The sequence below is a fragment of the Burkholderiales bacterium genome, assembly GCA_035560005.1.
Taxonomy (GTDB): domain Bacteria; phylum Pseudomonadota; class Gammaproteobacteria; order Burkholderiales; family Eutrophovitaceae; genus DASRFY01.
In genome coordinates this window covers 1-51,796 of the sequence record DATMAN010000089.1, presented here as the reverse complement: position 1 = coordinate 51,796, position 51,796 = coordinate 1, and the positions used below count along the sequence as shown (strand labels likewise).

47 protein-coding genes are annotated in these 51,796 nt (G+C 66.1%); 25 read left to right on the top strand and 22 right to left on the bottom strand.

The features are described from left to right. Both VNM24_13230 and VNM24_13225 read left to right on the top strand, forming a co-directional pair. Nucleotides 1-371, top strand: a 371-nt coding sequence (locus VNM24_13230) for a glycine betaine ABC transporter substrate-binding protein (GenBank protein HWQ39543.1), incomplete at its 5' end; no start/stop codon positions are given. Between the two features lie 148 nt (nt 372-519). Then, nucleotides 520-807: a hypothetical protein gene (locus tag VNM24_13225; protein HWQ39542.1), complete on the top strand. Its 288-nt coding sequence runs from the start codon at nt 520-522 to the stop codon at nt 805-807. 115 nt (nt 808-922) lie between these two features. Here the strand turns inward: VNM24_13225 and VNM24_13220 are convergent, their stop codons facing one another. The 17 genes from VNM24_13220 to VNM24_13140 all read right to left on the bottom strand — a co-directional run bounded on the left by VNM24_13220 (nt 923) and on the right by VNM24_13140 (nt 17,131). After that, nucleotides 923-2,104, bottom strand: coding sequence for a CaiB/BaiF CoA-transferase family protein (locus tag VNM24_13220; protein HWQ39541.1), 1,182 nt, complete (start codon nt 2,102-2,104; stop codon nt 923-925). 4 nt (nt 2,105-2,108) lie between these two features. Further along, a complete protein-coding gene (locus VNM24_13215) occupies nt 2,109-2,672 on the bottom strand; it encodes a DUF2889 domain-containing protein (protein ID HWQ39540.1) in 564 nt (187 codons plus the stop codon). Then, nucleotides 2,669-2,854, bottom strand: coding sequence for a DUF1289 domain-containing protein (locus tag VNM24_13210; protein ID HWQ39539.1), 186 nt, complete (start codon nt 2,852-2,854; stop codon nt 2,669-2,671). Before VNM24_13210 ends, VNM24_13215 begins: the two co-directional genes overlap by 4 nt. After that, the gene (locus tag VNM24_13205) at nt 2,851-3,765 is read right to left on the bottom strand and encodes a hydroxymethylglutaryl-CoA lyase (GenBank protein ID HWQ39538.1); all 915 of its coding nucleotides are present in this window, start codon (nt 3,763-3,765) and stop codon (nt 2,851-2,853) included. The genes VNM24_13210 and VNM24_13205 overlap by 4 nt, the downstream gene beginning before the upstream one ends. After that, nucleotides 3,762-5,768 (bottom strand): acetyl/propionyl/methylcrotonyl-CoA carboxylase subunit alpha, encoded by a 2,007-nt coding sequence (locus VNM24_13200; protein HWQ39537.1) that lies wholly within the window; start codon nt 5,766-5,768, stop codon nt 3,762-3,764. Before VNM24_13200 ends, VNM24_13205 begins: the two co-directional genes overlap by 4 nt. A gap of 141 nt (nt 5,769-5,909) precedes the next feature. Next, a complete protein-coding gene (locus VNM24_13195; GenBank protein HWQ39536.1) occupies nt 5,910-6,335 on the bottom strand; it encodes a hypothetical protein in 426 nt (141 codons plus the stop codon). Further along, nucleotides 6,336-7,130, bottom strand: a complete 795-nt coding sequence (locus VNM24_13190; protein HWQ39535.1) for an enoyl-CoA hydratase/isomerase family protein — start codon at nt 7,128-7,130, stop codon at nt 6,336-6,338. Between the two features lie 194 nt (nt 7,131-7,324). Beyond that, entirely contained in the window at nt 7,325-8,932 is a 1,608-nt protein-coding gene (locus VNM24_13185; protein HWQ39534.1) for a carboxyl transferase domain-containing protein, read from the bottom strand. Then, a complete protein-coding gene (locus VNM24_13180) occupies nt 8,933-9,571 on the bottom strand; it encodes a glutathione S-transferase (protein ID HWQ39533.1) in 639 nt (212 codons plus the stop codon). A 30-nt stretch (nt 9,572-9,601) separates the two neighbouring features. Continuing rightward, nucleotides 9,602-10,204 (bottom strand): 2-hydroxychromene-2-carboxylate isomerase, encoded by a 603-nt coding sequence (locus VNM24_13175; protein HWQ39532.1) that lies wholly within the window; start codon nt 10,202-10,204, stop codon nt 9,602-9,604. Between the two features lie 17 nt (nt 10,205-10,221). Further along, nucleotides 10,222-10,659, bottom strand: a complete 438-nt coding sequence (locus VNM24_13170; GenBank protein HWQ39531.1) for a RidA family protein — start codon at nt 10,657-10,659, stop codon at nt 10,222-10,224. A gap of 124 nt (nt 10,660-10,783) precedes the next feature. Continuing rightward, nucleotides 10,784-11,695 carry an NAD(P)-dependent oxidoreductase gene (locus tag VNM24_13165; protein ID HWQ39530.1) on the bottom strand — a complete coding sequence of 304 codons (912 nt, stop codon included), beginning with the start codon at nt 11,693-11,695 and terminating at the stop codon, nt 10,784-10,786. Nucleotides 11,696-11,771: 76 nt separating this feature from the next. After that, on the bottom strand, nt 11,772-12,956 hold the full coding sequence (locus VNM24_13160) for an acetyl-CoA C-acetyltransferase (GenBank protein ID HWQ39529.1): 1,185 nt from the start codon (nt 12,954-12,956) through the stop codon (nt 11,772-11,774). Between the two features lie 44 nt (nt 12,957-13,000). Continuing rightward, a complete protein-coding gene (gene aceK, locus VNM24_13155; protein HWQ39528.1) occupies nt 13,001-14,827 on the bottom strand; it encodes a bifunctional isocitrate dehydrogenase kinase/phosphatase in 1,827 nt (608 codons plus the stop codon). Between the two features lie 168 nt (nt 14,828-14,995). Next, complete coding sequence (locus VNM24_13150) at nt 14,996-16,183, bottom strand: isovaleryl-CoA dehydrogenase (protein ID HWQ39527.1); 1,188 nt, start codon at nt 16,181-16,183, stop codon at nt 14,996-14,998. Beyond that, on the bottom strand, nt 16,180-16,629 hold the full coding sequence (locus VNM24_13145; protein ID HWQ39526.1) for a PaaI family thioesterase: 450 nt from the start codon (nt 16,627-16,629) through the stop codon (nt 16,180-16,182). The genes VNM24_13150 and VNM24_13145 overlap by 4 nt, the downstream gene beginning before the upstream one ends. A 73-nt stretch (nt 16,630-16,702) precedes the next feature. Further along, a complete protein-coding gene (locus tag VNM24_13140; GenBank protein ID HWQ39525.1) occupies nt 16,703-17,131 on the bottom strand; it encodes a MerR family DNA-binding transcriptional regulator in 429 nt (142 codons plus the stop codon). A gap of 72 nt (nt 17,132-17,203) precedes the next feature. On the opposite strand from VNM24_13140, the gene VNM24_13135 reads away from it, so the two are divergent. The 7 genes from VNM24_13135 (at nt 17,204) to VNM24_13105 (ending at nt 25,170) form a co-directional block, all read left to right on the top strand. Next, complete coding sequence (locus VNM24_13135; GenBank protein HWQ39524.1) at nt 17,204-18,271, top strand: MBL fold metallo-hydrolase; 1,068 nt, start codon at nt 17,204-17,206, stop codon at nt 18,269-18,271. Further along, nucleotides 18,268-19,350, top strand: a complete 1,083-nt coding sequence (gene mtnA / locus VNM24_13130) for an S-methyl-5-thioribose-1-phosphate isomerase (protein ID HWQ39523.1) — start codon at nt 18,268-18,270, stop codon at nt 19,348-19,350. The genes VNM24_13135 and mtnA overlap by 4 nt, the downstream gene beginning before the upstream one ends. After that, nucleotides 19,347-20,066 (top strand): class II aldolase/adducin family protein, encoded by a 720-nt coding sequence (locus VNM24_13125; GenBank protein ID HWQ39522.1) that lies wholly within the window; start codon nt 19,347-19,349, stop codon nt 20,064-20,066. Before mtnA ends, VNM24_13125 begins: the two co-directional genes overlap by 4 nt. A gap of 92 nt (nt 20,067-20,158) precedes the next feature. Next, entirely contained in the window at nt 20,159-22,018 is a 1,860-nt protein-coding gene (gene phaC, locus VNM24_13120) for a class I poly(R)-hydroxyalkanoic acid synthase (GenBank protein ID HWQ39521.1), read from the top strand. An 83-nt stretch (nt 22,019-22,101) separates the two neighbouring features. Next, nucleotides 22,102-22,674, top strand: coding sequence for an ATP-dependent Clp protease proteolytic subunit (locus VNM24_13115; GenBank protein ID HWQ39520.1), 573 nt, complete (start codon nt 22,102-22,104; stop codon nt 22,672-22,674). A 139-nt stretch (nt 22,675-22,813) separates the two neighbouring features. Then, nucleotides 22,814-23,656 carry a phytanoyl-CoA dioxygenase family protein gene (locus tag VNM24_13110; GenBank protein ID HWQ39519.1) on the top strand — a complete coding sequence of 281 codons (843 nt, stop codon included), beginning with the start codon at nt 22,814-22,816 and terminating at the stop codon, nt 23,654-23,656. Between the two features lie 149 nt (nt 23,657-23,805). Next, nucleotides 23,806-25,170 (top strand): Gfo/Idh/MocA family oxidoreductase, encoded by a 1,365-nt coding sequence (locus VNM24_13105; GenBank protein ID HWQ39518.1) that lies wholly within the window; start codon nt 23,806-23,808, stop codon nt 25,168-25,170. A gap of 101 nt (nt 25,171-25,271) precedes the next feature. Here the strand turns inward: VNM24_13105 and VNM24_13100 are convergent, their stop codons facing one another. The 4 genes from VNM24_13100 to VNM24_13085 form a co-directional block, all read right to left on the bottom strand. Next, a complete protein-coding gene (locus VNM24_13100) occupies nt 25,272-25,499 on the bottom strand; it encodes a hypothetical protein (GenBank protein HWQ39517.1) in 228 nt (75 codons plus the stop codon). Between the two features lie 41 nt (nt 25,500-25,540). Further along, nucleotides 25,541-26,077, bottom strand: coding sequence for a TIGR00645 family protein (locus tag VNM24_13095; protein ID HWQ39516.1), 537 nt, complete (start codon nt 26,075-26,077; stop codon nt 25,541-25,543). 68 nt (nt 26,078-26,145) lie between these two features. After that, the gene (locus VNM24_13090) at nt 26,146-26,973 is read right to left on the bottom strand and encodes a helical backbone metal receptor (GenBank protein HWQ39515.1); all 828 of its coding nucleotides are present in this window, start codon (nt 26,971-26,973) and stop codon (nt 26,146-26,148) included. A 3-nt stretch (nt 26,974-26,976) separates the two neighbouring features. Continuing rightward, on the bottom strand, nt 26,977-27,507 hold the full coding sequence (locus VNM24_13085) for an Lrp/AsnC family transcriptional regulator (protein ID HWQ39514.1): 531 nt from the start codon (nt 27,505-27,507) through the stop codon (nt 26,977-26,979). Between the two features lie 99 nt (nt 27,508-27,606). On the opposite strand from VNM24_13085, the gene ilvB reads away from it, so the two are divergent. From ilvB to VNM24_13055, 6 genes are all read left to right on the top strand, one after another. After that, entirely contained in the window at nt 27,607-29,379 is a 1,773-nt protein-coding gene (ilvB, locus tag VNM24_13080; protein HWQ39513.1) for a biosynthetic-type acetolactate synthase large subunit, read from the top strand. A 94-nt stretch (nt 29,380-29,473) separates the two neighbouring features. Continuing rightward, a complete protein-coding gene (locus VNM24_13075) occupies nt 29,474-32,962 on the top strand; it encodes an indolepyruvate ferredoxin oxidoreductase family protein (protein HWQ39512.1) in 3,489 nt (1,162 codons plus the stop codon). 120 nt (nt 32,963-33,082) lie between these two features. Continuing rightward, on the top strand, nt 33,083-36,367 hold the full coding sequence (icmF, locus tag VNM24_13070; GenBank protein ID HWQ39511.1) for a fused isobutyryl-CoA mutase/GTPase IcmF: 3,285 nt from the start codon (nt 33,083-33,085) through the stop codon (nt 36,365-36,367). 52 nt (nt 36,368-36,419) lie between these two features. Then, nucleotides 36,420-36,749, top strand: coding sequence for a hypothetical protein (locus VNM24_13065; protein HWQ39510.1), 330 nt, complete (start codon nt 36,420-36,422; stop codon nt 36,747-36,749). Between the two features lie 86 nt (nt 36,750-36,835). Then, nucleotides 36,836-37,906, top strand: a complete 1,071-nt coding sequence (locus VNM24_13060; protein ID HWQ39509.1) for a cytochrome c peroxidase — start codon at nt 36,836-36,838, stop codon at nt 37,904-37,906. A gap of 50 nt (nt 37,907-37,956) precedes the next feature. Then, the gene (locus VNM24_13055) at nt 37,957-38,637 is read left to right on the top strand and encodes a gamma-glutamylcyclotransferase (protein ID HWQ39508.1); all 681 of its coding nucleotides are present in this window, start codon (nt 37,957-37,959) and stop codon (nt 38,635-38,637) included. Here VNM24_13055 and VNM24_13050 read toward each other — a convergent pair. Continuing rightward, a complete protein-coding gene (locus VNM24_13050) occupies nt 38,625-39,236 on the bottom strand; it encodes a Crp/Fnr family transcriptional regulator (GenBank protein HWQ39507.1) in 612 nt (203 codons plus the stop codon). The two genes, VNM24_13055 and VNM24_13050, sit on opposite strands and share 13 nt — an antisense overlap. Before the next feature lie 239 nt (nt 39,237-39,475). Here VNM24_13050 and VNM24_13045 point away from each other — a divergent pair, with 239 nt between their 5' ends. The 10 genes from VNM24_13045 to VNM24_13000 form a co-directional block, all read left to right on the top strand. Continuing rightward, a complete protein-coding gene (locus tag VNM24_13045) occupies nt 39,476-41,446 on the top strand; it encodes an AMP-binding protein (protein ID HWQ39506.1) in 1,971 nt (656 codons plus the stop codon). Continuing rightward, nucleotides 41,443-42,255, top strand: coding sequence for an ABC transporter ATP-binding protein (locus VNM24_13040; GenBank protein ID HWQ39505.1), 813 nt, complete (start codon nt 41,443-41,445; stop codon nt 42,253-42,255). The genes VNM24_13045 and VNM24_13040 overlap by 4 nt, the downstream gene beginning before the upstream one ends. Nucleotides 42,256-42,342: 87 nt before the next feature. After that, complete coding sequence (locus VNM24_13035; protein HWQ39504.1) at nt 42,343-43,239, top strand: branched-chain amino acid ABC transporter permease; 897 nt, start codon at nt 42,343-42,345, stop codon at nt 43,237-43,239. Between the two features lie 187 nt (nt 43,240-43,426). Next, a complete protein-coding gene (locus VNM24_13030) occupies nt 43,427-44,503 on the top strand; it encodes a branched-chain amino acid ABC transporter permease (protein HWQ39503.1) in 1,077 nt (358 codons plus the stop codon). Nucleotides 44,504-44,530: 27 nt separating this feature from the next. Continuing rightward, the gene (locus VNM24_13025) at nt 44,531-45,850 is read left to right on the top strand and encodes an ABC transporter substrate-binding protein (GenBank protein ID HWQ39502.1); all 1,320 of its coding nucleotides are present in this window, start codon (nt 44,531-44,533) and stop codon (nt 45,848-45,850) included. Between the two features lie 22 nt (nt 45,851-45,872). Further along, nucleotides 45,873-46,679 (top strand): ABC transporter ATP-binding protein, encoded by an 807-nt coding sequence (locus VNM24_13020; GenBank protein HWQ39501.1) that lies wholly within the window; start codon nt 45,873-45,875, stop codon nt 46,677-46,679. Nucleotides 46,680-46,799: 120 nt separating this feature from the next. Further along, nucleotides 46,800-48,035 carry an AMP-binding protein gene (locus VNM24_13015; GenBank protein ID HWQ39500.1) on the top strand — a complete coding sequence of 412 codons (1,236 nt, stop codon included), beginning with the start codon at nt 46,800-46,802 and terminating at the stop codon, nt 48,033-48,035. Nucleotides 48,036-48,083: 48 nt separating this feature from the next. Next, the gene (locus VNM24_13010; protein HWQ39499.1) at nt 48,084-48,671 is read left to right on the top strand and encodes a peroxidase-related enzyme; all 588 of its coding nucleotides are present in this window, start codon (nt 48,084-48,086) and stop codon (nt 48,669-48,671) included. 169 nt (nt 48,672-48,840) lie between these two features. Beyond that, nucleotides 48,841-51,504, top strand: coding sequence for a pyruvate dehydrogenase (acetyl-transferring), homodimeric type (gene aceE, locus VNM24_13005; protein HWQ39498.1), 2,664 nt, complete (start codon nt 48,841-48,843; stop codon nt 51,502-51,504). A gap of 39 nt (nt 51,505-51,543) precedes the next feature. Continuing rightward, the coding region (locus tag VNM24_13000; protein HWQ39497.1) for a biotin/lipoyl-containing protein at nt 51,544-51,796 on the top strand (253 nt) is incomplete at its 3' end.

Sequence of the window (51,796 nt, the reverse complement as noted above, 5' to 3'; positions counted from 1 at the left end):
TCGTGCCGGGCAAACCCGCCGACTGGATCGCGTGGTTCAACGCCAATCTTTCGGCCGGCGAGTGGTTCGTCACGCCGCTGTGGCAGCCACAGTTCCTCAACCAGGTGGCGAGGCTGCGCATCCTCGAAGAACCGAAGGAGCTGCTGGGCCGCACCGACGCTGCGTATCTCCTCGCGCACAAGGACATCTCGCAGAAGCTCGACAAGCCGACGATGGACGTGCTGCGCCGCATGGAGTTGTCGGTAAAGTGGGTGACCGAACTGGACTACATGGTCAACGTGAAGAACATGGCGCCGCGCGACGCGGCACGGCTCTGGCTCGCCGCGCATCCGGTCACCGTCTCCTACTGGCTCGAGCCTGACGAAGACTAAGGTCTCAACGCAAAGGACGCGGCCGACGCAGGGGAAGACGGGAAAGATCCTCTTTCATGCCCGCCGTGATCCGATCATCTGGCAGAGCCGCGCGTGACGGCACGGCCGATGGTTTGCTGCATTCATCGCCTTTTCCTGCGTCTTTCTCGTGACGGCGACAAAGACCATTGAACGAGAAGCGGTAGCGCGCGACTGGGCAGCACGCGGGTTTTCGTGCGACGTCTGGATCGACCCGCCCGGGCAGGTGTGGGCCGATTTCGTTCACGATATTGACGAGCTGGTGATGCCGATCGAAGGCGACGTCGAATTCGAAATCGAAGGCAGGGTCTTCAGGCCCGCGCCCGGCGAGGAGCTCCTGATTCCGGCGGGCGCTTCGCATACCGTGCGCACCGGCGCCACCGGCAGCCGGTGGTTCTACGGCTATCGCCGGGACTGAACTTCCGGTTGTCGGAATCCGGCGTCATGGAACCTGTTCAGCGCGCGGGCGCCCGCTCGCACACCCGATCGGTGCGCAGCTCAGGGTCAGACGCGAATTTCACCAGCCATCGCAGTCAGATCATCCCGGCACTGCGCAAGCGCGCGATCTCCGCGTCGCCATAGCCGACTTCCCGCAGTATCTCCTCGCCATGTTCTCCCGCTTCAGGCGCAGGGCGCGAAACCTCGAAGGTGTATTCGCTCATCTTGAATGGCGGGGCGAATTGCAGTACTTCGCCGGCGTGCGGGTGCGGCGTGCGGACGACAATCTGCCGAGCGAGGATCTGCGGATCGTTCAGGCTCTGTTCCAGCCGCAGCACCGGTGAGACGCAGCAGTCGGCATCCTTGAACTTCTCGATCCAGTACGACTGCGGCCGGCTGGCGAAGATCTCGCGCAGCGCGCGCTTCGTGTTTTCGCGGTCGCCGCCGCCCAGGCTCCAGTGATGCGGCTTCAGGTCCGGGCGCTCGAGCACGTCGCACACGCCGTCCCAGAATTTCTTCTCCAGCGCTCCAACGGCCATGTAGCGCCCGTCGGCGCAGCGGTAGAGCGCGTAGCAGGGTTCCCGGCCCGAGAGAAAGTCCTGGCCCATCGGCCGGGCGCGCCCTTCCAGGGCGACTGCCGCGAGCGCGTGGAGATTGTGTGCAAGCACGCCCTCGGTCATTGCCACGTCCACGTATCTTCCCTGACCGGTGCGAGCGGCATCGAACAGCGCGGCGAGAATCGCCATTGCAGGGACGAGCGCGCCGCCGAGGATGTCCGCGATCTGCAGGTTGGGAAGCGCCGGCTCGCCGCTGGCCGTGCCGATCTGGTCGCTCAGTCCCGCGTAGCCGCAGTAGTTGACGTCGTGGCCGGCGAGATCCCTGTAAGGCCCGCTCTGCCCGTAACCCGAGATCGAGCAGTACACGATCTTCGGGTTCACGCGGCTGCACGCCTCGTAACCGACACCGAGCCGGTCCACCACACCCGGGCGGAAACTTTCGACCACGATCTGCGCCTGGCGCGCGAGCCGCAGGAACACCTCCACCCCGGCGCGCTGCTTCAGATCGAGCCGCAGGCTGCGCTTGTTGCGATTGATGGCCAGAAATACCGGGGCGATACCCTTCGATACGCCGAGCGAACGCGCGTAGTCGCCCGCACCGGTGTCCTCGACCTTGATCACGTCGGCGCCGAGATCGGCGAGATGCAGAGTGCACACCGGACCGGGCAGCAGCCGCGTCAGATCGAGCACGCGCACTCCGGACAGCGGTTTCGCGCGCATGCGGCTAGCCGGCTTTCTTCTTGCCGGTGAAAAACTCCGGAAAGCGTCTTTCGACCACCGGGCCGTCCGAAGCCCAGGCGTGACAGGAATCGATGAGCGCCGGCCGCTTCTTCCCGCCCACCGTGCGATCGCGCTTGACCTTCTCCGAATAGACGGTCTGGAACGCGGTCGTCGCAATCGGGCCGAGCAGCTCGACCAGATGCGTGCAGCCCTCGACTCCGCCCAGCAGCTCGCGGCTCTTCTGGCTGAAGCCGGGCCTGATCGCGAGGCCCTTGAGGCGCTGGAAGTTCGGCGTGATCTCGCCGCAGATGGCGTAAGGCCCCCAGACGGTCTTCGCCTCAACCGCGACGATGTTCAGATCGATGTCCACTGTGAGCCGCAGCCACATCTCGTGCAGCGGCTGCCCCGCGGGCGTGGGGCCGCGGTCCAGGTCGTGGAGATCGTAGGTCTTGGTGTCCACGAGGTGTCCCTCGATGTCCCACAGACCGTCGTCGCGCGCATAGCCGAAGCATGCGACGCGGCGGCTGTGCAGCAGCCTGCGCGCAACCGGCGAAGACAGCGCGCTCATGCCGCCGACTTCCTTCGTTCTTCCAGCCGTTGCAGCACGGCGATCTTCTCCTCGTTGGTGAAATCGAGCCAGCCGGCGATCTCCTGGATGGTCCGCAGACAGCCGCGGCAGTAGCCGGTCTCGGAGTCCATCTGGCAGACGTTGACGCAGGGGGACGGCACTTGTTCCAGCGGCGAGTTCACGCAGCCTTCCTGCGTCTGGCGGCGAGCGCGCGTCCGGCGCGCGAAACGGTGGGACGGTTCAGCGCCGCGCAGATGAATTCCGCGGCCTCGAGCAGCTTGCCCATGTCCACGCCGGTCTCGATGCCCATGCCCTGAAGCATGTAGAGCACGTCCTCGCTCGCGACGTTGCCGGTCGCGCCCTGGGCGTACGGACAGCCGCCCAGGCCCGCCACCGAGCTGTCGAACGTCGCGATACCCAGCTCGAGCGCCGCCAGGATGTTGGCCAGCGCCTGACCGTAGGTGTCGTGAAAATGCCCGGCGAGCTTCTTGATCGGAATCTGCTTGCCGACGGCTTCGAACAGCCGTTGCGTCTTGGCCGGCGTGCCGGTGCCGATGGTGTCGCCGAGCGAGATCTCGTAGCAGCCCATGTCCCACAGGCGTTTGGCCACCTCGACGACCTGCTCGGGTCTGACCTCGCCTTCGTACGGACAGCCGAGAACGACCGAGAGATAGCCTCGCACGCGCATGCCGCGGTCGCGCGCGGTCTTCGCTACCGGCGCGAAGCGCGCGAGCGACTCGGCGATCGAGCAGTTGATGTTTTTCTTCGAGAAGGTCTCGGTCGCCGCGGCGAAGATCGCGATCTCCTCGCAGCCGGCCGCCATCGCCGCCTCCAGGCCCTTCATATTCGGCACCAGCACCGGGTAGGACACGCCGGGCCTGCGGTGGATACGGGCCAGCACTTCAGCGGTGTTCGCCATCTGCGGCACCCATCCGGGCGAGACGAAACTGCCGGCCTCGATCACCGGCAGCCCGGCCTCCGAGAGGCGATCGATCAGCCCGACCTTCACTTCGAGCGCGACGCTCGCGGCCTCGTTCTGCAGTCCGTCGCGCGGGCCGACCTCGACCATCTTCACGCGTTTCGGGTAGTTCATTCGCTTTCCAGTGCCAGCAGTTGCGCGCCCTCTTCGACGCGGTCGCCGGAAGCGAAGTATATCTGCGCCACCCGCCCCGCGTGCGGCGCGAGGATGGTGTGTTCCATCTTCATCGCCTCGATGATCATCAGCGCCTGACCCTTGGCCACGCGCGCCCCTTGCTCGACCAGCACCTTGACGACGCTGCCCGGCAGCGGCGACACGAGACGGCCGGCAGGATCTTCCTCTTCCAGCGCCGGTGGTTTTTCGCGCTCGATGCGGCGCATGGAACCGCCTGCAAACACTACCAGCGCGTGGCCGTCGCGCACCACGGTGGCGTGGATTTGCCGGCCGCCGAGGTTGGCGGCGATGCGCTTTTCACCGCGCTCTTCGCCGCTCGCGAAGCTCGCCCCGCCGGGCAGCTCGAGCAGGTAGCCCCCCGGACGGTAATGCGCGAGGACTTCGACCCGCCGCCCGCGGTCGATGAACGCGAAACGGTGGTGATTGTCCTCGTTCAGGCGCCAGCCGTCCCGGCGATGCCAGGGCGAATGGGGATCGGAGGAACGCGCGGCCTGCAGGCGCGCCTCGCGATCGAATCGCAGCAGCTCGGCGAGCACCGCGAGCGCCAGCGTTTCATCGGTGGCTGGCCCGGGTTCGGTGAAAAGCTCGGCGCGGTGGCGTTCGATCAGCCCGGTTTCGAGCAGGCCGGGCTCGCGGTGGGCCTGCGCATACGCGCGATGCGCCGTCAGGGTCTGAAGAAACGGCGCATTGGTCGCAAGGCCGACGATCTCCAGCTCGGCCAGCGCGGCGCGCAGCCGATTCAGCGCAGCCGGACGGTCGGCGTCCCATACGATCAGCTTGGCGATCATCGGATCGTAGTGCACGCCGATCTCGTCGCCCTCGCGCACGCCGGTATCGATGCGCACGTGGCGCGAGGGCTCGGGAAAGCGCAGGTGCGCGATGCGTCCCGCCGCGGGCAGGAAACCGCGCGCCGGGTCTTCGGCGTAGATGCGCGCCTCGATCGAGTGCCCGCAGATCGAGAGCTGCTCCTGCGCGAGCGGCAGCGGCTCGCCTGCGGCGACGCGCAACTGCCACTCCACCAGGTCCACGCCGCTGATCATTTCGGTCACGGGGTGTTCGACCTGCAGCCGCGTGTTCATTTCCATGAAGTAGAAGCGGCCGTCCGGCTCGGCGATGAACTCGACCGTGCCGGCGCCGAGGTAGCCGATCGCTTTCGCAGCGGCGATCGCCGCCTCGCCCATGCCGCGCCTGCGGGCCGGCGTCATCCCGGGCGCGGGTGCTTCTTCCAGGATCTTCTGGTGGCGCCGCTGCACCGAGCAGTCACGCTCGAAGAGATGAACGAAATGGCCGTGGCTGTCGGCGAACACCTGGATCTCGATGTGCCGCGGGCGGGCGAGGTACTTCTCGATCAGCACCCGGTCGTCGCCGAAGCTCGACGCGGCCTCCCTCCTCGCGCCGGCCAGCGCCTCGGCGAATTCCCCGGGTGCGTTCACCACCCGCATGCCCTTGCCACCGCCGCCGGCGCAGGCCTTGATCAGCACCGGGTAGCCGATGCGCTCTGCATGCCTGGCGAGCGTGCGCGCATCCTGGTCCTCGCCATGATAGCCGGGCACCAGCGGCACACCCGCCTTTTCCATGAGCGCCTTCGCCGCGCTCTTCGATCCCATCGCCTCGATCGCCGCGGGCGCAGGCCCGATGAAGACCACACCGGCCTGGGCGCAGGCGCGGGCGAATGCCGCGTTCTCCGAGAGAAACCCGTAGCCGGGATGAATGGCCTGCGCGCCGGACCTGCGCGCCGCCTCGACGATGCGCTCGGCGCGCAGATAGGACTCGCGCGCCGCCGCCGGGCCGATCAGATACGCCTCGTCGCAGGCTTGTACGTGCAATGCCCGCGCGTCCGCCTCCGAGTACACCGCCACGGTGCGGATCCCGAGCCGCCTGGCGGTGCGGGCGACGCGCACTGCGATCTCGCCGCGGTTCGCTATGAGGATCTTCTCGAACATCGTAAAGTCAACACCGCAAACTCAGCGCCTCGGACGCATCGTCCGGTCAACTCTTCCAGCGCAAACCAGGTGTGCTGCCGAACAGTTCGCCATTCGGTTCTCTCTGCGTGGCCGTGCACCCCTCTGCGTCGAGGTCTGCGCTCAGGATCTCCAGGTATCGTCGACCCGCTCGGGAGGCTGCGGCGGCTCGGCGGCGCTGGCCAACGCGCTCAGCCGGCGATAGAGCTGCACGTTGAGCACCAGGCACAAGGTGAACAGGGCGATGGCCACGAGCGACGAACTGATCAGCGCGTGGATCGCGACGCTGGCCATGCCCCTGCGGGTCGTCTCGCAGGCCGACCACTTCTCGAAGATCGCCCGCGTCAGTTGCGGGATGTGGCCGGGCGCGGTCGCCTGAAGCTCGCCGACGAACCGGTCATAGGTCGGTACCGGAACATCCCTCGACCGCGCGTGCCCCCAGAGCCCGAAGCCGGCGAACAGGACCAGCAGAAAACCCACCACGCCGAGCGTGCCGAACAACATGGCAAGTTTCGCCTTCTGGCGGTCGGCGGCGTTGATCGCTTCCATTTACTTGTCTCCCGACAACCAGGCCGGCTTGCGCTTCTCGAGAAACGCGGCGATGCCCTCGCGCCCTTCGGGGCTGACGCGGATGGCCGCGATGCGCCGCGCCGTCTCCTCGACGATCGCGTGGTCCAGGCGCGCCTCTGCGACGTCGGCGATCAGCCGCTTGGCGGCCGCCACCGCGTGAGGACCGCTCTTCAGCAGCTCGCCGGAAATCCTCCCCACCGCCTCGTCGAGCCCCTGGAGCGCGACGACCTCGTGCACCAGGCCGACGCGCAGCGCTTCCGGCGCGGAGAACTTCTCGGCGCTGAGAAAGTAGCGCTGAGCGGCGCGCCGGCCGATCGCGCGGATGACGTACGGACTGATGACCGCCGGAATCAGACCGAGGCGGGCCTCCGAGAGCGAAAAGCTCGCATCCTCGGCGGCGACCGCGATGTCGCAGCAGGCGACCAGCCCCACGCCGCCGCCGAAGGCAGCGCCTTGTACGCGCGCGATCGTCGGCCTGGGCAAGCCCGCGAGCGTGCGCATGAGATTCGCCATCGCGATCGCATCGCGCAAGTTGTCCGCTTCCGAATAGTCAGCCATGCGCCTCATCCAGTTCAAGTCGGCGCCGGCCGAAAAGTTCCGACCCGATCCGGCCAGAACGACCACGCGCACGGCGGCGTCGCGTCCGAGATCGCCCAGCGCGTGCGTCAGCTCGTGGATCAGGTGGTCGTCGAAAGCGTTGTGCACTTCCGGGCGGTTCAGCGTGACCGTGGCCACGCGCCCGGCAACCGATACCTGGATTGTCTTTTCAGTCATGGCCGGTTCTCATCCAGATCAACCTCTCACCGCGGGGAACGCCGAGGGCGCAAGGCAAGTCAATGCGCAATCCTGAACCACGGAGAACACCGTGATCACGGAGGAAACCAAGTCCGCTATCCCCTTTCTTTCTTCGCGACTTCGTGTATCGCTCTTCCGTCTTTCTTCCGCCCTGCGGTGAGCCTTTCATGCCGTTACATCCGGAAGACACCGAATGTGGTTCTGGCGATCGGCGCGTTGAGCGCCGCGGAGATGCCCAGCCCCAGCACCATGCGGGTGTCCGCCGGATCGATCACGCCGTCGTCCCACAGCCGCGCGGTCGCGTAGTACGGGTGGCCCTGCACCTCGTACTGCGCCCGGATCGGCGCCTTGAACGCTTCCTCTTCCTCCGGACTCCACGCCTTCCCGGACTTTTCCAGCCCGTCGCGCTTGACCTGCGCCAGCACCGCCGCGGCCTGTTCGCCGCCCATCACGGAGATGCGGGCGTTGGGCCACATCCAGAGGAAGCGTGGGGAGTAGGCGCGCCCGCACATGCCGTAGTTGCCAGCGCCGAAGCTGCCGCCGATGATCACGGTGAATTTCGGCACCTGCGCGCACGCCACGGCGGTCACCATCTTGGCGCCGTCCTTGGCGATTCCGCCCGCCTCGTACTTCTTCCCGACCATGAAGCCGGTGATGTTCTGGAGAAAAACGAGCGGAATGCCGCGCTGCGCGCAAAGCTCGATGAAGTGCGCGCCCTTGAGCGCAGATTCCGAGAACAGAATGCCGTTGTTCGCCACCACTCCGATCGGATAACCATAGAGGTGCGCGAAACCGGTGACCAGCGTCGTGCCGTAGAGCGGCTTGAACTCGTCCAGCTCGCTACCATCCACAATGCGGGCGATGACTTCGCGCACGTCGAACGGCTGGCGGGTATCGGTCGGCACCACGCCGTATAGCTCCTGGGGATCGTGCAGCGGCTCGCGCGGCTCGCGCAGATCGAGCGCGACCTCCTTCTTCGTGTTCAGGTGCAGGACGATCCGCCGCACGATCTGCAGAGCGTGCTCGTCGTCGAGCGCGTAGTGATCCGCCACGCCGGAGATCCGCGCGTGCACCTCGGCGCCACCCAGCTCCTCGGCGCTCACGACCTCTCCGGTAGCCGCTTTCACCAGCGGCGGGCCGCCAAGAAAAATCGTGCCCTGGTTCCGGACGATGACCGTCTCGTCCGCCATCGCCGGCACGTAGGCGCCGCCCGCGGTGCACGAGCCCATCACGCAGGCGATCTGGGGAATCCCCAGCGCCGACAGGTTGGCCTGGTTGTAGAAAATGCGGCCGAAATGGTCGCGGTCGGGAAACACTTCGTCCTGGTTGGGTAGATTGGCGCCGCCCGAATCGACCAGGTAGATGCACGGCAGGCGGTTCTGCAGGGCGATTTCCTGCGCGCGCAAGTGCTTCTTCACCGTCATCGGGAAATAGGTGCCGCCCTTCACGGTGGCATCGTTGGCCACCACCACGCATTCGCGCCCGCAGACGCGGCCAACGCCGGTGATGATCCCGGCCGATGGCACCTGTCCGTCGTACATGTTCCACGCGGCGAGCTGCGAAAGCTCGAGGAACGGGGAACCCACGTCGAGCAGGCGCCGCACGCGCTCGCGCGGCAGCAGTTTCCCGCGCCCCGTGTGCTTCTCGCGCGCCGCGTCGCCGCCGCCCTGCGCGACGATCGCCACCTTCGCGCGCAGATCGGCGACCAGTTGTGCCATCGCCTCCGCGTTGGCCTTGAATTGCGCGCAGCGCGGGTCGAGCTTGCTCTGGAGGACAGACATCTAGCCGGCTTTCGCGGGGATCGGGTGACCGGGCAGCAGTTCGTAGGGATGCTTCCAGCGCGGCTCCGTGCGCAGGCGCGCGAGCCACTGCCGGATGCTCGGGTACCGACTCCAGTCGACACCCAGCTCGTCGTCCCAGAACAGGTAGCCGCAGATCGACAAGTCCGCGATAGTCAGCCGGTCTGCGACCACGTGCGTGCGTCCGGAAAGATGAGTGTCGAGGATCTTCCAGGCGGCTTCCGCGCGTTTGCGGAATTCGGCGGCTACGGCCGGATCGGTCTGCGGCGCAAACATGCGCATGAAGCGGCAAGTGGCGGTATAGCTGCTGAGCTTGTGGTTGTCCCACAGCAACCAGCGCAGGATCTCGCGCCGTTCGTCCGCATCGCGCGGTCCGAAGCAGCCGAGCTGCTCCGACAGGTAGTCCAGGATGACGCCCGACTGGGTCAGGCGCTTGCCGCGGTGCTCGAGCACGGGCACTTCGCCCATGACGTTGATCGCGCGGTAGGCGGGCGTGCGGGTCTCGCCGTTGAAATAGTCCACGAAGCGCGGCGCCCAGTCGGCCCCCGCCAGTTGGAGAAAGAGGGCCGGCTTGTACGAGTTACCGGACTGCGCGAAACCGTACAACAGATACTCTGGCACCGGATCGGTCCTCCGCGAGGATACGGGAACTCACCAGCCGCCGGTTGCGAGCCAGCGTTCCACGTGCTCCAGCCGGTCCGAACCCCAGAACGGCTCGCCGTCCACGATGATGTAAGGCGAGCCGAACACGCCCTTGGCGATCGCGGCGTCCACTTCCTGTCTCAACCTTTCTTTCATCGCCGGGTCCTGCGTCGCTGCGAGCAGTGCGGCACGGTCCACGCCGATGGACGAGACCACCTCGGCGGCCACTTCGGGGCTGGAGATATCGCGGTCTTCGACGAAGTACGCGTGGTACAGGGCGAGGATCGCCGCCTCCTGCCTGGCCGGATGGTGGGCTTGCATCCAGTAAGTGATGCGAGAAGGCGCCTGCCCGGGAATCGGGAACTTGCTCGGCATGTTGAACGGGATCTGCCACAGGCGCGAGACTCGGCGTATGTCCCGAAGGCTGTAGTCCCCCTTGAGCGGCAGCGAGGGAAGCGGCCCCATGCCGGTCACCTTGAACACGGCGCCGAGCAGGATCGGTTTCCAGGCCACCTGGCGCCCGTGTCTGGCGGCGATGCCCGAAATGCGGGTCGCGCCGAAGTAGCCGTAGGGCGAAGAAAAATCGAAGTAGAACTCGATGGGATCTGGCATGCTCTCCTCGATGCGACTCAGGCCCGTCCGGGCTGGCTCATGCGATCGGCCCCGCTCGCCACAACCGTCCGGTCGCGACGGCGCGCGGTGACTTCGATCTCGATCTTCATTGCGTCTTCCACGAGCGCGCAGACGATCGCGGTCGCCGCAGGGCGCGCCTGGCCCAGAAACTCGCCGAATAGCGGCGCGAGTTTCTTGAAGTCTTCGCGGTCGGTCAGGTAGTAGCGAACGCGCACCACATCGTCCAGGCTCGCACCCGCCTGCGCCAGCGCGTGCGCGATATTGCGGAAAGCCAGGCGCGCCTGGCTTTCGAGATCGGGCGCTATGGTCATGGTGGAGTAGTCGTAGCCGGTCGTGCCGGAGACGAATACCCAGTCGCCGTCGACCACCGCGCGACTGTAGCCCGCGACTTTCTCGAAGCTCGATCCCGACGAAATCAGTCTCTTCTCGCTCATGACTCCGCCACACCCGTTATGAACCGCCCGGACACAGAAGGCACCAAGGAAAGCCGCGCCAGGATCGAATCTGTACTTGGATTGTCCCGTGGCCTTGGTGGTGCGTTCGTTCCGAATCCGTGTTTCATGTTTTTGGCGGGAAGGGGGTGTTGTTGATCTTCGCCTGCGCCTGCACCAGCGCGCCGACCAGGTGCTCCGGTGCGCCGAAACCCAGGTTCACGGCCTGCGTGAGCGAGGTCAGCGTCGAGGCGGCCATCGGGCCGGACACGCTGCCCTCCATCGCCATCTGCATGTAATAGCGCACGTCCTTCAGCGCGTTCGCCAACCCGAACTTCATGCCGGTGAAATCGCCCTCGACCGCTTTGCCGGCCAGCATCTGAAAGATGCCGGAGTTGGCCGCGCCCGTGGATACCAGTTGAAAGTACTTCTTCGGATCGACGCCGAGCTTGGCACAGGCAATGAGCGCCTCGGCGATCAAGGCCATCTGCCCGATGGCCGCGAAATTGTTGATGAGCTTGATCTTGTGGCCGGCGCCTACTTCGCCCACGTGGAAGACGTTCTCGCAGAACGCCCTGAGCGCCGGCTCGATCTCCCGGAAGGTTTCCGCGTCGGCGCCCACCATGGTGTTGAGCCGCCCCTGCTCCGCCTCCACCGGCGTGCGGGTGAGCGGCGCGTCCACGAAGCGCGCGCCTTTGGCCGCGAGATCGGCCGCGATTCTCAGGGTGGAGAACGGCAGGCTGGTCGAGGTATCGACCACGATCTGTCCCGGCTTCACGCTGTCCCGGATTCCGTCCTTGCGGTACACCAGGTCCTCGACCTGCGGCGAGCCGGTGACGCAGAGGAACACCACGTCCGAGCTCGCAACCAGCGCGGCGACGTCTTTCGCTTCTTTCGCTCCGCGCTTGACGAGGTCTTCCACGGGAGCGCGGTTTCTGTGCGCCAGGATCGTGGTCGGAAAGCCTTTCTCGACCAGGTTCTTCGCCATCCCGTGGCCCATCATCCCGACGCCGATGAATCCTATCTTCTTGTCGACCATCTCTCACTCCGAAGGCGCACGGCGTTCAATGCCATCTGTTTGCATCCAAGGCGACGGCGCGTTTCCGACATCGACTCTAGACAAGCTCGATGGCCATGGCGGTGGCCTCGCCCCCGCCGATGCACAGGGCGGCGACGCCGCGCCGCCCGCCGTGCTTGCGCAGCGCGCCGATCAGGGTGACGAGGATGCGTGCGCCGGAGGCGCCGATCGGATGGCCGAGCGCACAGGCGCCGCCGTGCACGTTGACCTTCTCGTGCGGCAGACCGTGCTCCTTCATTGCGGCCATGGTGACCACCGCGAAGGCCTCGTTGATCTCGTACAGATCGACCTGGTCTTTGCTCCAGCCGGTCTTGTCGAAGAGCTTGCGGATGGCGCCCACCGGTGCGGTGGTGAACCAGCCCGGCTCCTGCGCGTGGGTCGAATGGCCGACCACGCGCGCGAGCGGCGTCCGCCCCAGCGCTTCGGCGGTCGATTGACGCATCATCACCAGCGCCGCCGCGCCGTCCGAGATCGAGCTGGAATTGGCGGCGGTCACCGTGCCGTCCTTGCGGAACGCCGGCTTTAGCAGAGGAATCCTTTCGAAGCTGGCCTTGAACGGTTGCTCGTCGCGCTCCACGAAGCGCTCTTCCTTGCCCGCCTTGATGGCGATCGGAACGATTTCCCAGGCGAAGCTGCCGTCCTGGTTGGCCTTCTGCGCGCGCTGCAGCGAGGTCACCGCAAAACGGTCCTGCGCCTCGCGCGTGAACGAATACTTCGCGGCGCAGTCCTCGGCGAAAGTGCCCATCAGCCGGCCCTTGTCGTAGGCGTCCTCCAGGCCGTCGAGGAACATATGGTCGAGCACCTGCTGGTGTCCCATGCGGTAGCCGGCCCGCGCCTTCGGCAGCAGGTAAGGCGCGTTGGTCATCGATTCCATCCCGCCGGCCACCATGACGTCGTTGGTGCCGGCGGCGAGCAGGTCGTGGGCGAGCATCGCCGCCTTCATGCCCGAGCCGCACATCTTGTTGACCGTCGTGCAACCGACCGACAGAGGCAGTCCGGCGCCGAGCGCCGCCTGGCGCGCCGGCGCCTGACCCTGACCGGCGGGCAGCACGCAGCCCATGATCACCTCCTGCACCCGCTCCGGGGCGATGCCGGCGCGCTCCACTGCCGCGCGAATCGCCGCCGCGCCGAGCCGGGCCGCGGAGAAATCCTTCAGCTCACCCTGAAACGCGGCCATCGGGGTACGCACTGCGGAAACAATTACCACGGGGTCGGTTGCCATAGGAACCTCCATGAAAACCGCGTCTCACCACAAAGAGGGAAAGTTCACGAAGAACTACCTCGTCGCATGCGCTGTCCTTCGTGTCCCTGCGTGTCTTGCTGCCTTGTTGGTGAGCTTCGAAACGCCGGCCTGTTCCGGAAGCGCATCGACTCCGGATAAGGAAAGACGTCCTCGATGTGGCCGCCGGCGATCCGCTCCTTGGCCCGGTTCCAGAACTCCGGGGCGAGGAGATCCGCATGTTCGGCGAGAAAGGCTTCGCGCACGCGCGGATCGACGAGCAGGAAGGCCGCGAATTCCTCGGGGAAGACGTCGTTCGGCCCGACCGGGTACCACGGCTCGGCCGACCATTCGTCCTCGGGGGTCGGTGCCGGCGGGATGCGCCGGAAGTTGCAGTCGGTCATGTATGCGATCTCGTCGTAATCGTAGAACACGATGCGCCCGTAGCGGGTGACGCCGAAGTTCTTGAACAGCATGTCGCCCGGAAAGATATTGGCCCAGGCGAGCTGCTTGATCCCCAGGCCGTAGTCCTCGACCGCGCGGCGCACCTGCTCGTCGGAAGCCTGATCGAGATACAAGTTGAGCGGCGTCATGCGCCGTTCGACGTACAGGTGCTTGATGATGAGCGTGTCGCCCTCGTCCTCCAGCACCGAGGGCGCCACGCTGCGCAACTCGTCCAGCAGCTCCGCCGAGAAGCGCTCCTTGGGCAACGCGACGTCGGTGTACTCCAGCGTGTCCGCCATTCGGCCCACGCGGTCGTGCTGCTTGACGATGAGGTACTTCTGCTTGACGCCTTCGCGCGTGATTTCCTTCGGCGGCAGGATCGCGTCCCGGATGACCTTGAAGACGTACGGGTAGGAGGGCAGCGTGAACACCAGCATCACCATGCCTTTGATGCCGGGCGCGATCGTGAACTGGTCGCTCGAATGCCTCAAGTGATGGAGGAAGTCGCGGTAGAAAAGCGTCTTGCCGTGCTTCTGCAGCCCCAGCATGGTGTAGAGCTCGGCCACCGGCTTGCGCGGCAGCAGGCCGCGCAGGAACTGCACGTAACCGGAAGGCACCTCCATGTCCACCAGGAAATAGGCGCGGGAGAAACCGAAGAGTATGGCGAGCTGATCGGTCTCGAACAGCACGGTGTCAAGGTAGAGCGTGCCGTCGTCGTTGCGCAGGATCGGGACCGCGAACGGGATCTCGAGGTTGCCGTTGACGATCTTGCCGATGACGTACGCGCCCTTGTTGCGGAAGAACAGCGAGGAGAGCACCTGGATCTGGTGGTTGGCCTCGGGCACGAAGGGCCGAGGCAGCCGGGCGCGCGCGGCGCGCAGCAGGCAGCGCAGGTCGCGCTCCAGATCCTGGAAACGGTTGCGCAGGGCGAACTCGGCCAGGATCGCGCGCAAGACCCGCCGCAATCGCGCCTGGGACGGATAGTAGCTGCGGTAGGTCGGCGGATCGGAATCGATGTGCTCGGTGGACAGCGCGGGCCGCACGAAGATGAAGTCGTTGTGATAGTAGCTGCGATGCAGGATGCGGCAGCTCACCGAGTTGAAGAAGGTTTCCGCCAGCTCGGGCTGCTTGTGGTTGGACAGCAGCCCGACGTAATGCAGCTTGACCCGCTGCCAGACGGCGTCGGGCAGCGCATCGGTGTTGAAGCGGCGCTGCAGGTACCGCACCGTTTCGTCGACGCGCCGCGAATAGAAGGCGATGCGCTCGCGGGAGATGCGCTGCAGTTCCGCCCACTGGCCGTTCTCGAACAGCGACTTCGCGTAACGGCTGGTCTCCCGGAAGAGCCGGTAGTGCCGGTTGAAGCCATCGAGCATCCCCTGCGCGATCAGGAACGCCAGATCCTGCTCGGTCTGTTCCGCAACCGTCGTCATTTCCGGCTCGAGACCGCAGGGGACGCAGAGGAAGAACAAGACAGCCAATCATCGACGCGGATGATGAAACGCCAAGAATGTTGAACAGTCGGCACCGATCCGCTCTTCACGTCCCGCTCCAGACATCGACTCCCGAGGTTTGCTCTGCTTGCCCTGCGCCAAACGCTTCTACTTCGTTTCGGAAAAAAGCTCGCGGCCGATAAGCCAGCGGCGGATCTCCGAGGTACCCGCGCCGATCTCGTAGAGCTTCGCGTCGCGCCACAACCGCCCGGTGGGATATTCGTTGATGTAGCCGTTGCCGCCCAGCGCCTGGATCGCCTCGCCCGCCATCCAGGTGGCCTTCTCCGCCGCGTAAAGGATCGCCCCGGCCGCGTCCTTGCGCGTGGTTTCCCCCCGGTCGCACGCCCGTCCGACGGCATAGACGTAGGCCTTGCACGCGTTCATCGTGGTGTACATGTCGGCCAGCTTTCCCTGCATGAGCTGGAACTCGCCGATCGGCTGCCCGAACTGCACGCGCTCATGCACGTACGGGATCACCACGTCCATGCACGCCTGCATGATGCCGAGCGGGCCGCCGGCCAGCACCGCGCGCTCGAAATCCAGTCCGCTCATCAGCACGTGCACGCCCTCGTTCACTTCGCCGAGCACGTTTTCGGCCGGCACTTCGCAATCCCGGAACACCAGCTCGCAGGTATTGGAGCCGCGCATGCCGAGCTTGTCCAGCTTCTGCGCGGTCGAGAATCCCTTGAAGCCCTTCTCCACGATGAACGCCGTGATGCCCTTGGCGCCGGCCTTCACGTCGGTCTTGGCGTAGACCACGAGCACATCGGCGTCCGGCCCGTTGGTGATCCACATCTTGCTGCCGTTGAGAACGTAACGATCGCCCTTGCGCTCCGCGCGCAGCTTCATGCTCACCACATCGGAGCCGGAGTCGGGTTCGCTCATCGCCAGCGCGCCGACGTACTCGCCGGAGATCAGTTTGGGCAGGTATGCGCGCTTTTGCGCCTGCGTGCCGTTGCGCTGGAGCTGATTGACGGCGAGGTTGGAGTGAGCGCCATAGGACAGGCCGACCGACGCCGAGGCGCGGGAGATCTCCTCCATCGCGACGATGTGGGCGAGATAGCCCATGTTGGAGCCGCCGAATTCCTCCTCGGCGGTGATGCCCAGCACGCCGAGGGCACCGAACTTGCGCCACAGATCCGTCGGAAAGGCGTTCTGGCGGTCGATGTCCGCGGCGCGCGGCGCGATCTCCTTCGCGGCGAAGGCGCGCACGCTTTCGCGCAGCATGTCGATTTCCTGCCCCAGGCCGAAGTCGAGCGAGTGAAATTCCTTCCTGAAGGTTTCTCCGGGTTTCATCGATCGGGCCTCCCGTGCATGGTCATCAGCGTCTGCAGCAACGTGGCGCACAGCGTCTCGCGACCGCCTTTCACGACGACGGCGTCCACCGCGGCGACGATCAGCGTGCGACCGGGCTTGACCACCCGCCCGCGTGCGATCAGCAGCGCGCCGTCTCCCGGAGCCAGCAGGTTCATCTTGTACTCGACCGTGAGCACGCTCGCATCCGCGGGCATCAGCGTGAACGCTGCGTAACCGCCGGCGGAGTCTGCGATGGTACCGATGATCCCGCCGTGGAAATAGCCGTGCTGCTGCGAAAGCTCGGGCCGGTACGGCAGGTGGATCCCGCACCGACCCGGCTCGACGCGGTTCAAGCGCGCGCCGAGCAGCGCCATCACGCCCTGGCGCTCGAAGCTGTCGCGCACGCGCTCGGCGAAGGATGGGTTTGCGGGCTTGAAGGCGGACACGCGACCGGTTTCCTGCCGGGAGTCTAGATTACGTTTACGTTAACGTCACTCCAAGAAACAACAAACCGTTTGATCAGATTCTTACGATTGATGTGTCAGCGCTCACTGAGCTATCGGCCGCCCCCTCGCCCCGCTCCCCCAGGAGGTTGCGGCATTGGGCTTCGAGCTGGGCGATCTCCCCCAGCACCGCCTCGATGTCCTCGCGCTGTTGCTCGAGAATCGCGCGCCGCCTTTCCAGCACTTCGACAAAGCGGAGAAGCTGCGCCTTTTCGCCCTTGGCGGCGTCGTACATGTCCAGCAGCTCGCGGATCTCGGAGAGCGACAAGCCCAGACGCTTCCCCCGCAGCGTGAGCTTGAGCCGGACACGATCGCGGCTCCCGTACACGCGGTTACGACCCACGCGTCTGGGCGCGAGCAGTCCGTGGTCTTCGTAGAAGCGAATCGCGCGCGTGGTGATGCCGAACTCGCGCGCCAGGTCGGTGATGGTATAGCTCTCTTTCATCCAGGCTCCAGTTTACGTAAACGTCAAGTAGAATCCAATCGCTCGCCGCGAAGCGCGGCGCACTGCATTTCGATGCTCATGACCAGGCCCGCCCGGGCGCTTGCGGCCGAAGCGTCCGCACCGCTCGAATTCCCCTTCGCCGAGCCCCCCGCCCCGGGCAGCGCGCGCGAAGTCGCACCCGGCGTCTACTGGCTGCGCATGCCGTTGCCCTTCGCGCTGGACCACATCAATCTCTGGCTGCTGAGGGATGACGGCGGCTGGGCGGCCGTGGACTGCGGCATCGCGCTGCCGGACACGCAGGCGCACTGGGAGCGGATCTTCACCGAAGTCATCGGCGCAGCGGGGCTGACAAAGGTCGTGGTGACCCACTACCACCCCGATCACATGGGCAACGCCGGCTGGCTGATCGAGCGCTCCGGTGCGCCGCTCACGATGACCGAGTCGGAGTACCTGACCGCGCACGCCCACTACGACCGCATCGCCGGTTACAGTGCGCAGGCCACCGCGCGACTCTTTGCCGTGAACGGGCTGGATCGGGAGCGGGTGAACGCGATCGAGGGTCGCGGCAATCCCTACCGGGCGCGCGTCAGTGCGCCGCCGGCGCAGTTCCGGCGCATGATGGATGGGGACGATTTGCACATCGGCGAGAACCGCTGGCGCGTGATCGTGGGTTACGGACACACCCCGGAACACGCGGCATTGTATTGCGAGGCACTCGACGTGCTGATTTCGGGCGACATGCTGCTGCCCAGGATCAGCACCAACGTCAGCGTCTGGCCGATCGAACCGGAAGGCGATCCGCTGCGGCTGTTCCTGCGCTCGATCGACCGATTCAGCACGTTACCCGCCGGGGTACTCGTGCTGCCTTCGCACGGCCTTCCCTTCCGCGGCGCGCACAGCCGCGTCGCCGCGCTGCACCGCCATCACGAAGAACGCCTGCGCGAAGTGCTGGACGCTTGTCACAGTCCGAAGAGTGCGGCGGAGCTGATGCCGGTCCTGTTCCGCCGGCCGCTGGACAACCACCAGTTGTTCTTCGCGATGGGCGAATCGCTCGCCCACCTGCATCACCTCTGGCATCAGGGGCGCCTGACGCGCCACACCGGCGCCGACGGGGTGCACCGTTTCGAGAGGCGCGCGTGAAGGTCGCGGGTGTTGCCTATCGCAGCGTGTGGCGCGAGGCGGATCGCGTCGGCATCATCGACCAGACGCGGCTGCCCTACGAGTTTCGCACCCGGCGCCTGGCGAGCGTGAGCGAGGTGGCGCATGCCGTCAAGTCGATGCAGGTACGCGGAGCGCCCCTGATCGGCGCCACGGCGGCCTGCGGCCTGGCGCTCGCCATGCGCGAGGAGAGCAGCGACGCGGCACTGGCCGGCGCGGCCGAGCTGCTGCTCAGCACGCGACCCACGGCGGTGAACCTGCGCTGGGCGATCGAGCGCATGCTCGCGCGACTCAAACCGCTGCCCCCGGATGCACGGATCGAGGCCGCCTGGGAGGAAGCGGAGGCGATCGCGGAAGAGGACGTGGCGCTCAATCGCGCGATCGGACGGCACGGCCTGGAACTGCTTCGCGCCGTGGCTGAAAGAAAGAACGACACCGTGAACATCCTCACCCACTGCAATGCGGGCTGGCTCGCCACCGTCGATTACGGGACCGCGCTGGCGCCGGTCTACCTCGCCCATGACCAGGGCGTGCCGGTCCACGTGTGGGTGGACGAGACGCGGCCCCGCAACCAGGGCCTGCTCACCGCCTGGGAGCTGGCGAGCCACGGCGTGCCGCACACGCTGATCGCGGACAACGCCGGCGGGCATCTCATGCAGCGCGGGCAGGTCGATCTGGTCATCGTCGGGGCGGATCGCGTGACGGCCGCTGGCGACGTCTGCAACAAGATCGGCACCTATCTCAAGGCGCTCGCCGCCAAGGACAACAAGGTTCCCTTCTATGCCGCGGTTCCCACGCCCACCATCGACTGGACGATCGCCGACGCCATGCGGGAAGTCCCGATCGAGGAGCGCGGCGGCGAGGAGGTCCTCACCGTCCACGGATTCGACGAGAAAGGGCAACCGGCGCGCGTTCGGATCGGGCCCGAAGGGCTGCGCGCGGCCAACCCGGCCTTCGACGTCACGCCGGCGCGGCTGGTGAGCGGAATCATCACCGACCGCGGGATCGCGCCGGCCTCGCGCAAGGGACTCGCCGCGCTGTACAAGAAGAAGGCGCCGTGACGGAACTCGGCTTGCGCAAGGCGATCATCGCCACCGCGCTGGCGATGAACGCGCTCGGCATCAACCGCGGCAAGTCCGGCAATGTCAGCGCGCGCTGGAAGGACGGCTTCCTGGTCACTCCTTCCGGGCTCGCCTACCACCGAACCAAGCCCGCTGACATCGTGTTCGTCGATCGCGAAGGCTGCGCCCACGGCCGGCTGGCGCCCTCCTCCGAGTGGCGCTTTCACCACGACATCTACCGCAGGCGGGCGGACGCCCGGGCGGTGGTCCACACGCATTCCAGCTTCGCGACCACGCTCGCCTGCCTGGGGCGCGAAGTGCCGGCGTTTCACTACATGATCGCGGTGGCCGGCGGCAATTCGATCCGCTGCGCGCCTTATGCCACCTTCGGCACGCAACAACTGTCGGACCACGCGCTCGAGGCGCTCGAGGAACGCAAGGCGTGCCTGCTGGCCAATCACGGCATGATCGCGATCGGCGAGAGCCTTGATCAGGCGCTGGCGCTCGCGGTGGAGGTCGAAGCGCTGTGCGAGCAATACTGGCGGGCGCTGCAGGTCGGCCAGCCGAACCTGCTTCCGGATGAAGAGATGGCCGTCGTGCTGGCCAAGTTCAGGACCTACGGCCAGGCAGAAGGCACCGATCGCAGCGGGCGCAGCGGACGCGGGCCGGCACGCACCAAAGACAAGGCCGCCTTCGCAGCGAAAGGCGGAAAGTGACGGCGCCGGAGTACGCCTCGCGCGTGCCCTGCGCCGTTCGCGGTGTGAAAGCCGCGCTTGCACGGACACGAAGATCGTCCTAGCTTAGTCCCATGGCCGAACGACACCCTGCGCACGATTGCTCGGCCGCCGATCCGACCGAGACGGCTCGGCTGCTGGCGGAGATCGCGCTGCGGGCCAACCACCTCGTCAAGGAGCACCTGGCCGGGCAGGCAGCCAAGCTGGGCGAAGAGAACCCCGACGAGATCGGGGTGGGCAAGGCATTCGCCGAACTGGCCACGCGGATGATGGCCGATCCCTTCAAGGTGGCCGAGGCCGGCCTCAAGATGTGGCACGACTACTTCGAGCTCTGGCAGACGACGCTGCGTCGGCTGGCGGGCGAGCCGGTGTCGCCGGTCGCGGAGCCGGCGAAGTCCGACAACCGCTTCAACAGCGACCTGTGGCAGAACTGGATATTCGACTACATCAAGCAGTCCTATCTCATCGCGGCGCAAAACATCCAGAAGACGGTGGCCGAAGTCGAAGGCCTGGATCCGCAGAGCGCGCGCAAGGTGCGTTTCTTCACCCGCCAGTACGTGGACGCGCTCGCGCCCACCAACTTCGTGCTGACCAACCCGGAAGTGCTGAAGACCACGCTGGAGTCCGGGGGCAAGAACCTGCTCGCGGGGCTGAACCATCTGTTGCAGGACCTGGACCGCGGCCGCGGCCGGCTCGCGATCAGCATGACCGACTACAAGGCGTTCAAACTGGGCGAGAACGTGGCGACCACGCCGGGGAAGGTCGTGTTCCAGAACGATCTGATGCAGCTCATCCAGTACGAGCCGACCACGCCCCAGGTCTACCGCACGCCGCTGCTGATCGTGCCGCCCTGGATCAACAAGTACTACATCCTCGACCTGCGCCAGAAGAACTCTTTCATCAAGTGGGCGGTGGATCAGGGCATCACGGTATTCGTGATCTCCTGGGTCAACCCGGACGAGAAGCTCTCGCACAAGACCTTCGACGACTATCTGCTCGAAGGTCCGCTCGCCGCGATGGACGCCATCGAGAAGGCAACCGGCGAGAAAACGCTCAACATCATCGGCTACTGCCTCGGCGGCACGCTGAGCGCATGCCTGCTGGCCTGGCTCACGGCGAAGGGCGGGGCACAGCGCGTGCGCAGCGCGACCTTCTTCACCGCGCTCATCGACTTCTCCGAACCGGGCGAGCTGGGGGTATTCGTCGACGAGGAGGTGGTCTCCAACCTCGAAAGGAAGATGGCGCAACGCGGCTATCTGGAGGGTTCGGAGATGGCGGCGACCTTCAACATGCTGCGCGCCAACGACCTGATCTGGTCGTTCGTGGTCAACAACTATCTGCTGGGCAAGGACCCCTTCCCGTTCGATCTGCTGTACTGGAACTCGGATTCCACGCGCATGCCGGCGCGCATGCACACCTTCTACTTGCGCAACATGTACATCAAGAACAAGCTGCGCGAGCCGGGCGGCATCACCCTGGCCGGCGTGCCGATCGACGTCACGAAGGTGACCACGCCGGCCTATTTCGTGTCCACGGTCGAGGACCACATCGCGCCGTGGAAGACGACCTACAAGGGTGCGAAGCTGCTCAACGGGCCGGTCAAGTTCGTGCTCGGCGGTTCCGGTCACATCGCCGGAATCGTCAATCCGCCCGGCGCCGGCAAGTACTGGTACTGGACCAATCCCGAGCTGCCCGACAGCGCCGACCGGTGGCTGGCGCAAGCCGAGAAGCATCCCGGTTCCTGGTGGACCGACTGGGGCCAGTGGATCGCGCAGCACGGCGGCGAGAAGGTGCCCGCGCGCAAACCGGGAGACGGGGGACTCGGGGTGATCGAAGATGCCCCGGGCAGCTACGCCAAGCTACGGCTCGATTCGGAGCCGGACGCCGCCACCCGCAAGGCGCCGAAGGCGCGTCAAGACAAGACCGCCGGGTGAGCTGGAAGCCGAAACCGCCGGCTCACCGGTCGGGCGGTGATCGAGCGCGATCGAGGCGTGCGCTCGCCGCGGCCGGGCTCTGCATGGCCGTCGCCTGCGCGGCACCCGCCATCGGCGGGGTGGGCGTCATCGACGAGGGCAACGGCGCGTGCCTCAATCCCGAGCGCGCGTGTCTGAGCATCTACGGCTACATCTCCAAGGCCGACGCGGCGGCGGTGCGAGCGTTCTTCGCGAATCAGCGTCGCGCGCCGGTGCAAGTCGAGGTCTATCTCAACAGTCCCGGTGGCGAGGTCGCAGCGGCCTTGCAGATCGGACGCGAACTGAGGAATGCCCGGGCGGCGGCCTACGTCTTCGCCGAAGCCCAGTGCGCCAGCTCCTGCATCTTTCTGCTGGCCGGCGCCACGCACCGCACCGTAGAGGGTGCGGTCGCCATCCATCGCCCGACCGTGTTCGACCGCAATCTGGAGCCGGTCGCGGAGGCCGAGCTCGAATACGGCTCGCTGCTGCAAGACATCCGGGCCTTCTTCCAGCTCACCTCCACGCCCGAGCACCTGCTCGAGGCGATGATGGCGATTCCTCCGGAAGACGCGAAGTACTTGACGGCGCGGGAACTGGCGGAATTCGGGCTGGCGGGCAGCGACTCGGTTCAGCAGTAAGCCGAATGGCTTTCCCGCCGGGACCCGGTACGGGATGTCCGGAGCGCGCAAGCCGCGGGGCGTCGCGCTAGACTAGCCGGACCTGCGCATCCGGCAACGACCGGGAAGCAGGACCTCCGCGCCAGTCAAGGAGCGACCAATGAAACTCGCACCCGAACAGATCACCCGATTCGACCGCGACGGCTACCTGTTTTTTCCCGGGCTGTTCTCGGCCGAGGAAATGAAACCGCTGATCGAGGAGGTGCCCAGGCTTTTTGCGCAGCACCGTCCGGAGAACGTGCGCGAGAAGGGCACCGATGCCGTGCGCACCAACTTCGCGGCACACCTGTACAGCTATCCGTTCGCCAAGCTCGCGCGCCATCCCCGCATGGTGGAGCCGGCCATCCAGTTGTTCGGCGAGCCGGTGTACATGCACCAGTTCAAGATCAACGGCAAGATGGCCTTCGACGGGGACGTCTGGCAATGGCATCAGGACTTCGGGACCTGGAAGAACGATGACCTCATGCCGGAGCCGCGCGCGATGAACGTCGCCATTTTCCTCGACGAGGTCAACGAGTTCAACGGCCCGCTGATGTTCATTCCCGGCAGCCACAAGCTGGGTGTGCTCGACGCCGAGCACGATGTCTCCACCACGAGCTATCCGCTGTGGACGATCAACCATGACACCATTGCCAAGCTGGTCGCCCGCGGCGGCATCGTGGCGCCGAAGGGACCGGCGGGATCGATGATCCTGTTCCACTCCTGCCTCGTGCACGCATCCTCGTCCAACCTCTCGCCGTGGAACCGGGTGAGCGTGTACCTGAGCCTGTGCGCGGTTTCGAACCATATCCGGCGCTTCAAGCGTCCCGAATTCATCGCGCATCGCGACTTCACGCCGATTGAATGCCTGCCCGACGACTGCCTGCTGAAGCACTACGACGTCCCGCTGCCCTGGAAGGACGGCACGCCCGAGGAAGCGCTCAAGCCCAAGCTCGTGGCCTGAAGCAACCACTCGGATCGAAGCACCAAGGACACGAAGCAAATCCAATGCAGGAACGAAACGCGAAGGCGCGAAGGAAAACGCATTGCTCCGCGCTGTCTGCGTCTTCGGCGCCTCTGCGCTGAGGTTCCGATCTTTTCCGGCGAGCAACCATGAATCTGTACGCGAAGCTGATCGAGCGGCAGGCAGCGGGCAAGCCGCTGCGCATCGGGTTGATCGGCGCCGGCAAGTTCGGGGCGATGTATCTGGCTCAGGTGCCCAAGACGCCGGGGGTGCATCTGGCCGGGATCGCGGATCTGTCGCCGGCCAACGCACGGACCAACCTGCAGCGCGTGGGCTGGCCCCCGGAGCGCTACGCCGCGCGCTCGCTCGACGCGGCGCTCGCCTCCGGTCTCACTCACGTCGGCGAGGACTGGCGGGCGCTGGTCGCGGACCCGCGCATCGACATCGTGGTCGAGGCCACCGGCCATCCGATTGCCGCGGTGGAGCACGCGCTCGCGGCGTTCCGTCACGGCAAGCACGTGGTGATGGTCACCGTCGAGGCCGACGCGCTGTGCGGTCCGATGCTGGCCCGGAGCGCGGCGGAGGCCGGCGTGGTTTACAGCCTGGCCTATGGCGACCAGCCCGCGCTGATCTGCGACCTGGTGGACTGGGCGCGCGCCTGCGGCTTCAACGTGGTCGCCGCCGGACGCGGCCACAAGTGGCTGCCGCACTTCGCCCAATCCACACCCGAGACGGTGTGGGGCTATTACGGGCTCACGCCGGAGCAGGCGAAGATCGGCGGCCTCAATCCGAAGATGTTCAACTCGTTTCTGGACGGGTCCAAGCCGGCGATCGAAAGCACGGCGGTGTGCAACGCCACCGGCCTCACGCCTGGTCCGGACGGATTGCAGTTTCCGCCGGCCAGCATCGACGACATCCCGAACGTGATGCGCCCGGTCGCGGAAGGCGGATATCTGCATCACAAGGGACAGGTGGAAGTCGTTTCATCGCTGGAGCGCGACGGCCGCGCGATCCCCTACGACATCCGCTTCGGCGTTTTTGTCGTGTTCGAGGGCGAGACCGAATACATCCGCAACTGCTTCAAGGAATACATGGTGCGCACCGACACTTCGGGACGCTACGCCTGTTTGTACAAGCGCTGGCACCTGATCGGCCTGGAAGCCGGAATTTCGGTCGCGTCGGTCGGCGTGCGCGGCGAAGCGACCGGCTGCCCGACCGGATTCCGCGCCGACGTGGTGGCCACCGCCAAACGCGATCTGAAGACCGGGGAAGTGCTCGACGGCGAGGGCGGCTACACCGTGGTCGGCAAGCTGTTGCCTGCGGAGGACTCGCTCGCCACCGGCGCGCTGCCGCTGGGGCTTGCCCACGGTGTCAAGCTGCTCGCGCCGGTCGCCGCCGGCGAAGCGGTGCGCTGGACGGACGTTGCGATCGACGATGCGACCGCCGCCGTGAAGTTGCGGCGCGAGATGCAGAAGCGGTTCGCGCCGGCCAGTCCAGCCAAGGCGGTGCACTGAGAGCCCGCGAGGCAAGCCGCGCGGCGAATCCTTGCGCCCGCCGACGCCGGACTACACGCGGCGTCTCGGCCCTTCGGGACGTGGCAAATACGCGGCGCGGATCAGCGCTCGCCGGCTTTCCCGACGCTCATGCCGATCGCTTCGCAGCCTGCGGGGGTGCAGAATCGGACCTCGCCGCTCGAGGTGTTGACGACGAACGCAGCCGGTATGTTGTTGTTGAACGTCGTGGCCGCGATCTGATAGACGCCCGCCAGATTCTGCGTCGCCCCGATGATCGACACGACCCCGGCGCCGATGACGGCACCGAAAAGCAACGGTTTCCAGTTCATGTTCGCCCTCCTCGCAGAAGTCTTCCGCCGCCCTGCGGCCCTCAGTGACCGGAGTGCAGCTGGTCGGCCTTGCTCACCAGCAGATCCATCCAGGCGAGCAGCACCCCGGAGATCACGAATACGCCGTGGATGATGGCGAGCCACATCAGATCCTGCTTGTCCATGGCGTGCACGTTCATGAAGGCCTTGAGCAGATGGATCCCCGAGATCGCCACGATCGAGGCGATCAGCTTGAGCTTGAGCCCGCTGAAATCCACGGTGCCCATCCAGGTCGGCCGGTCTTCGTGGCCGCGCACGTCGATCTTGGAGACGAAGTTCTCGTAGCCGGCGAAGATCACCATCAGCAGCAGGTTGCCGGCGAGCGACAGGTCGATCAGGGTGAGCACACCGAGGATCGCCTGCGCCTCGTCGATCTTCAGGATGTTCGGGATGAAATGCAACAGCTCCTGCACGAACTTCACGAGCAGAAGCACGAGCGCGAGCACCAGCCCGACGTAGAAAGGCGCGAGGACCCAGCGGCTGGCGAAAATGCCGCGCTCCATCGTCTTCTCGGCCCGGATAATGACGTTGTTTTCCATTGTTCCTCCGCGCAGCGGCTGCTGGTCCCCAAAAAGAACGCGGAGGTTAGCGGCAGCCCGCGGGCGAATCAAGACGACGCCCGGATCGCTTTCAGGTAGCGCATGCCCTCGATCGCCCGACTGCCGTACCAGGACGTCATCTGTGCGTCGATGCGACAGACGGTGAGGGGTGACGGGCAAGCAGTGGCGGGTAATGCATGCTGGATCAGCCGCTCGACCCTTTGCACGTCGCGCCGCGTGAAGGCGTAGGGCTCGGAAGAAAGCAGCACCCGATCCACCTTTCCCAGAAAGTCCTCCAGTGGAATCTCCGGATAGCGGTCGGCGCCCCCGACTTCGATCTGGTCCCAGCCCACCGCCGCCAGCGTGCGGGCGATGTAGGTTTCGCGCGAGATCGTCATCCACGGATCTTTCCAGATGAGGTAGAGCACCCGTTCGCGCGGCAGGCGCGCGCTTGCTTGCACCGCATCGCGGTAGGCCGTTTCGAAATGCCCGGCCAGCGCTTCGGCCTGCGCTTGCCGGCCGAAAATGCCGCCCACCAGCCGGTACAGCGGTGGGTTGTCCAGCGGTCCCAGCGGATGCGTGACGATCACGTGCGGGATGAACCGCGCCGCGGCCTCGACCCGTTCCTTCGGGTTCTCGTCGACATTGACGAGGAGGTGCGTGGGCGCAGCCGCGCGCAGCTTGTCGAGATCGAAGTCCTTGGTGCCGCCGACTTTCGGCACTGCTTTCACCGCGCTGCGCGGATGCACGCAGAAACCGGTGCGCGCCACCACCTGGTTTCCCAGGTCGAGCGCGAACAGCAATTCCGTGAGGCTAGGCACCAGGCAGGCGATGCGCGCTTGCGCAGCCGGGGCGTGCTCGGTTCCCAGCGCATCGACCAGGGCGGCGCGCGCCATCGCCTAGGGCCGGCGCCTGGCCGTGGAGCCCGCGTCAAGCGCAGCCTGCGCCGGCTGGCGCGGCGCGTTTGCGGCGACCGGCAAAGGGATCGGGCTTTCCTTCAGCACGCGCAGCACGAAGCTCGACCGACTGTGGCGAATGCCGGGAATGCGGTAGAGCTTTTCGCGCAGCAGCCGCTCGTAGTCGCGCGTGTCCTTCACCGCGATGCGGATGTAGTAGTCGTAATCGCCGGACACCAGATAGGCTTCCAGGACCTCCGGAATCTGCTCCAGCCGGCGCCCGAACTCGAACAGCGTCTCCTCGCTGTGGCTGTCGAGCGTGACCTGCACGATGACGGTTTCGGTGAAACCGAGCGCTTCCGCGTTCACGCGCACGGTGTAGCCCTGAATCACGCCGTCGGCTTCCATCTTTTTGATCCGGTTCCAGCACGGCGTCGTGGAAAGCCCGACCCGGGCGCTGATGTCCTGCAGGCTGGCGCGGGCGTCCTGGCGCAGCACAGCCAGGATCGCCAGATCGTACTTGTCGAGCTTCATTCTCTGTTTCCGCCGTTTCTGGAAAAGTTTCCCGAATTTCCCGCCATCAGCCAGAAAAATAAGACGCCTTTTCCCGACCATCGTCAATAAGATTGCGGCATGGATGAGCCGGTCCTCACCCCCGTCCCTGGCACCGTTCGGTCGCGCACCCGACCCCTTCGGTCCGGCGCCGCGCTGCTCATCGACACCCTCCTGGAACAAGGCGTCGAAGTGGTCTTCGGCTACCCCGGCGGGGCGGTGCTGCCGCTGTACGACGCGCTGCACTCCGAGCCGCGGCTGCGGCACGTCCTGGTCCGCCACGAGCAGGCGGCGGTGCACGCGGCGCAGGGCTACGCCCGCAGCACCGGAAAGCCCGGCGTGGTGTTCGTCACGTCCGGACCGGGGATGAGCAACACGGTGACGGGTCTGCTGGATGCGATGTGCGATTCGGTACCGGTAGTGTGCATCAGCGGCCAGGTGGCGCGTGCACTGATTGGCACCGACGCTTTCCAGGAGTGCGATGCGCTGGGCCTTTCGCGACCGGTCACGAAATGGAACGCGCAGATCGGAAGCGCCGCAGCGGTGCCCAAGCTGGTCCGCAAGGCGCTCGCCGTGGCCATGCGGGGGCGGCCGGGGCCGGTACTGCTCGACTTCCCGAAAGATGTGCAACTGGCGCGCGCCGAGCCTGTGGCGGGCGAAGCCGTGCCTGCCCTGCCGCGCCCGGTGACAGCGCCGCCGCGCGCGGCCATCCGCCAGGCGGCGGAGTTGATCGGCCGGGCGCAGCGCCCGGTGTTCTACGGCGGTGGCGGCCTGATCAACTCGGGTGCGGCCGCCTGCGAGGCTTTCGCGGCACTCGTGCGCCGCACCGGGGCCCCCTGTACCTTGACGCTGATGGGGCTGGGCGCGTTTCCGGCGTCCGATGCGCAGTTCCTCGGCATGCTCGGCATGCACGGCACCTTGGAGGCGAACCTGGCGATGCACCATGCCGACCTGGTGGTTTGCGTCGGCGCGCGGTTCGATGATCGCGTGACGGGGAAGCTGGCCGACTTCTGCCCGCAAGCCCGGAAGATCCACGTCGACATCGATCCTGCCTCGATCAACAAGCGGGTCCGGGTCGACGTGCCGATCGCCGGCGATTGCCGCGAAGTGCTGGAGCAGCTGCTCGAGGAACTCGAGTCCACCGGCCTGCGGGCACAGCGCCTGGCGCCCTGGTGGTCGACGATCGGGCAGTGGCGCGCGCAGGATTGTCTTGCCTTCGCCCCGCAGGAGGCGCACATCCTTCCCCAGCAGATGATGCAAGCCTTGCAGCGCGCGCTCGCCGGGCGTGACGCCATCGTGGCGACCGACGTCGGACAGCATCAGATGTGGGCGGCGCAGTATCTGCGCTTCGAGCGGCCGCGCCGCTGGCTGACCTCGGGCGGCGCGGGAACCATGGGCTACGGGCTGCCGGCCGCGATCGGCGCGCAGATCGCGCATCCGCACAAGACCGTGGCGTGCGTGAGCGGCGATGCGTCGATCCTGATGAACCTGCAGGAGCTTTCCACCGCGGTGCAGCATCGCGCGCCGGTCAAGGTCCTGTTGTGCAACAACGGCTACATGGGCATGGTCCGCCAGTGGCAGGAATTCATCCACGAGGGCCGCTACAGCCACAGCTACACCGCGGCGTTGCCCGACTTCGTGCAAGTGGCCAAGGCCTTCGGATGGGGCGCGCGCCGCGTGTGGTCGCCGCGCGAACTGGACGGCGCCATCGAGGAATGTCTGGCCTATCCGGGTCCTTTCTTTCTCGATGTCGCGGTCGCGGCACAGGCCAACTGCTTTCCCATGATCCCGCCCGGTCGCGGCCATCATGAGGTCATGTTGAGCGAAGGCCGGTTCTACAGGCCGCGCCACTAGCGCGGCGGACACGGCTGCGGCCGACCGACCCGGTCGGCCGGGCCGGCAGACGGCGTTGCCCTACGACGGCAACGGACTACTGGAGGAGCAGTACATGCAAGCAGTGAGTTTGGACGACAAGTACACGTCGGATCGGGGGCGCGTCTACCTGACCGGCATCCAGGCGCTGGTGCGTCTGCTACTGGTGCAGCGCCGGCGCGACCTCGCCGTCGGACTGAATACCGCGGGCTTCGTCTCCGGCTACCGCGGTTCGCCGCTCGGCGGGCTCGATGAAGCGCTGTGGAAGGCGCAACCGCATCTGGCCGCGCACCACGTCCACTTCCAGCCCGGCGTCAACGAGGAGCTGGCCGCCACGGCGGTGTGGGGAACCCAGCAGGTGAAGCTCGTGGGCGAGTCCGACTACGACGGCGTGTTCGCCATGTGGTACGGCAAAGGGCCGGGCGTGGACCGCTGCGGCGACGTGTTCAAGCACATGAACTTCTCGGGCACCGCCCGGCACGGCGGCGTGCTGCTGGTGGCCGGCGATGATCACGGCGCCTACTCCTCCACCCTGCCGCATCAGAGCGACCACCTGTTCGCGGCCTCGATGATCCCGGTGCTCTATCCGTGCAACGTGCAGGAGTACATCGAGCTGGGCCTGCACGGTTTCGCGATGTCGCGCTTTTCCGGCTGCGCGGTGGGCTTCAAGGCGCTCGCCGACACGGTGGAGTCCTCGGCTTCGATCGAGGCCGACCACGCCCACGTGCGCATCGCGCTGCCCGAGGACGTCGTCGCGCCCGAAGGCGGCATGAACACACGACTGCTCACCGACGGGCTGGCGCAGCAGGCGCGCACGCTGGAAGCGCTGATGCAGGACTACAAGATCTATGCCGCCATCGCCTATGCGCGCGCCAATCGTCTCAATCGCACCACGATCGATTCGCCGCGCGCGCGGCTGGGCATCGTCGCTTCCGGCAAGTCGTACCTGGACGTGCTCGAAGCACTGGAAGAACTGGGCATCGACGAGGCCGGCGCGGCGCAGATCGGCATTCGCGTCTTCAAGGTGGCGATGCCCTGGCCGCTGGAACCGGACAGTGTGCGCGAATTCTCCCGGGGCCTGGAAGAAATCCTGGTCGTGGAAGAGAAGCGCCAGATGGTGGAATACCAGCTCAAGGAGCATCTGTACAACTGGCATCCGGACGTGCGCCCGCGGGTGATCGGCAAGTTCGACGAAGCCGGCGAGTGGGTACATCCGCGCGGCCAGTGGCTGCTGCCGGCCAAGGGCGATTTCTCCATCGCGCAGATCGCGCGGGTGATCGCTGGAAGAGTGGCCCGCTTCCATCCGAGCGACCGGATCAAGGCGCGGCTGGCGTTCCTGGAGGCGAAGGAGGCGGTGCTCAGGAAAGCGGTGAACACGCCGCCGCGGCCGGCGTATTACTGCTCCGGCTGCCCGCACAACACCTCGACCCGGGTGCCGGACGGCAGCGTCGCGCTGGCTGGCATCGGCTGCCACGTGATGGCCACCTCGATCTATCCCGAGCACAACCGGACGCTCACGCAGATGGGCGGGGAAGGTGCGACCTGGATCGGCCAGGCGCCCTTCTCCAGGCGCAAGCACGTCTTCGCGAATCTGGGCGACGGCACTTATTTCCACTCCGGTTCGCTCGCAATCCGCGCCGCCATCGCCGCCGGGGTCAACATCACCTACAAGATCCTCTACAACGATGCGGTGGCGATGACCGGCGGCCAGCCGATCGACGGGCCGCTGTCCGTGCCGCAGATCGCTCGGGAAATGAGCGCAGAAGGCGTACGGCGCATCGCGGTGGTGAGCGAAGATCCCTCGCGCTATGCCGACCGCTCGGCCCTGCCGCCATTCGTCACGCTGCACGACCGCAAGGACCTGGACGCGGTACAGCGCCAGTTGCGCGAATACCCCGGTGTGTCGGTCCTGATCTACGACCAGACCTGCGCGGCGGAAAAGCGCCGGCGCCGCAAGAAGGGGGCGTATCCGCAGGCGACTTCGCGTGTGTTCATCAACGAGGCGGTGTGCGAGGGCTGTGGCGACTGCGGCGTGCAGTCGAACTGCGTGTCGATCCTGCCGCTGGAGACCGAGTTCGGTCGCAAGCGCATGATCGACCAGTCTGCCTGCAACCAGGACTACTCCTGCCTCAAGGGCTTCTGCCCGAGCTTCGTCACGGTGGAAGGCGGCACGCCGCGCAAGACCAGAGCCGCGCGACACGCGCCGGCCTCCGAGCCGCCGCCCGAGCCCGCCATCGCGCCGCTCGGGGACAGCGCCTACAACATCCTCATCACCGGCATCGGCGGCACCGGCGTCATCACCATCGGCGCCCTGCTCGGGATGGCGGCGCACCTGGAAGGCAAGGGGATCTCCGCGCTCGACATGACCGGCATGTCGCAGAAGAACGGCGCGGTCACTTCGCACGTGCGCATCGCGCGCTCGCCGGAGAGAATCCGCGCCCAGCGCATCGCCACCGGGGAAGCCGATCTGATTCTGGGCTGTGACATGCTCACCGCCGGCGCCCATGACGCCATCGCCAAGACCCGGCCCGGGCGCACGGTGGCAGTAATCAACCTGTACGAGCAGCCGCCGGGGCAGTTCGCCAGAGACCCCGACTGGCGCTTTCCGGCGTCCGCAGTGCGGGCGTTGATCGACGAAGCCGTCGGCGGTCGCGCCCACTATCTCGACGCCACACGGCTGGCCACCGCGCTGCTGGGCGACGCGATCGCGACCAACCTGTTCATGCTGGGGTTCGCCTGCCAGAAAGGGCTGATCCCGCTGCAGCCGGCTTCCATCCTGCGCGCGATCGAGCTGAACGCGGTGGCGGTGGAGGCCAACAAACTGGCCTTCGAGTGGGGCCGCCGGGCGGCGGTGGATCTGCAGCAGGTCGAAAGGCTGGCCACGCCGGCGCGACCGGTGATCGTGCAGATGCCGCAGTCACTGGAAGCGCTGGTGCGCCGACGCGTGGCCTTCCTCACCGAATACCAGAACGCGGCCTATGCCCGGCGCTATGCGCAACTGGTGGAGAAGGTCCGTGCCGCCGAGGCGGCCGCGGTCGGGGGCGAGGCGCTGGCGAAGACGGTGGCGCAGGCGCTGTTCAAGCTGATGGCCTACAAGGACGAGTACGAGGTCGCGCGGCTGTATGCGAGCGGTGACTTCGAGAAACGGCTCGCCGAGACCTTTGAAGGGCGCTTGCGGGTGAAGTACCACTTGGCGCCACCGCTCATCGCCAGGCGCGACGCCCAGGGCCGGCTCGTGAAGTCCGAGTACGGGGCATGGGTAGGCATTGCGTTCCGCGTGCTGGCCAGGCTCAAGGGGTTGCGCGGTACTTGGCTCGATCCGTTCGGGTACAGCGCCGAGCGCAAGACGGAGCGACGCCTGATCGGCGAGTACGAGGCGCTCATCGAAGAGCTGGCCGACACACTCTCCCCCGCCAACCACCGGACGGCGCTGGCCCTGGCCGCAGTCCCGGAGCGCATCCGCGGCTTCGGGCACGTCAAGGCGCGCAGTCTGGCGGCGGCGGCCGCCGAGCGCGAGCGCCTGTTGCGGCAACTGCGCGCGCCTGACGTCCACCTCGCCGCGTAACGACGCATCGGCGGGCACATCGAACGATTCCACATTTACGCTAAGGTCGACGCAAACCATAATCCCGGTACTGCCGGCCGGAAGGCATCCCCCGGGGTCGCCCTGGAGAGAATCAGAACCATGACCGACTTGAGCCTCAAACCCTCGATTCAGGACGCGCGCGCCGCGGCCCGGATCCGTTTCGTCACCGCCGCCAGCCTGTTCGACGGCCACGACGCCTCCATCAACATCGTGCGCCGGATCCTGCAGTCCTCCGGCGTGGAAGTCATCCACCTCGGCCACAACCGTTCGGTCGCCGAAATCGTGGCAGCGGCCATCCAGGAAGACGTTCACGGCATCGCGATCTCGTCCTATCAGGGCGGCCACATCGAGTTCTTCAAGTACATGGTGGATCTGCTGCGCCGCCACGGCGCAGGCGACATCAGGGTCTTCGGCGGTGGCGGCGGAGTCATCGTGCCCCACGAGATCGAGGAACTGCACGGCTACGGCGTGGCGCGCATCTATTCCCCGGAAGACGGCGTCAAGCTCGGCCTGCAGGGCATGATCGCCGACATGATCCGCAAGGCCGACCGCGACCTGTGCGCCGAGCTGCCGGCGCGGCTCGAGGCGCTGTTGGAAGGCGAAACGCGAACGCTGGCCCGCGTCATCACCGCGCTGGAGAACTCGGCGCTGCCGGAACCGCTGCACCGCGAGCTGCTCAAGCGCGCCGCGGCGCGCGACAACGTGCCGGTGCTTGGAATCACCGGCACCGGCGGCTCGGGCAAGAGCTCGCTGACCGACGAGCTGATTCTGCGGCTGCGCCACGACCAGGCGGACACGGTGAAGGTGGCGCTCGTCGCAGTCGATCCCTCGCGCCGCAAGACCGGCGGCGCCTTGCTGGGCGATCGCATTCGCATGAATGCCATCAACCACCCGAACATCTACATGCGCTCGCTCGCTACCCGCGCGGCGGGCAACGAGATCTCCACCTGCCTGCCGGATGTCATCGCGGCCTGCAAGGCGGCGGGCTTCGACCTGGTGGTGGTGGAAACTTCGGGCATCGGCCAGGGCGACGCGGCGATCGTGCCGCACGTGGACTTTTCGCTCTATGTCATGACGCCCGAATACGGCGCGGCGAGCCAGCTCGAGAAGATCGACATGCTGGATTTCGCGGACTTCGTGGCGATCAACAAGTTCGACCGGCGCGGCGCGCTGGACGCGCTGCGCGACGTGCGCAAGCAGATGCAGCGCAACCGCCAGGCTTTCGGCGTTCCGGTGGAGGACATGCCGGTATTCGGCACCATCGCCTCGCGCTTCAACGACGACGGCGTGACCGCGCTCTACCATGCCATCAAGCTCAAGCTCGCCGAACGCGGCCTGCCGCTGAAGGACGGGCGGCTCAAGCCCGTGACGGTCAAGCACCCCTCGGGGCAGAACGTGATCGTGCCGCCGGCCCGCGTCCGCTATCTCGCGGAGATCGCCGCGACGGTGCGCGACTACCATCGGCGGGCGGCGGAGCAGTCCAGGCTGGCGCGCGAGCGCCAGCAGCTCAGAGCGACGCGACAGATGCTCGAGCTCGCCCCGGCCGCCGCCCGCACGGGTGCAGAGGCTGCCTGCGAGGCGATCGACAAACTCGTCGCACAACGCGAAGCGGCACTGGACCCGGAAGCCAGAGCCCTGCTGGAAGGCTGGCCCCGCGTCAAGGAGGCCTACTCGGGCGAGGAGCATGTGGTGAAGGTGCGCGACAAGGAGATCCGCACCAAGCTCTTCCACACCTCGCTCTCCGGTACGCGCGTGCCCAAGGTCGCGCTGCCGCGCTACGAGGACGAGGGGGAGATTCTGTGGTGGCTGATGCGCGAAAACGTGCCGGGCAGCTTCCCCTACACGGCCGGCGTCTTCGCGTTCAAGCGCGAGAACGAGGACCCGACCCGCATGTTCGCCGGCGAGGGCGACCCGTTCCGCACCAACGCGCGCTTCAAGTTCCTTTCGAAGGACTACGCGGCCAAGCGGCTTTCGACCGCGTTCGATTCGGTCACTCTGTACGGGCACGATCCTGACGAGCGCCCCGACATCTACGGCAAGATCGGAAATTCCGGCGTGTCCATCGCCACGCTGGACGACATGAAGGTGCTCTACTCGGGCTTCGACCTGTGCGACCCGATGACCTCGGTGTCGATGACGATCAACGGTCCGGCGCCCACCATCCTGGCGATGTTCCTCAACACCGCGATCGACCAGCAGGCCGAGAAGTTCGAGCAACAGCACGGCCGCAAGCCCAGCCCGGAGGAGTACGCCAGAATCCGCGCCTGGACGCTGGAGAACGTGCGCGGCACGGTGCAGGCCGACATCCTGAAGGAAGATCAGGGCCAGAACACCTGCATCTTCTCCACCGATTTCTCGCTGAAGGTCATGGGCGACATCCAGGAGTATTTCACCGCCAACAAGGTGAGAAACTTCTACTCGGTGTCCATCTCCGGCTACCACATCGCCGAGGCCGGCGCCAATCCGATCTCGCAGCTCGCGTTCACGCTGGCCAACGGCTTCACCTATGTCGAAGCGTACCTGGCGCGCGGCATGGCGATCGACGAGTTCGCCCCCAATCTGTCGTTCTTCTTCTCCAACGGCATGGATCCAGAGTACAGCGTGCTCGGGCGCGTGGCGCGCCGGATCTGGGCGATCGCGATGAAGCACCGCTATGGCGCCAACGAGCGCTCCCAGAAACTGAAGTACCACTGCCAGACTTCCGGCCGCTCGCTGCACGCGCAGGAGATCGCCTTCAACGACATCCGCACCACGCTCCAGGCGCTGATCGCCACCTACGACAACGCCAACTCGCTGCACACCAACGCCTACGACGAGGCGATCACCACGCCGACCGAGGATTCGGTGAGACGGGCGCTCGCGATCCAGCTCATCATCAACCGCGAGTGGGGGCTGGCCAAGAACGAGAATCCCAACCAGGGCTCGTTCGTCATCGAAGCGCTGACCGAGCTGGTGGAGGAGGCCGTGCTGCAGGAATTCGAGCGCATCTCCGAGCGCGGCGGCGTGCTCGGCGCGATGGAAACCGGCTACCAGCGCGGCAAGATCCAGGAAGAGTCGCTGTACTACGAAATGAAGAAGCACGACAGCTCCTACCCGATCATCGGCGTCAATACTTTCCGCAATCCGGACGGCAAGGACCACGGCGGCACGATCCCCCTGGCGCGCTCCAGCGAAGAGGAGAAACAGGGACAGATCCGCAGGCTTCGCGAGTTCCAGCAACGCCACGCCACGCAGGCGCCCGCCGCGCTCGAGCGGCTCAAGCAGGTGGTCGTGGAAAACGGCAACGTGTTCGGCGAACTGATGCACGCGGTGCGCTACTGCTCGCTGGGCCAGATCACCCAGGCGCTGTTCGAGGTGGGCGGCCAGTACCGCAGGAACATGTAGCGCGCCCGATGCCCCGCGCCTCACTCCCGTTGCTTGCAGAAAGCCGATCACGATGAAAGAACCCGCCTTTCGCCTCGAGCACCTCAACATGCCCGCGCGCGATCCCGCGGGGCTGGCGCGCTGGTACGCGCAGACCTTCGGCTTGCAAGCCGACGGCCACCGCGTGCGCGGGCCGGGTGTGTTGATCGTCTTTCAGAAGGGAGAGCCGGTCGCGCGTGCCCCGGAGCTGCACTTCGGCCTGCGCGTGCCCAACATGAAGGTGCTCGCCGAATGGGCCGGCAAGTTCGACGCCTCGATCGCCGAAGGCAGCGAGTTCGCTTCCTTCCGGATCTTCGACCCGGAGCACAACTGCCTGGAGATCTACTGCCGGATCGACAGTTGACACGCCGCGCGCGGCAACCGTTTCACGGCCCGCGCGACGAACCCTCACAAGCCCTCAATCGCTAGAGCATGAACAGGAGAAGCATCATGAAGAAGATCGAAAGACCAGTCACAAGGTGCGCCGTGCTGCTCGCGGCAATGGCTGCTTTCAATGCCGTTCCGGGGTTCGCCGACGATGCGGCGCTGCTCGCCCGGGCGCAGCAGTTGTTCAAGCCGCTGCCGGCGAATGCCGCCACGCCCGAGCGGCCGGTGACCCCCGAGCTGGTCGCGCTCGGCCGGGCGCTGTTTTTCGAGAACCGGGTATCGACCGACGGCCGGGTGAGCTGCGCAGCCTGTCACCTGCCTTCGTTCTACGGCGCCGAGCCGCTACCGCGCACGGTCGGCAACCAGGGCAAGATCCTGCCACGCAACACGCCAACCGTTTTCAACACGGCACTGCAGTTCGTTCAGCACTACGGCGGCAACCGGGTCGACGTCGAGGAGCAAGCCGTAAAGGCACTCATCAGCCCCCTTGCCTACGGAAACGCCGACTACGCCGCGGCGGAAGCGCGGCTGCGGGCGCTGCCCGGCTATCGCGCCCTGTTCGAAAAGGCGTTCCCGAACGAGCCCGAGCCGGTGACGGCGCACAACTGGGGCAGGGCGATCGGTGCCTACGAACGGACTCTGCTCACGCCCGCGCCCTTCGATCGTTATCTCTCCGGCGACCCGTCGGCGCTCAGCGCCCAGGCCAAGCGTGGGCTCGACAAGTTCATCGCCGTCGGTTGTGCCGGCTGCCACAACGGCGTGGTGGTCGGCGGACAGATGTACCAGAAGTTCGGCATCACCCAGGATTACTGGACCCTGACCGGCAGCGAGGAGATCGATCTGTTCAAGGGCCGCGACAAGGGCCGGTTCCACGACACCAAGAACGAGGCCGACGCCTACATCTTCAAGGTGCAGCAACTGCGCAACGTCGCGGTGACCCCGCCCTACTTCCACGACGGCTCGGTGGCGGAACTGCGCGACGCAGTGCGCATCATGGCCAAACTGCAGCTCGGCCGCGAGCTGACCGATGCCGATGTTTCGGACATCGTTGCGTTCCTGGAAAGCCTGACCGGAGAAGTGCCCGCGCAGTTCGCCAACGTCCCCGTGCTGCCGGTCGCGGCCTACCGGAAGTAGGCGCGCCGGCAGGCTCGGCCCGCGTGTCGCAGCGATCGAGGCAGGCCGCGATGAGCGTGGATCGATCCTTCCTCGAGCGCGACGGCGTACGCCGGGCCGTGCGCGCCGCCGGCTATGGCCACCTGCTGCTCAGCGACGAGCAGCTCGCCCGGTCGCTGGCCGCGACCCTGGCCGAACGCCCCCCGGGCGCGCCGGTCTGGGTGTTCGGCTACGCCTCGCTCATCTGGAGCCCGCTGCTGAAATACGCCGAGCGCCGCGTCGCGCGATTGCGCGGCTACCACCGCGGCTTCTACCTCTGGTCGAGGATCAACCGCGGCTCGCCCGAGCGGCCGGGACTGGTGCTCGGACTGGATCGTGGGGGCTGCTGCGGCGGGATCGTGTATCGCCTGCACGAACACGGACTCGACGAGGAGCTGAAACTGCTCTGGCGGCGCGAGATGCTGACGGGTACCTATCTGCCGCGCTGGGTCACGGCCCTCACCCACGGCGGTCCGGTGCGGTCGATCGCCTTCGTCGTGGACCGCAGCAAGCCCGGATACGCGGGACGCCTCACCGACGAGCAGATCGTGGCCACGGTGCTCGGCGCGCGCGGCCACTTCGGCGCCTGCACGGACTACCTCGTGCAGACCGCGCAAAGCCTGGAACGGCACGGCATCGCCGATCGGCGGTTGAGCCGCCTGGCGAGAACGATCGCGCGTCAAGCCGGCACGGCGCGCGGTCAGGCGCCGTAGCTGCGGAGCTTGTCGACGTCGAGCACCTCCACCCCGCCGTATCCCACCGTGAGCAGACCTTCGCGCTCCAGCCTTTGCAGGGCCTGGTTGACGCGCTGGCGGGACACGCCCGTGAGGTAGCCGATCTCCTCCTGGGAAATCGACAACCGCGGACCGATGCCCGGATAGAGGACGGGGTTGAACAGCTCGCCGAGACAGCGCGCCACGCGGGCATCGGTATCGAGCAGGCGCTCGTACTCGACGAGCGCGATGAACTGGGCGAGGCGTTCGTTGAGCTGGCGCAGCAGGAAGCGGTTGAAGCCGATGCTGTTGTCGATCAACCACTCGAACGTGGCGCGCGGCATGCGGGCGATGCGCGAGTCGCGCAGCGCCAAGGCATCGTACTTGCGCGGGTCGGCCTTGAGCAGCGAGCCTTCGCCGAACCAGCCGCCGGCGGGAATGCCGGTGAAAGTGACCGAACGGCCGTCGGCCGACACGGCGTGGATCTTGACCAGGCCTTCGAGCACGCCGATCCAGGCGTCCACCGGCTCGCCCTTGCGGCACACCGCGGTGCCCGCCGCGCAGAACCGCTGTTCGGCCTCGCGTTCCACGCGGCTCATCTGCTCTTCGGTCAAAGCTCGGGCCCAGAGCGTGGCCCGCAGGTGTTCGGACAGGGTCGGCACGGGCAGGAATTGTCGGCGAAACGACAGCCATGCGCAGCCGCAGCCGGTAGGGTCGCGACACGAAGGGGTCGGCAGCCGTGCCGGCCCATAGTAAGCTTTGCCAAAACCGGCAGGCAGCCGGTCCGCTCGGTCCGGCCCGCGAGGGCTCGACGCCGGACCCACCAGGAGGAGATCACTTGACGCAGTCCGCGGCCGCCTCAGCGGCGGTGGCCGACACTTTTCCCAGGCTGCTGCTGCAGCATGCGCGCACACGGCCGCAGGCGATCGCCATCCGCGAGAAAGATCTCGGGGTCTGGCAGAGCTGGAGCTGGGAGCAGGTTGCCACCGAAGTGCGCTGGCTCGCCTGCGGGCTGCACGCGCAGGGATTCCGGCGCGGGATGAACCTCGCCATCATCGGCGACAATCGCCCGCGGCTCTACTGGGCCTTCGCCGCGGCCCAGGCGCTGGGCGCGGTCCCGGTACCGATCTACCAGGACTCGATCGCGCAGGAAATGCTGTTCGTGCTCGAAGACGCGGAGATCGAGTTCGCCATCGTCGAGGACCAGGAGCAGGTGGACAAGCTGCTCGAGCTGCTGCCGCAGGCGCCACGCCTGCGTCGTATCTATTACGACGATCCGCGCGGCCTGCGCAACTATGCGCAGCCGCAGCTCATGCCCTACGACGAGCTGCGCCAGATCGGACGCGAGCTCGACGTGCAAAATCCGCGGTTCTTCGCGCAGGAGGTCGATGCCGGCCGCGCCGAGGACGTCTCGGTGATCCTGTACACCTCCGGCACCACCAGCAAGCCCAAGGGCGTGTGTCTGACGCACCGGGCCTTCATCGCCGCGGCGCGCGGCGACGTCGCGTTCGACGGCTTCAACGAGCACGATTCGGTGCTCTCCTATCTGCCCATGGCGTGGGTCGGAGACCATCTGTTTTCCTACGCGCAGGCGCTGGTGGCGGGTTTCACCGTGAACTGCCCGGAATCGTCGGAGACGGTGATGACCGACTTGCGCGAGATCGGCCCCACCTATTATTTCGCGCCGCCGCGCGTGTTCGAGAACCTGCTCACCCAGGTCATGATCCGCATGGACGACGCCGGGCGGATCAAGAAATGGCTGTTCCACTACTTCATGCGCGTGGCGCGCCGCTGCGGCGCCGAGATCCTCGATCGCAAGCCCGTGGCGGCGGCCGACCGTCTGCGGTACTGGCTCGGCGACCTCTTGATCTACGGACCGCTGCGCAACGTGCTGGGGCTAAGCCGCATCCGCGTGGCCTACACCGGCGGTGCGGCCATCGGCCCGGATCTTCATCGCTTCTACCGCTCGATCGGCATCAACCTGAAGCAGCTCTACGGGCAGACCGAGACCGCGGTCTACGTCTGCCGCCAGCCCAACGGCGAGGCCAAGCTCGATACGGTCGGCCGGCCGCTGCCCGGGGTCGAGGTCAAAGTGGCGGAGAGCGGAGAGATCTGGGTCAAGACCCCGGGCTTGTTCAAGGAGTACTTCAAGCGCCCGGAGGCGACTGCGGAATCGATCGCGCCCGGCGGATACTTCATGACCGGCGACGCGGGCTTCTTCGACGCGGACGGGCATCTCAAGATCATCGACCGCGCCAAGGACGTCGGCAGGCTCAACGACGGCACCCTGTTCGCGCCGCAGTTCCTGGAGAACAAGCTCAAGTTCTTCCCCTACATCAAGGAAGCCGTGTGCTTCGGTGACCGGCGCGACATGGTCTGCGCCTTTGTGAACATCGACATGCAGGCGGTGGGCAACTGGGCGGAAAAGCGCGGCCTGCCCTACGCCGGCTACGTGGACCTGGCGGCCAAGCCCGAGGTTTACGCGCTGATCCAGGAGTGCGTGCAACAGGTCAACGCGGATCTGGCCCGCGAGCCGCATCTGGCCGGCTCTCAGATCCGGCGCTTCCTGGTGCTGCACAAGGAACTGGATGCCGACGACGACGAACTGACGCGCACCCGCAAGGTCCGCCGCCGGTTCATCGCCGAGAAGTACGCGCCGCTGGTCGCGGCGCTGTACGCGGGTGCGCCGCGCTGCCAGATCGAGACCGAAGTGAAGTTCGAGGACGGCCGGCGCGGAAAGATCACCGCGGAGGTCGCGATCCGCGACGTGCGGCCGCTGCCCCCCGGCCAAGCCTTGAAGGCGGCATGACGGCTGCGCGCGTGCTCGGAGAACCGATCCTCAGCGTGGAGGACGTTTCGTTGTCCTTCGGGGGCGTGCACGCGCTCTCGGGCGTGAGCTTTCACGTGCGCGAGCACGAGATCCTGGCGATCATCGGACCCAACGGGGCGGGGAAAAGCTCGATGCTCAACGTCATCAACGGCGTCTATCGGCCGCAGAAGGGCACGATCCGCTTCAAGGGCGAGGCCTGGACAAGGATGGTGCCGTATCAGGCCGCGCGCATGGGCATCGCGCGCACTTTCCAGAACATCGCGTTGTTCAAGGGCATGACGGTGCTCGACAACATAATGACCGGCCGCAACCAGAAGATGAGATCGAACCTGTTGCAGCAGGCGATCTACTGGGGCCCAAATCTGAAGGAGGAGCTGCGCCACCGCGAAAAAGTCGAGCACATCATCGACTTTCTGCAGATCGAGCACGTGCGCAAGACCCCTGTCGGAAGGCTGCCCTACGGATTGCAGAAGCGCGTGGAGCTGGCGCGGGCACTCGCCGCCGAGCCGCAGCTGCTGCTGCTCGACGAGCCGATGGCCGGGATGAACGTCGAAGAAAAACAGGACATGTGCCGTTTCGTGCTCGACGTCAATGACGAGTTCGGCACCACCATCGTGCTGATCGAGCACGACATGGGGGTGGTCATGGACATCTGCGACCGCATCGTCGTGCTCGACTACGGGCGCAAGATCGGAGATGGCACGCCGGATGAGATCCGCGGCAACCAGGCGGTGATCGACGCCTACCTCGGTGTGGCCCGCTCGAGTGCAACGACGGGTGAGCCGTGACGAAGCGAACCAGCGTCCGCCCCACCGCGCGCGCAGCGTGGCGGTCGACCGCTTTCTCCTCGATCCTCACCCGTCACTGAGGCGACGATGGGTTTCTTCTTCGAAGTGCTGATCGGCGGGCTGCTGGCGGGGGTCATGTACTCGCTGGTGGCACTGGGCTTCGTGCTGATCTACAAGGCCTCGGGCGTGTTCAACTTCGCCCAGGGCGCGATGGTGTTCTTCGCCGCGCTCACCTTCGTGGGGCTGCGCGAGCACTACGCGCTGGGTTTCTGGTGGGCCTTCGCGATCGCGCTGGCCACGATGATCGCGCTGGGCGTGCTCACCGAGCGGATCGTCCTGCGGCCGCTCGTCAACCAGCCGCAGATCACGCTGTTCATGGCCACGATCGGGCTCGCGTTCTTCATCGAAGGCGTGGCGCAGTTGATGTGGGGCGCCAAGGTCTATCCGCTGGACATCGGACTGAAGGACGAGCCCATCGCGGCGCTGCTGCAAGAGCTCGACATGGTCATCAGCCGTTTCGACCTGACTGCGGCCCTGGTCGCCGGCGTTCTGGTGACCGTGCTCGCAGTGTTCTTCCAGGTCACGCGCGTCGGGCGCGCGCTGCGCGCGGTGGCCGATGATCACCAAGCCGCCCTGTCGGTGGGCATTCCGCTGAAGACCATCTGGGCGATCGTCTGGTCGGTGGCGGGTTTCGTCGCGCTGGTGGCGGGCCTGATGTGGGGCGCGCGCAACGGCGTGCAGTTCGCGCTGACCTTCGTGGCATTGAAAGCCTTGCCGGTGCTCATCCTCGGCGGCTTCGATTCGGTGCTCGGCGCCATCGTCGGGGGACTGATCATCGGCGCGGCGGAAAAGCTCGCGGAGGTCTACCTGGGGCCTGTGCTGGGCGGGGGCATCGAGGGCTGGTTCGCCTACGTGGCCGCGCTGCTGTTCCTGCTGGTGCGCCCCGAGGGATTGTTCGGCGAGAAACACATCGACAGAGTATGAAAGGCTGCAGGCGTGAGCAAAGAGCAGTGAGGACGAGGAGCGAAAAGCGGCCGCGGCGGCGGCCCTCCGCAACGGTGCAGGCCACGCCATCGGCCTTGGTCAGCGTCATCGTCTTGCATGCCGTGGGGCTTTCGGCCGGTTCCTCACTCCTCGCGCCTCGCCCCTCGCCACGCTAGGAACTTCGACCGTGTTCTACCGCGAAGCCGGACAGTTCAAGGCGAGCTACGCCGAAGACCAGGCGCTGTTTCCGATCCGGCAGGATCGGATCGGCTTCATCGCGCTGCTGGTCATTGCCTTCGCGGTGGTCCCGGGCATCGCCAGCGACTACTGGCTGACCGCGATCCTGATTCCGTTCCTGATCATCTCGCTGGCGGCGCTGGGGCTGAACATCCTGACCGGTTATGCGGGGCAACTCTCGTTGGGCTCGGCCGCGTTCATGGCGGTCGGCGCCTTTGCCGCCTACAACATCGAATTGCGCCTGCCCTGGATGCCGGCGCTGGCGAGCTTCGCGCTCGGCGGCCTCGCGGCCGCGCTGATCGGCATCGCGTTCGGACTGCCCAGCCTGAGGATCAAGGGTTTCTATCTGGCGGTGGCAACGCTCGCCGCGCAGTTCTTCATTCCCTGGCTGCTGACCAAGGTCGGCTGGTTTTCCAACTACAGCCCTTCCGGGGTGATTACCACGCAGCCGGTGCAGATCATGGGATTCGTGTTCGACAGCCCGGCGCGCAAATACCTGCTCGTGCTCGCCATCGCCGTGGTGCTCGCGCTCGCCGCCAAGAATCTGGTGCGAAGCGGCATCGGGCGCGCGTGGATGGCGGTGCGCGACATGGACGTGGCGGCCGAGGTCATCGGCATTCCCATCGTGCGCACCAAGTTGCTGGCGTTTGCGGTCAGCTCGTTCTATTGCGGCGTGGCGGGCGCCTTGTATGCCTTCGCCTACCTGGGCAGCGTGGATCCCGACGGCTTCAACCTCGATCTGTCGTTCCGCATCCTGTTCATGATCATCATCGGCGGGATGGGCAGCATTCTCGGCTCGTTCCTCGGCGCGGCCTTCATCACCCTGCTGCCGATCTTCCTGGACATCCTGTTGACGGAAGGCGCCCTGGCGTTCAACCTGAACCTGGAGGCCGGCGTTACTTCCATGGCCCAGCTGGTGGTGTTCGGCGCGCTGATCATCTTCTTCCTGATCGTCGAACCGCATGGGCTGGCGAGACTGTGGCAGATCGCCAAGGAAAAGCTTCGACTCTGGCCGTTCCCGTACTAGGGGCGGCGAACTTCAATGGAGGAGATCATGAAAGCCTGGAAAACGCTCATGCTCGCGCTGGCCGCCGCCGCCGTGATGACCGCCGCGCCCGTGCCGGCACAAGCCCCGGGCACCCAGTTCATCGGCATCCTGGGTTACCGGGTCGGTCCCTACGGGCCGAACGGCGCGGCCTTCTTCACCGGGTTCATCGACTACCTGAACCTGGTCAACGAGCGCGACGGCGGCATCAACGGCGTGAAGCTGTCGTGGGAAGAGTGCGAGACCGAGTACAACAACACCAAAGGGCTCGAATGCTACGAGCGGGTGAAGACTCGCGTGGCGAGCGGACCCACCGCGATCCATCCGATGTCCACCGGCATCACCTACTCGCTGCTCGACAAGGCGCCGGCGGACAGGATCCCGCTGATCACGCTGGGCTACGGGCGCACCGACGCAGTGGACGGGCGCGTCTTCCCGTGGGTGTTCCCGCTGCTGTCGAACTACTGGTCGTGCGCCACCGGCATCGTCAAGTTCATCGCCGAAAAAGAGGGCGGCGAGAGCGCGCTCAAAGGCAAGAAGATCGTCCTGCTCTATCACGATTCCCCCTACGGCAAGGAACCGCAACCCATCCTGGAGGCCGAGGCGAAGAAGCACGGCTTCGAACTGAAGCTCGTCCCGGTTCCGCATCCGGGCAACGAGCAGCAATCGCAGTGGCTGCAGATCCGGCAGTACCGGCCCGACTGGGTGATCTTGTGGGGCTGGGGCGTGATGAACGCCACCGCGCTGAAGACCGCGCAGAAGGTCGGCTTCCCGCGCGAGAAGATGGTGGGCAACTGGTGGTCGGGCTCCGAGATCGACACCGAAGCGGCAGGAAGCGATGCTTCCAGGGGCTACTACGCGGCCAGCCTCAATCTGGCCGGCAAGGACTTCCCAGTGGTCAAAGACATCGAGAAACTCGTCTACGGCAAGGGCAAAGGCGGGGACAGGAAGCTGATCGGCACAGTGCTGTGGAACCGCGGGGTGGCCGCGGCCATGATCACCGTGGAAGCGGTGCGGACCGCACAGGGCAAGTACGGCAAGAAGCCGCTCACCGGCGAGCAGGTGCGCTGGGGCATCGAGAATCTGGACATCGATCAGAGGCAGCTGGACAAACTCGGCTTCGGCGCAATGATCCCGACGCTCAAGGTGTCGTGCACCGATCACGAAGGCTCCGGCCTGGTGCGCTTCCAGCAGTGGGACGGGAAGCAGTGGGTTCCGGCCTCCGACTGGATGAGCGGCGACCGCTCGCTGGTGCGCAAGATGGTCGAGGAGTCCGCCGCCCAGTACGCGAAGGAAAAGGGCATCAAGCCTGCCTGCATGAAAGGGTGAAAGCCGATCGAACGGTCGAGAAATGACAGCGCCGCTGCTCAGCGTCAACAACATCGAGGTCATCTACGACCACGTCATCCTGGTGTTGAAAGGCGTGTCGTTGAAAGTCGAGCAAGGGCAGATCGTCGCCCTGCTCGGCGCCAATGGCGCCGGCAAGACCACCACGCTGAAGGCGATCTCGAACCTGCTCGGAACCGAGCGCGGAGAAGTCACCAAGGGCTTCATCGAGTACCGTGGGATCCGGGTCGACCGCCTGACGCCCTGGGAGCTGGTGAAACTGGGTGTCGTACAGGTCATGGAAGGAAGGCATTGCTTCCAGCACCTGACGGTCGAGGAAAATCTGCTGACCGGAGCCTTTACGCGCAGCGCGCGCCGCGCCGAGATCCGCGAGGATCTGGAGAAGGTGTACACCTACTTTCCGCGACTCGCGCAGCGCCGCAAGACGCAGGCAGGCTATACCTCCGGCGGCGAGCAGCAGATGACGGCGATCGGCCGCGCGCTCATGGCGCGCCCGGGCACGATCCTGCTCGACGAGCCATCGATGGGCCTGGCGCCTCAGGTCGTGGAAGAGATCTACCAGATCGTGCGCGATCTGAACCGCAAGGAGCGCGTGAGCTTTCTGCTCGCGGAGCAGAACACGCACATCGCACTGAGGTATGCCGAATACGGCTACATTCTGGAGAGTGGCCGCGTGGTGATGGATGGCCCGGCGCGGGAACTCGCCAACAACGAGGACGTGAAAGAGTTCTACCTCGGCCTGTCGGCCTCCGGGCGCAGGAGCTTTCGCGATGCCAAGCATTACCGCCGCCGCAAGCGCTGGCTGGCGTGACAACGGCTGGGGCTGCGCCGTGAGGCCAAGAACTGCATCGCCGGTTCACATCGCGCCGAGTGTGAAGCTGCGTGCCGATCCTCACTGCGCACGCCTCGCGCGTCACGGCTCACCGTAGCCATGGGCCATTACGACGATCTCGAGACCCGCAAACCGGAAGAGCGCGAGCGCGCGCTGTTCGCCATGCTGCCCGGCCTGATCGAGCACGCGAAAACGCATACGCGCTATTTCGCGAGGCTGCTGCGAGACGTCGATCCCGCCTCGATCCGCGATCGTCGAACGCTGTCCGCGCTTCCGGTTACGCGTAAGTCGGATCTGATCGCTTTGCAGAAGCAGGACCCGCCTTTCGGCGGCATGACCGCCGTGCCCCTCGGCGCGCTCGGCCGAGTGTTCTCCTCGCCTGGGCCGATCTACGATCCGCAAGGCCGGACGGGCGACTTCTGGCGCTTCGGGCGCGCGCTGTGGGCCGCGGGCTTCCGGCCCGGCGACCTGATCCACAACACCTTCTCCTATCACTTCACGCCCGCCGGCTTCATGATCGACCTAGCCGCCCAGGCGATCGGCTGCGCGGTCTTCCCGGCCGGCGTGGGGCAGACCGAAATGCAGGTCCAGGCGATCGCCGACCTCAGGCCGGCCGGCTATGCCGGAACGCCGTCATTTCTGAAGATCATTCTGGAAAAGGCGGACGAACTGCAGGCCGACGTGAGCAGCTTGAAGCGCGCGCTGGTCTCGGGTGAAGCGCTGCTGCCCGCGGTGCGGGAAATGCTCCAGGCCCGAGGAATCGAAGTGCGCCAATGTTACGGGACTGCCGATGTCGGACTGATCGCCTACGAAACCGTGCCGATGAACGGCCTGGTGCTCGACGAAGGCGTGATACTGGAGATCGTGCGGCCCGGCTCCGCAGACCCGGTGGCGGAAGGCGAGGTGGGTGAGGTCGTGGTCACCATTTTGGCGCCCGAGTACCCGCTGATCCGTTTCGGCACCGGCGATCTCTCCGCGTTTCTGCCGGGAACGAGCGCCTGCGGCCGGACCAACCGCCGCATCAAAGGCTGGATGGGTCGCGCCGACCAGGCCACCAAGGTGAAAGGCATGTTCGTGCATCCCACGCAGGTGGGGCAGCTCGTGAAGCGCCATCCCGAGATCGTGAAGGCACGCCTGTGCGTCGAGCACGACACACAGAGGAACGACCGCATGACCTTGCACTGCGAGGTGCATGAAACCTCCGGCGCGCTGACCGAAGCGATCGCCCTCTCGCTGCGCGAGATCACCAAGTTGCGCGGCGAAGTCAAGCTCGTGGCGCCGGGCTCGCTGCCCAACGACGGCAAGGTGATCGACGACTTGCGCAAATACGATTGATCTTTCCTGCGTGGTTTTGTGGTCAATTCATCCGCAAACGAACCCCCCATGACAGCGCAACCGATCAGCAAGTACCCCGTACCGAAGCTCGAGGACCTGCCGGACGACATCCGCGCGAGGATGTTGGAAGTCCAGGAAAAGGCCGGCTTCATCCCCAATGTCTTCCTGACGCTCGCCCACCGGCCGGAGGAGTTTCGCGCCTTCTTCGCCTATCACGACGCGCTGATGCTGAAGGACTCCGGTCTTTCCAAGGCCGAGAAGGAAATGATCGTGGTCGCCACCAGCGGCCTGAACCAGTGTCCGTATTGCGTCATCGCCCACGGCGCGATCCTGCGCATCTACGCCAAGAATCCGCGCATCGCGGATCAGGTCGCCGTGAACCATCGCAAGGCGGATATCGGCCCGCGACAAAAAGCGATGCTCGACTTCGCCTGCAAGCTCGCGCGCACGCCGGAACTGATCGGCGACGAAGATCATGCCGAGCTGCGCCGGCACGGATTTTCCGCCGAGGACGTGTGGGACATCGGCGCGATCACCGCCTTCTTCGCATTGTCCAATCGCATGGCGCACCTGACCGACATGCGCGCCAACGACGAGTTCTATCTCTTGGGGCGCCTGCCGCCCGCGCAGAAATAAGCGTCAGAAGCAGTGCGGAAGCAGTTCATCTATGCCGTGGCGCTGGGAAATCAGCGCCAGTCAACACGGTTTGGCGGAGGCCGGGTGCTATAATTTTTTACGATGCGGCAGCGCGTCAAAAACGATGGTGCCGCTTGCGCAGCCTCACATAAAGGGGTGGAGACCGACCATGGCAGCACTTCCCGATCCCGATCCACAAGAAACTCAGGAATGGGTGGATGCGCTCGACGGAGTCCTGAAATACGAAGGGCCGGAGCGAGCTCATTACATCCTCGAACAGCTGATCGAGCGGGGGCGGCGCGGCGGTGCGTATCTGCCCTACAGCGCCAACACCGCCTACGTCAACACCATTCCTCCCGGTCGGGAAGAAAAGTCGCCCGGCAATCACGAGATCGAGCACCGCATCCGGTCCTACGTGCGCTGGAACGCCGCGGCGATGGTGGTGCGGGCCAACAAGCACACCAACGTCGGTGGCCACATCGCAAGCTTCGCCTCGGCGGCTACGCTCTACGACGTGGGCTTCAACCATTTCTGGCACGCACCCTCGGCCAGCCACGGCGGCGACCTTGTCTTCTTCCAGGGACATTCGGCGCCCGGCGTCTACGCGCGCGCGTTCATGCTGGGGCGGCTGACCGAAGAACAGATGAACAACTTCCGGCAGGAGGTCGACGGCAAGGGCCTGTCGTCCTACCCGCACCCCTGGCTGATGCCCGACTTTTGGCAGTTCCCCACGGTGTCCATGGGACTGGGGCCGATCATGGCGATCTACCAGGCCCGTTTCATGAAATACCTGCAGGATCGCGGCATCCTCGACACCGAAGGCCGCAAGGTGTGGTGCTTCCTGGGCGACGGGGAATGCGACGAGCCGGAGTCCATGGGCGCGATCGGCGTGGCGGCACGCGAGCGGCTCGACAACCTGATCTTCGTCGTCAACTGCAACCTGCAGCGTCTCGACGGCCCGGTGCGCGGCAACGGCAAGATCATCCAGGAGCTGGAAGCCGACTTCCGCGGCGCGGGCTGGAACGTCATCAAGGTCATCTGGGGTTCGTACTGGGATCCGCTGCTCGCCCGCGATACCAAGGGCCTGCTCGTGAAGCGCATGGAAGAGTGCGTCGACGGCGAATACCAGACCTTCAAGTCCAGGGACGGCGCCTATGTGCGCAAGCACTTCTTCGGCAAGTATCCGGAGCTGCTCGACATGGTGTCGAACATGACCGACGACGACATCTGGCGCCTGAACCGCGGCGGCCACGATCCGCACAAGATCTACGCGGCCTACGCCGCCGCAGTGAAGCACAAGGGACAGCCGACCGTCATCCTCGCCAAGACCATCAAGGGATACGGCATGGGCGAGGCCGGCGAGGCGCAGAACATCACCCACCAGCAGAAGAAGATGGGCACGACCTCGCTCAAGGCGTTCCGCGACCGCTTCAACATTCCGATCCCGGACGACAAGCTCGACGACGTGCCTTTCATCAACTTCGCGGAGGGTTCACCCGAGCTGGAGTACATGCGCGAGCGCCGCGAAGCGCTCGGCGGGTATCTGCCGGCGCGCCGCCGCAGGGCCGAAGCGCTCGAGGTTCCGCCGCTGTCGGCGTTCGAGGCATTGCTCAAGGGTTCGGACGAGCGCGAGCTGTCGACCACGATGGCCTTCGTGCGCATCCTCAACGTGCTGGTGAAGGACAAGAAGATCGGCAGCCGCGTCGTGCCGATCGTGCCCGACGAATCGCGCACTTTCGGCATGGAGGGCATGTTTCGCCAGCTCGGCATCTGGTCCTCGGTGGGCCAGCTCTACACGCCCGAGGACGCCGATCAGCTCATGTTCTACAAGGAGGACAAGCACGGGCAGATCCTGCAGGAAGGGATCAACGAGGCGGGCGCCATGTCCTCCTGGATCGCCGCGGCCACCTCGTATTCGACCCACGGCGTGCAGATGATCCCCTTCTACATCTTCTATTCGATGTTCGGCTTCCAGCGGGTGGGCGACCTGGCGTGGGCCGCGGGAGATCAGCGCGCGCGCGGCTTTCTGATGGGCGGCACGGCCGGGCGCACCACGCTCAACGGCGAAGGGCTGCAACACGAGGATGGCCACAGTCATCTGCTGTCCTCGACCGTGCCCAACTGCATTTCCTACGATCCGACGTTCGCCTACGAGCTGGCGGTCATCATTCAGGACGGGCTGCGCCGGATGTACCAGGAGCAGCAGGACGTCTTCTACTACATCACGGTGATGAACGAGAACTACCGTCATCCGGCGATGCCGGCCGGCGCCGAATCGGGGATCCTGAAGGGCATGTATCTGCTGCAGGAAGCGCAGACCGGCAAGAAGTCCACGCAGCCGCGCGTGCAACTGCTCGGCTCCGGCACGATCCTGCGCGAAGTGATCGCGGCCGCGGAACTGTTGGCCAACGACTGGGGAGTGGCGGCCGACGTCTGGAGCTGCCCGAGTTTCACCGAGCTGCGGCGCGACGGCATCGACGTGGAGCGCTGGAACATGCTGCACCCCGAGGACAAGCCCCGCAAGGCATACGTCGAACAGTGCCTCGAGGGCCGGCAGGGGCCGGTGGTCGCCGCCACCGACTACATGCGCATATTCGCCGACGGGATCCGGCGCTGGGTTCCCGGCCGCTACCATGTGCTCGGCACCGATGGCTTCGGGCGCTCCGACACCCGGGAAAAACTGCGACGTTTTTTCGAGGTCGACCGGTACTACGTGACGCTCGCCGCTTTGAAATCGCTGGCCGACGAGGGCGCGATGCCGGCATCCGCCTTGGCCGGGGCCATCAAGAAGTACGGAATCGATCCGGACAAACCCAATCCGGCCACGGTGTGAGACGGGCCCGGGCTACATAAAACAACGGCAGGGAGAGCAATGGGCAGCCTGAAAGATGTGCTGGTCCCCGACATCGGGGACTTCAAGGACGTTCCGGTCATCGAAGTGCTGGTCAAGCCCGGCGACGTGATCAAGGCGGAGGACTCGTTGATCACGCTGGAATCGGACAAAGCCACCATGGAAGTCCCATCCCCCGTTGGGGGCATCGTCCGCGAGATGCGGGTCAAGGTCGGCGACAAGGTTTCGCAGGGCTCGCCCATCCTCGTGGTCGAGGCCCTCGAGGGCGCCACCC

What these genes read in the sequence shown, in the direction of transcription:
- VNM24_13085 (HWQ39514.1), bottom strand. Translation starts at nt 27,507, where the DNA reads ATGAAGCTCGACAAGTACGATCTGGCGATCCTGGCTGTGCTGCGCCAG.
- VNM24_13105 (HWQ39518.1), top strand. Translation starts at nt 23,806, where the DNA reads ATGAATCTGTACGCGAAGCTGATCGAGCGGCAGGCAGCGGGCAAGCCG.
- VNM24_13095 (HWQ39516.1), bottom strand. Translation starts at nt 26,077, where the DNA reads ATGGAAAACAACGTCATTATCCGGGCCGAGAAGACGATGGAGCGCGGC.
- VNM24_13020 (HWQ39501.1), top strand. Translation starts at nt 45,873, where the DNA reads ATGACAGCGCCGCTGCTCAGCGTCAACAACATCGAGGTCATCTACGAC.
- VNM24_13050 (HWQ39507.1), bottom strand. Translation starts at nt 39,236, where the DNA reads ATGAGCCGCGTGGAACGCGAGGCCGAACAGCGGTTCTGCGCGGCGGGC.
- VNM24_13215 (HWQ39540.1), bottom strand. Translation starts at nt 2,672, where the DNA reads ATGAGCGCGCTGTCTTCGCCGGTTGCGCGCAGGCTGCTGCACAGCCGC.
- VNM24_13025 (HWQ39502.1), top strand. Translation starts at nt 44,531, where the DNA reads ATGAAAGCCTGGAAAACGCTCATGCTCGCGCTGGCCGCCGCCGCCGTG.
- VNM24_13015 (HWQ39500.1), top strand. Translation starts at nt 46,800, where the DNA reads ATGGGCCATTACGACGATCTCGAGACCCGCAAACCGGAAGAGCGCGAG.
- VNM24_13115 (HWQ39520.1), top strand. Translation starts at nt 22,102, where the DNA reads ATGGCCGTCGCCTGCGCGGCACCCGCCATCGGCGGGGTGGGCGTCATC.
- VNM24_13205 (HWQ39538.1), bottom strand. Translation starts at nt 3,765, where the DNA reads ATGAACTACCCGAAACGCGTGAAGATGGTCGAGGTCGGCCCGCGCGAC.
- VNM24_13195 (HWQ39536.1), bottom strand. Translation starts at nt 6,335, where the DNA reads ATGGAAGCGATCAACGCCGCCGACCGCCAGAAGGCGAAACTTGCCATG.
- VNM24_13035 (HWQ39504.1), top strand. Translation starts at nt 42,343, where the DNA reads ATGGGTTTCTTCTTCGAAGTGCTGATCGGCGGGCTGCTGGCGGGGGTC.
- VNM24_13170 (HWQ39531.1), bottom strand. Translation starts at nt 10,659, where the DNA reads ATGAGCGAGAAGAGACTGATTTCGTCGGGATCGAGCTTCGAGAAAGTC.
- phaC (HWQ39521.1), top strand. Translation starts at nt 20,159, where the DNA reads ATGGCCGAACGACACCCTGCGCACGATTGCTCGGCCGCCGATCCGACC.
- VNM24_13110 (HWQ39519.1), top strand. Translation starts at nt 22,814, where the DNA reads ATGAAACTCGCACCCGAACAGATCACCCGATTCGACCGCGACGGCTAC.
- VNM24_13100 (HWQ39517.1), bottom strand. Translation starts at nt 25,499, where the DNA reads ATGAACTGGAAACCGTTGCTTTTCGGTGCCGTCATCGGCGCCGGGGTC.
- aceE (HWQ39498.1), top strand. Translation starts at nt 48,841, where the DNA reads ATGGCAGCACTTCCCGATCCCGATCCACAAGAAACTCAGGAATGGGTG.
- VNM24_13200 (HWQ39537.1), bottom strand. Translation starts at nt 5,768, where the DNA reads ATGTTCGAGAAGATCCTCATAGCGAACCGCGGCGAGATCGCAGTGCGC.
- VNM24_13135 (HWQ39524.1), top strand. Translation starts at nt 17,204, where the DNA reads ATGCTCATGACCAGGCCCGCCCGGGCGCTTGCGGCCGAAGCGTCCGCA.
- VNM24_13165 (HWQ39530.1), bottom strand. Translation starts at nt 11,695, where the DNA reads ATGGTCGACAAGAAGATAGGATTCATCGGCGTCGGGATGATGGGCCAC.
- VNM24_13175 (HWQ39532.1), bottom strand. Translation starts at nt 10,204, where the DNA reads ATGCCAGATCCCATCGAGTTCTACTTCGATTTTTCTTCGCCCTACGGC.
- aceK (HWQ39528.1), bottom strand. Translation starts at nt 14,827, where the DNA reads ATGACGACGGTTGCGGAACAGACCGAGCAGGATCTGGCGTTCCTGATC.
- VNM24_13060 (HWQ39509.1), top strand. Translation starts at nt 36,836, where the DNA reads ATGAAGAAGATCGAAAGACCAGTCACAAGGTGCGCCGTGCTGCTCGCG.
- VNM24_13075 (HWQ39512.1), top strand. Translation starts at nt 29,474, where the DNA reads ATGCAAGCAGTGAGTTTGGACGACAAGTACACGTCGGATCGGGGGCGC.
- VNM24_13040 (HWQ39505.1), top strand. Translation starts at nt 41,443, where the DNA reads ATGACGGCTGCGCGCGTGCTCGGAGAACCGATCCTCAGCGTGGAGGAC.
- VNM24_13160 (HWQ39529.1), bottom strand. Translation starts at nt 12,956, where the DNA reads ATGGCAACCGACCCCGTGGTAATTGTTTCCGCAGTGCGTACCCCGATG.
- VNM24_13010 (HWQ39499.1), top strand. Translation starts at nt 48,084, where the DNA reads ATGACAGCGCAACCGATCAGCAAGTACCCCGTACCGAAGCTCGAGGAC.
- VNM24_13190 (HWQ39535.1), bottom strand. Translation starts at nt 7,130, where the DNA reads ATGACTGAAAAGACAATCCAGGTATCGGTTGCCGGGCGCGTGGCCACG.
- VNM24_13055 (HWQ39508.1), top strand. Translation starts at nt 37,957, where the DNA reads ATGAGCGTGGATCGATCCTTCCTCGAGCGCGACGGCGTACGCCGGGCC.
- VNM24_13220 (HWQ39541.1), bottom strand. Translation starts at nt 2,104, where the DNA reads ATGCGCGCGAAACCGCTGTCCGGAGTGCGCGTGCTCGATCTGACGCGG.
- VNM24_13090 (HWQ39515.1), bottom strand. Translation starts at nt 26,973, where the DNA reads ATGGCGCGCGCCGCCCTGGTCGATGCGCTGGGAACCGAGCACGCCCCG.
- icmF (HWQ39511.1), top strand. Translation starts at nt 33,083, where the DNA reads ATGACCGACTTGAGCCTCAAACCCTCGATTCAGGACGCGCGCGCCGCG.
- VNM24_13185 (HWQ39534.1), bottom strand. Translation starts at nt 8,932, where the DNA reads ATGTCTGTCCTCCAGAGCAAGCTCGACCCGCGCTGCGCGCAATTCAAG.
- VNM24_13150 (HWQ39527.1), bottom strand. Translation starts at nt 16,183, where the DNA reads ATGAAACCCGGAGAAACCTTCAGGAAGGAATTTCACTCGCTCGACTTC.
- ilvB (HWQ39513.1), top strand. Translation starts at nt 27,607, where the DNA reads ATGGATGAGCCGGTCCTCACCCCCGTCCCTGGCACCGTTCGGTCGCGC.
- VNM24_13140 (HWQ39525.1), bottom strand. Translation starts at nt 17,131, where the DNA reads ATGAAAGAGAGCTATACCATCACCGACCTGGCGCGCGAGTTCGGCATC.
- VNM24_13065 (HWQ39510.1), top strand. Translation starts at nt 36,420, where the DNA reads ATGAAAGAACCCGCCTTTCGCCTCGAGCACCTCAACATGCCCGCGCGC.